Origin of the sequence: Paraglaciecola sp. L3A3, assembly GCF_009796765.1 — a bacterium.
In the GTDB taxonomy this organism is placed as follows: Bacteria; Pseudomonadota; Gammaproteobacteria; order Enterobacterales; family Alteromonadaceae; genus Paraglaciecola.
The window spans coordinates 4,014,775-4,072,030 of sequence record NZ_CP047023.1 but is presented as its reverse complement, the minus strand read 5'-3'; the positions used below and the strand labels follow the sequence as shown (position 1 = coordinate 4,072,030).

64 protein-coding genes, 1 tRNA gene and 2 pseudogenes (2 of these 67 running past the window's edge) are annotated in these 57,256 nt (G+C 39.1%); 41 read left to right on the top strand and 26 right to left on the bottom strand.

What is annotated here, in order from left to right; all coding sequences use genetic code 11:
• On the bottom strand, window positions 1-289 hold the 5' end (the start) of the coding sequence (locus GQR87_RS16940) for an ABC transporter substrate-binding protein (RefSeq protein ID WP_158971372.1). Its footprint begins 515 nt before the window's first position; 289 of the gene's 804 nt are visible here — the first part of the coding sequence; it begins with the start codon at window positions 287-289; its stop codon lies off the left edge, out of view.
• A gap of 221 nt (window positions 290-510) precedes the next feature.
• On the opposite strand from GQR87_RS16940, the gene argJ reads away from it, so the two are divergent.
• Window positions 511-1,755: a bifunctional glutamate N-acetyltransferase/amino-acid acetyltransferase ArgJ gene (argJ, locus tag GQR87_RS16935; protein ID WP_158971370.1), complete on the top strand. Its 1,245-nt coding sequence runs from the start codon at window positions 511-513 to the stop codon at window positions 1,753-1,755.
• Window positions 1,756-1,767: 12 nt separating this feature from the next.
• On the opposite strand, the gene GQR87_RS16930 is transcribed toward argJ, so the two are convergent.
• The 10 genes from GQR87_RS16930 to GQR87_RS16885 all read right to left on the bottom strand — a co-directional run bounded on the left by GQR87_RS16930 (window position 1,768) and on the right by GQR87_RS16885 (window position 13,456).
• On the bottom strand, window positions 1,768-3,498 hold the full coding sequence (locus tag GQR87_RS16930; RefSeq protein WP_158971368.1) for a bifunctional protein-serine/threonine kinase/phosphatase: 1,731 nt from the start codon (window positions 3,496-3,498) through the stop codon (window positions 1,768-1,770).
• 32 nt (window positions 3,499-3,530) lie between these two features.
• Window positions 3,531-3,974 carry a cyanase gene (gene cynS, locus GQR87_RS16925; RefSeq protein ID WP_158971366.1) on the bottom strand — a complete coding sequence of 148 codons (444 nt, stop codon included), beginning with the start codon at window positions 3,972-3,974 and terminating at the stop codon, window positions 3,531-3,533.
• A 97-nt stretch (window positions 3,975-4,071) separates the two neighbouring features.
• Window positions 4,072-4,881, bottom strand: a complete 810-nt coding sequence (locus GQR87_RS16920; RefSeq protein WP_158971364.1) for a formate/nitrite transporter family protein — start codon at window positions 4,879-4,881, stop codon at window positions 4,072-4,074.
• 304 nt (window positions 4,882-5,185) lie between these two features.
• Entirely contained in the window at window positions 5,186-6,046 is an 861-nt protein-coding gene (gene yghU / locus GQR87_RS16915; RefSeq protein WP_158971362.1) for a glutathione-dependent disulfide-bond oxidoreductase, read from the bottom strand.
• A 133-nt stretch (window positions 6,047-6,179) separates the two neighbouring features.
• Window positions 6,180-6,425, bottom strand: coding sequence for an EF-hand domain-containing protein (locus tag GQR87_RS16910; protein ID WP_158971360.1), 246 nt, complete (start codon window positions 6,423-6,425; stop codon window positions 6,180-6,182).
• 91 nt (window positions 6,426-6,516) lie between these two features.
• Complete coding sequence (locus tag GQR87_RS16905; RefSeq protein ID WP_158971358.1) at window positions 6,517-7,530, bottom strand: rhodanese-related sulfurtransferase; 1,014 nt, start codon at window positions 7,528-7,530, stop codon at window positions 6,517-6,519.
• 218 nt (window positions 7,531-7,748) lie between these two features.
• The gene (locus GQR87_RS16900; protein ID WP_158971356.1) at window positions 7,749-10,868 is read right to left on the bottom strand and encodes an efflux RND transporter permease subunit; all 3,120 of its coding nucleotides are present in this window, start codon (window positions 10,866-10,868) and stop codon (window positions 7,749-7,751) included.
• Between the two features lie 9 nt (window positions 10,869-10,877).
• Window positions 10,878-11,942: an efflux RND transporter periplasmic adaptor subunit gene (locus GQR87_RS16895; protein WP_158971354.1), complete on the bottom strand. Its 1,065-nt coding sequence runs from the start codon at window positions 11,940-11,942 to the stop codon at window positions 10,878-10,880.
• Between the two features lie 292 nt (window positions 11,943-12,234).
• Complete coding sequence (locus GQR87_RS16890) at window positions 12,235-13,077, bottom strand: hypothetical protein (RefSeq protein WP_158971352.1); 843 nt, start codon at window positions 13,075-13,077, stop codon at window positions 12,235-12,237.
• A 184-nt stretch (window positions 13,078-13,261) separates the two neighbouring features.
• Window positions 13,262-13,456 carry a CPXCG motif-containing cysteine-rich protein gene (locus GQR87_RS16885; protein WP_158971349.1) on the bottom strand — a complete coding sequence of 65 codons (195 nt, stop codon included), beginning with the start codon at window positions 13,454-13,456 and terminating at the stop codon, window positions 13,262-13,264.
• Window positions 13,457-13,690: 234 nt separating this feature from the next.
• On the opposite strand from GQR87_RS16885, the gene GQR87_RS16880 reads away from it, so the two are divergent.
• Window positions 13,691-14,128 (top strand): DUF3010 family protein, encoded by a 438-nt coding sequence (locus GQR87_RS16880; protein WP_158971347.1) that lies wholly within the window; start codon window positions 13,691-13,693, stop codon window positions 14,126-14,128.
• Between the two features lie 131 nt (window positions 14,129-14,259).
• Here the strand turns inward: GQR87_RS16880 and GQR87_RS16875 are convergent, their stop codons facing one another.
• From GQR87_RS16875 to GQR87_RS16865, 4 genes and pseudogenes are all read right to left on the bottom strand, one after another.
• Entirely contained in the window at window positions 14,260-16,119 is a 1,860-nt protein-coding gene (locus GQR87_RS16875) for a choice-of-anchor I family protein (protein WP_158971345.1), read from the bottom strand.
• 159 nt (window positions 16,120-16,278) lie between these two features.
• A pseudogene (locus GQR87_RS22430) lies at window positions 16,279-16,614 on the bottom strand (cytochrome d ubiquinol oxidase subunit II); the annotation flags it as partial.
• Between the two features lie 46 nt (window positions 16,615-16,660).
• Window positions 16,661-16,768, bottom strand: a pseudogene (locus GQR87_RS22425) (transcriptional regulator); the annotation flags it as partial.
• Window positions 16,769-16,817: 49 nt separating this feature from the next.
• Window positions 16,818-17,591, bottom strand: a complete 774-nt coding sequence (locus GQR87_RS16865; RefSeq protein WP_158971343.1) for a transporter substrate-binding domain-containing protein — start codon at window positions 17,589-17,591, stop codon at window positions 16,818-16,820.
• A 451-nt stretch (window positions 17,592-18,042) separates the two neighbouring features.
• Between GQR87_RS16865 and GQR87_RS16860 the strand changes: the two genes are divergently transcribed.
• The gene (locus GQR87_RS16860) at window positions 18,043-18,564 is read left to right on the top strand and encodes a hypothetical protein (protein ID WP_158971341.1); all 522 of its coding nucleotides are present in this window, start codon (window positions 18,043-18,045) and stop codon (window positions 18,562-18,564) included.
• Window positions 18,565-18,768: 204 nt separating this feature from the next.
• On the top strand, window positions 18,769-19,104 hold the full coding sequence (locus tag GQR87_RS16855; RefSeq protein ID WP_158971339.1) for a zinc ribbon domain-containing protein YjdM: 336 nt from the start codon (window positions 18,769-18,771) through the stop codon (window positions 19,102-19,104).
• A gap of 109 nt (window positions 19,105-19,213) precedes the next feature.
• Here GQR87_RS16855 and GQR87_RS16850 read toward each other — a convergent pair whose 3' ends face one another.
• Window positions 19,214-20,953 (bottom strand): lysophospholipid acyltransferase family protein, encoded by a 1,740-nt coding sequence (locus GQR87_RS16850; RefSeq protein ID WP_158971337.1) that lies wholly within the window; start codon window positions 20,951-20,953, stop codon window positions 19,214-19,216.
• A gap of 165 nt (window positions 20,954-21,118) precedes the next feature.
• Window positions 21,119-21,811: a hypothetical protein gene (locus GQR87_RS16845; RefSeq protein ID WP_158971335.1), complete on the bottom strand. Its 693-nt coding sequence runs from the start codon at window positions 21,809-21,811 to the stop codon at window positions 21,119-21,121.
• A 369-nt stretch (window positions 21,812-22,180) separates the two neighbouring features.
• On the opposite strand from GQR87_RS16845, the gene yegD reads away from it, so the two are divergent.
• The 27 genes from yegD (at window position 22,181) to GQR87_RS16710 (ending at window position 41,170) form a co-directional block, all read left to right on the top strand.
• Window positions 22,181-23,533 carry a molecular chaperone gene (gene yegD / locus GQR87_RS16840; RefSeq protein WP_158971333.1) on the top strand — a complete coding sequence of 451 codons (1,353 nt, stop codon included), beginning with the start codon at window positions 22,181-22,183 and terminating at the stop codon, window positions 23,531-23,533.
• Window positions 23,534-23,674: 141 nt separating this feature from the next.
• Window positions 23,675-24,706, top strand: coding sequence for a dihydroorotase (gene pyrC / locus GQR87_RS16835; protein ID WP_158971331.1), 1,032 nt, complete (start codon window positions 23,675-23,677; stop codon window positions 24,704-24,706).
• A 43-nt stretch (window positions 24,707-24,749) separates the two neighbouring features.
• On the top strand, window positions 24,750-25,568 hold the full coding sequence (locus GQR87_RS16830; protein WP_233267301.1) for an ABC transporter substrate-binding protein: 819 nt from the start codon (window positions 24,750-24,752) through the stop codon (window positions 25,566-25,568).
• A gap of 88 nt (window positions 25,569-25,656) precedes the next feature.
• Complete coding sequence (locus tag GQR87_RS16825) at window positions 25,657-26,346, top strand: crotonase/enoyl-CoA hydratase family protein (protein WP_158971329.1); 690 nt, start codon at window positions 25,657-25,659, stop codon at window positions 26,344-26,346.
• Between the two features lie 45 nt (window positions 26,347-26,391).
• The gene (dbpA, locus tag GQR87_RS16820; RefSeq protein ID WP_158971327.1) at window positions 26,392-27,771 is read left to right on the top strand and encodes an ATP-dependent RNA helicase DbpA; all 1,380 of its coding nucleotides are present in this window, start codon (window positions 26,392-26,394) and stop codon (window positions 27,769-27,771) included.
• Between the two features lie 246 nt (window positions 27,772-28,017).
• Window positions 28,018-29,658, top strand: a complete 1,641-nt coding sequence (locus tag GQR87_RS16815) for an AMP-binding protein (protein WP_158971325.1) — start codon at window positions 28,018-28,020, stop codon at window positions 29,656-29,658.
• 358 nt (window positions 29,659-30,016) lie between these two features.
• Entirely contained in the window at window positions 30,017-30,256 is a 240-nt protein-coding gene (locus GQR87_RS16810) for a hypothetical protein (protein ID WP_158971323.1), read from the top strand.
• Between the two features lie 24 nt (window positions 30,257-30,280).
• Complete coding sequence (locus tag GQR87_RS16805; RefSeq protein ID WP_158971321.1) at window positions 30,281-30,535, top strand: hypothetical protein; 255 nt, start codon at window positions 30,281-30,283, stop codon at window positions 30,533-30,535.
• A gap of 33 nt (window positions 30,536-30,568) precedes the next feature.
• A complete protein-coding gene (locus tag GQR87_RS16800) occupies window positions 30,569-31,054 on the top strand; it encodes a hypothetical protein (protein ID WP_158971319.1) in 486 nt (161 codons plus the stop codon).
• A gap of 372 nt (window positions 31,055-31,426) precedes the next feature.
• Complete coding sequence (gene rplN / locus GQR87_RS16795) at window positions 31,427-31,792, top strand: 50S ribosomal protein L14 (protein ID WP_158971317.1); 366 nt, start codon at window positions 31,427-31,429, stop codon at window positions 31,790-31,792.
• A 12-nt stretch (window positions 31,793-31,804) separates the two neighbouring features.
• Complete coding sequence (gene rplX, locus GQR87_RS16790; RefSeq protein WP_158971315.1) at window positions 31,805-32,119, top strand: 50S ribosomal protein L24; 315 nt, start codon at window positions 31,805-31,807, stop codon at window positions 32,117-32,119.
• A 16-nt stretch (window positions 32,120-32,135) separates the two neighbouring features.
• A complete protein-coding gene (rplE, locus tag GQR87_RS16785) occupies window positions 32,136-32,675 on the top strand; it encodes a 50S ribosomal protein L5 (RefSeq protein WP_158971313.1) in 540 nt (179 codons plus the stop codon).
• An 11-nt stretch (window positions 32,676-32,686) separates the two neighbouring features.
• Window positions 32,687-32,992: a 30S ribosomal protein S14 gene (gene rpsN, locus GQR87_RS16780; protein ID WP_158971311.1), complete on the top strand. Its 306-nt coding sequence runs from the start codon at window positions 32,687-32,689 to the stop codon at window positions 32,990-32,992.
• Between the two features lie 12 nt (window positions 32,993-33,004).
• Window positions 33,005-33,397: a 30S ribosomal protein S8 gene (gene rpsH, locus GQR87_RS16775; RefSeq protein ID WP_158971309.1), complete on the top strand. Its 393-nt coding sequence runs from the start codon at window positions 33,005-33,007 to the stop codon at window positions 33,395-33,397.
• Between the two features lie 10 nt (window positions 33,398-33,407).
• The gene (rplF, locus tag GQR87_RS16770) at window positions 33,408-33,941 is read left to right on the top strand and encodes a 50S ribosomal protein L6 (protein ID WP_158971307.1); all 534 of its coding nucleotides are present in this window, start codon (window positions 33,408-33,410) and stop codon (window positions 33,939-33,941) included.
• 11 nt (window positions 33,942-33,952) lie between these two features.
• Window positions 33,953-34,306 (top strand): 50S ribosomal protein L18, encoded by a 354-nt coding sequence (gene rplR / locus GQR87_RS16765; RefSeq protein ID WP_158971305.1) that lies wholly within the window; start codon window positions 33,953-33,955, stop codon window positions 34,304-34,306.
• 9 nt (window positions 34,307-34,315) lie between these two features.
• The gene (gene rpsE / locus GQR87_RS16760) at window positions 34,316-34,819 is read left to right on the top strand and encodes a 30S ribosomal protein S5 (RefSeq protein WP_158971303.1); all 504 of its coding nucleotides are present in this window, start codon (window positions 34,316-34,318) and stop codon (window positions 34,817-34,819) included.
• Between the two features lie 3 nt (window positions 34,820-34,822).
• Window positions 34,823-35,008, top strand: coding sequence for a 50S ribosomal protein L30 (rpmD, locus tag GQR87_RS16755; protein WP_199271760.1), 186 nt, complete (start codon window positions 34,823-34,825; stop codon window positions 35,006-35,008).
• A gap of 3 nt (window positions 35,009-35,011) precedes the next feature.
• Entirely contained in the window at window positions 35,012-35,446 is a 435-nt protein-coding gene (gene rplO / locus GQR87_RS16750; RefSeq protein ID WP_158971299.1) for a 50S ribosomal protein L15, read from the top strand.
• Between the two features lie 5 nt (window positions 35,447-35,451).
• Window positions 35,452-36,771, top strand: a complete 1,320-nt coding sequence (secY, locus tag GQR87_RS16745; protein WP_158971297.1) for a preprotein translocase subunit SecY — start codon at window positions 35,452-35,454, stop codon at window positions 36,769-36,771.
• Between the two features lie 24 nt (window positions 36,772-36,795).
• Window positions 36,796-36,912, top strand: coding sequence for a 50S ribosomal protein L36 (gene rpmJ / locus GQR87_RS16740; RefSeq protein WP_158971295.1), 117 nt, complete (start codon window positions 36,796-36,798; stop codon window positions 36,910-36,912).
• 124 nt (window positions 36,913-37,036) lie between these two features.
• On the top strand, window positions 37,037-37,393 hold the full coding sequence (gene rpsM / locus GQR87_RS16735; RefSeq protein WP_158971293.1) for a 30S ribosomal protein S13: 357 nt from the start codon (window positions 37,037-37,039) through the stop codon (window positions 37,391-37,393).
• Between the two features lie 12 nt (window positions 37,394-37,405).
• Window positions 37,406-37,795: a 30S ribosomal protein S11 gene (gene rpsK, locus GQR87_RS16730; RefSeq protein ID WP_007625676.1), complete on the top strand. Its 390-nt coding sequence runs from the start codon at window positions 37,406-37,408 to the stop codon at window positions 37,793-37,795.
• Window positions 37,796-37,819: 24 nt separating this feature from the next.
• Window positions 37,820-38,440, top strand: a complete 621-nt coding sequence (gene rpsD, locus GQR87_RS16725; RefSeq protein WP_158971291.1) for a 30S ribosomal protein S4 — start codon at window positions 37,820-37,822, stop codon at window positions 38,438-38,440.
• 22 nt (window positions 38,441-38,462) lie between these two features.
• Window positions 38,463-39,452, top strand: coding sequence for a DNA-directed RNA polymerase subunit alpha (rpoA, locus tag GQR87_RS16720; protein WP_158971289.1), 990 nt, complete (start codon window positions 38,463-38,465; stop codon window positions 39,450-39,452).
• Between the two features lie 42 nt (window positions 39,453-39,494).
• Complete coding sequence (rplQ, locus tag GQR87_RS16715) at window positions 39,495-39,896, top strand: 50S ribosomal protein L17 (RefSeq protein ID WP_158971287.1); 402 nt, start codon at window positions 39,495-39,497, stop codon at window positions 39,894-39,896.
• 497 nt (window positions 39,897-40,393) lie between these two features.
• Window positions 40,394-41,170 carry a SapC family protein gene (locus GQR87_RS16710; protein WP_158971285.1) on the top strand — a complete coding sequence of 259 codons (777 nt, stop codon included), beginning with the start codon at window positions 40,394-40,396 and terminating at the stop codon, window positions 41,168-41,170.
• A gap of 444 nt (window positions 41,171-41,614) precedes the next feature.
• Here the strand turns inward: GQR87_RS16710 and GQR87_RS16705 are convergent.
• Window positions 41,615-42,768, bottom strand: a protein-coding gene (locus GQR87_RS16705; RefSeq protein WP_158966521.1) for an IS3 family transposase whose coding sequence is annotated in 2 segments (ribosomal slippage) — window positions 41,615-42,495 and window positions 42,495-42,768 — 1,155 coding nt in all. Because the reading frame shifts where the segments join, the coding sequence is not laid out codon by codon here.
• A 60-nt stretch (window positions 42,769-42,828) separates the two neighbouring features.
• Here GQR87_RS16705 and GQR87_RS16700 point away from each other — a divergent pair.
• Together GQR87_RS16700 and GQR87_RS16695 are read left to right on the top strand one after the other, a co-directional pair.
• On the top strand, window positions 42,829-43,179 hold the full coding sequence (locus tag GQR87_RS16700) for a group II intron maturase-specific domain-containing protein (RefSeq protein ID WP_158973065.1): 351 nt from the start codon (window positions 42,829-42,831) through the stop codon (window positions 43,177-43,179).
• 133 nt (window positions 43,180-43,312) lie between these two features.
• A complete protein-coding gene (locus GQR87_RS16695) occupies window positions 43,313-43,723 on the top strand; it encodes a hypothetical protein (RefSeq protein WP_158971283.1) in 411 nt (136 codons plus the stop codon).
• A 486-nt stretch (window positions 43,724-44,209) separates the two neighbouring features.
• Here GQR87_RS16695 and gpsA read toward each other — a convergent pair whose 3' ends face one another.
• From gpsA to GQR87_RS16675, 4 genes are read right to left on the bottom strand one after another with little or no spacing between them, the layout of a single operon-like run.
• Complete coding sequence (gene gpsA / locus GQR87_RS16690; protein ID WP_158971281.1) at window positions 44,210-45,205, bottom strand: NAD(P)H-dependent glycerol-3-phosphate dehydrogenase; 996 nt, start codon at window positions 45,203-45,205, stop codon at window positions 44,210-44,212.
• A 14-nt stretch (window positions 45,206-45,219) separates the two neighbouring features.
• Window positions 45,220-45,735: a protein-export chaperone SecB gene (secB, locus tag GQR87_RS16685; RefSeq protein WP_158971279.1), complete on the bottom strand. Its 516-nt coding sequence runs from the start codon at window positions 45,733-45,735 to the stop codon at window positions 45,220-45,222.
• Between the two features lie 20 nt (window positions 45,736-45,755).
• The gene (grxC, locus tag GQR87_RS16680; protein WP_158971277.1) at window positions 45,756-46,013 is read right to left on the bottom strand and encodes a glutaredoxin 3; all 258 of its coding nucleotides are present in this window, start codon (window positions 46,011-46,013) and stop codon (window positions 45,756-45,758) included.
• A 15-nt stretch (window positions 46,014-46,028) separates the two neighbouring features.
• Window positions 46,029-46,454, bottom strand: coding sequence for a rhodanese-like domain-containing protein (locus tag GQR87_RS16675; RefSeq protein ID WP_158971275.1), 426 nt, complete (start codon window positions 46,452-46,454; stop codon window positions 46,029-46,031).
• A gap of 214 nt (window positions 46,455-46,668) precedes the next feature.
• Between GQR87_RS16675 and gpmI the strand changes: the two genes are divergently transcribed.
• From gpmI to GQR87_RS16650, 5 genes are all read left to right on the top strand, one after another.
• Window positions 46,669-48,204, top strand: coding sequence for a 2,3-bisphosphoglycerate-independent phosphoglycerate mutase (gene gpmI / locus GQR87_RS16670; protein WP_158971273.1), 1,536 nt, complete (start codon window positions 46,669-46,671; stop codon window positions 48,202-48,204).
• Between the two features lie 85 nt (window positions 48,205-48,289).
• On the top strand, window positions 48,290-49,369 hold the full coding sequence (locus GQR87_RS16665; RefSeq protein WP_233267300.1) for a murein hydrolase activator EnvC: 1,080 nt from the start codon (window positions 48,290-48,292) through the stop codon (window positions 49,367-49,369).
• Window positions 49,370-49,445: 76 nt separating this feature from the next.
• On the top strand, window positions 49,446-50,204 hold the full coding sequence (locus tag GQR87_RS16660) for a divergent polysaccharide deacetylase family protein (RefSeq protein ID WP_158971269.1): 759 nt from the start codon (window positions 49,446-49,448) through the stop codon (window positions 50,202-50,204).
• 9 nt (window positions 50,205-50,213) lie between these two features.
• Window positions 50,214-51,149: a DUF808 domain-containing protein gene (locus GQR87_RS16655; RefSeq protein ID WP_158971267.1), complete on the top strand. Its 936-nt coding sequence runs from the start codon at window positions 50,214-50,216 to the stop codon at window positions 51,147-51,149.
• A 102-nt stretch (window positions 51,150-51,251) separates the two neighbouring features.
• A complete protein-coding gene (locus GQR87_RS16650; RefSeq protein WP_158971265.1) occupies window positions 51,252-51,677 on the top strand; it encodes a MerC domain-containing protein in 426 nt (141 codons plus the stop codon).
• 4 nt (window positions 51,678-51,681) lie between these two features.
• Here the strand turns inward: GQR87_RS16650 and GQR87_RS16645 are convergent, their stop codons facing one another.
• The 4 genes from GQR87_RS16645 to rsgA form a co-directional block, all read right to left on the bottom strand.
• Window positions 51,682-52,374, bottom strand: coding sequence for a glycerophosphodiester phosphodiesterase family protein (locus GQR87_RS16645; protein WP_158971263.1), 693 nt, complete (start codon window positions 52,372-52,374; stop codon window positions 51,682-51,684).
• A 15-nt stretch (window positions 52,375-52,389) separates the two neighbouring features.
• Entirely contained in the window at window positions 52,390-53,256 is an 867-nt protein-coding gene (locus tag GQR87_RS16640) for a DMT family transporter (RefSeq protein ID WP_158971261.1), read from the bottom strand.
• A gap of 3 nt (window positions 53,257-53,259) precedes the next feature.
• The gene (gene asd, locus GQR87_RS16635; RefSeq protein WP_158971259.1) at window positions 53,260-54,120 is read right to left on the bottom strand and encodes an archaetidylserine decarboxylase; all 861 of its coding nucleotides are present in this window, start codon (window positions 54,118-54,120) and stop codon (window positions 53,260-53,262) included.
• A gap of 167 nt (window positions 54,121-54,287) precedes the next feature.
• On the bottom strand, window positions 54,288-55,322 hold the full coding sequence (gene rsgA, locus GQR87_RS16630; RefSeq protein WP_158971257.1) for a small ribosomal subunit biogenesis GTPase RsgA: 1,035 nt from the start codon (window positions 55,320-55,322) through the stop codon (window positions 54,288-54,290).
• A gap of 107 nt (window positions 55,323-55,429) precedes the next feature.
• Here rsgA and orn point away from each other — a divergent pair, with 107 nt between their 5' ends.
• The 3 genes from orn to GQR87_RS16615 form a co-directional block, all read left to right on the top strand.
• The gene (gene orn / locus GQR87_RS16625; RefSeq protein WP_158971255.1) at window positions 55,430-55,975 is read left to right on the top strand and encodes an oligoribonuclease; all 546 of its coding nucleotides are present in this window, start codon (window positions 55,430-55,432) and stop codon (window positions 55,973-55,975) included.
• Between the two features lie 219 nt (window positions 55,976-56,194).
• A tRNA-Gly gene (locus tag GQR87_RS16620) sits at window positions 56,195-56,269 on the top strand.
• Window positions 56,270-56,615: 346 nt separating this feature from the next.
• Window positions 56,616-57,256 carry the 5' portion of a TonB-dependent receptor gene (locus tag GQR87_RS16615; RefSeq protein ID WP_158971253.1) on the top strand. The gene runs 1,846 nt beyond the window's last position, so the window shows 641 of its 2,487 coding nt (coding positions 1-641); its start codon is at window positions 56,616-56,618; its stop codon lies beyond the right edge, outside the window.

Here is a 57,256-nt window from a genome sequence, read left to right as displayed (position 1 = left end):
GCTGCTCATGGTCTGATGTATACGTGGTCCAACTGACGTCGATTAAATTACTGTTTAAACTAACAAACTTACGAGCGTCTGACATGAGTACTTCGATCGGTACAAACTCTACCTCACCATATTCTTCAGCGGATTGTTCTACTGCTAGTTTCAACAAACCAATGAAGTAAGGGGCAAAGGATTTTATCTGGCTAGTATTATCCTCATAACGAATCACTTCTTTTGCAAAACAAGAAGATACAAATAAGGTCAACAAGAGCGCAATATTACGGACTAAATTAAATGGCATGCGGCTCCTTAAATTTTGTTAACGAACTATGCTGACACGTAATAATTGACTAATCCAGTTGTTGTCGACAATAAAAGTTAACTTTTAACTGTTTTTAGCGGTTTACAGTATATTTTTGTATTTTTATCTCACTATGCCCTAAAGCTTTTATGCTTTTTTTTGCATATCACGGCAGGGCAAAGTAATATTCTCTGCAACTTTTTTTATCTTATTTATAGACCATGCCAGTAAATTTACCTTCAATAGAAAATCAAGTATTGCCACCTGTAGCAGGGGTTCGTTTAGGTTGGGCTGAAGCTCATATTAAAAAGCCTGACCGTAAAGATATGTTAGTGATCGAAGTAGCTGACGGTAGTCGAGTTTCTGGTGTTTTCACTCAGAATCGTTTTTGTGCCGCACCTGTACATATTTGTAAACGTCATTTGGCCGAATCTAAACAGATTAAAGCTTTATTGATTAATACTGGCAATGCGAATGCTGGTACTGGTGAGCAGGGTATGCAAGATGCATTAACCAGTTGTGCCGATTTGGCAAAACAATTAAATGTGCCTACTAACGCTATTTTACCTTTTTCTACTGGGGTGATTTTAGAACACTTGCCTATGGACAAGTTACTGGCAGGTATATCGCCAGCCGTAGAGCGCTTAACTGAAGATGCATGGAAACCTGCTGCTTACTCAATTATGACAACTGATGTGGCGCCTAAGGCTTATGCTACTTCTTGTCAGTTTGCGGGGCATTCTGTGCAAATCACAGGTATCTCTAAAGGGGCGGGTATGATCCACCCCAACATGGCGACTATGTTGGGTTTTTTGGCTACTGATGCTGCTATATCTCAAGCTCTGTTAAATAAAATGACCAAACTAATCGCCGATCAGTCCTTTAACTGTATTTCGGTTGATGGTGACACTTCTACTAACGACTCTTTTATTATTATTGCCAGTGGAAAAGCAGGTAATCCAGAAATCACAGGACCTGAAGATGAAGGTTATACAGTGATTTTTCAGGCTTTATTAGAAAGTGCTCAATACTTAGCAAAAGCCATTGTACGAGATGGTGAAGGTGCGACTAAGTTTATTACAGTGAATGTTGAAGGAGCGCTGTCGAATGATGAAGCAAAAGCAGTAGGTTTTGCTATTGCTAAAAGTCCGTTAGTGAAAACCGCTATGTTTGCTTCTGATCCTAATTTAGGCCGAGTGTTAGCAGCAATTGGTTATGCTTCACGGGAATGTGTGTCCCTAGTTAACCTAGACGTAGACAATATAGAATTATATTTTGCTGATACTTTAGTGGCTGAAAAAGGTGGTCGTGCTAAAAGTTATACCGAGGATGCGGGGCAAAAAATCATGCAACAGGCTGAAATCGATATTACTGTAAAACTTAATCGTGGTAGCGAGAATACTACGATTTGGAGCTGTGATTTCAGTTACGATTATGTACGGATTAACGCTGAATACCGTACCTAATAATCAACCGCCTTAGGATCTGGCTAATAAAGCAATAATCACCACCACAAGTATGGCGCTGATACTTTGCCAAAATACTATTGGGTCTCGTTCTATCAAAGGCGGTTTGTTTTTAGTTAAAAAGCTTTTACTTGGGTGACTAAGGTCATAGATAAATTCTGATAACTCCTGATATCGTTTGTTGGGGTTAGGCTGTAATGCTTTTTTCAGGGTATCGTCTACCCAAGCTGGAATTTCTCTATCCTCATGCAATGCGCTTTGATAACGCAATTTTTTTTGTGCTGCTTGGGTTCGCGTTTTGGCTACTTCAGCGCCGTAAGGTAATTTACCCGTCAGCATTTGATAGGTGATAACAGCCAGAGAAAATAAGTCTGATCTTGAGTCACCAACTTCACCGAGGAAATATTCAGGGGCCGAATATTGTGCGGTTCCTAATATATTTTGATGTTCAATAGATTGAGTCATTTCCATTAAACCGGCTACTTTTGTTGAACCAAAATCGATGATCTTCACCACTGCAGAGTTATCTATCATGATATTTTCAGGACGTAAGTCTTGATGCAACATCTCTAAACGGTGAAAAGCTTGTAGACCTTTGGCTATTTGTCCGACAATTTCTCGGACACTTTGTAAACTGGGTTTTGGGTTATCAATCATCCACTGTGTCAGGGTTTGACCATCAATAAATTCAAATGCGGTATATAAATAATGTCGCTCATGAGTTTGCTCACAAGGTTTCAGCACATGGGCACTGTTGATCCTTTTCGCTATCCACTCTTCCATTAAGAAGCGCTCTAAGTGCGCGGCATCTTCTTGTAAATCCACAGACAGCGTTTTTAGCACAATAGGCTGATTAGATGGGCTGCTGAGATCTTCTGCTAAGTAGATATGACTACGGCTGGTGGCATATAAGTTACGTACAATTTTATAACCATCAAAATCTGCCCGTACATTGAGGATGGGCGGAAAAGGTAAACTAGTTAATTGCTGAACTCGTTCTTTAATATCTTGGTTAGGTAGTGATTCTAGCCGTAATATTTGTGCAGTTAAATTATCAGCACTGCCATTATCATAGGCATATTCGGCCATCAATTTAGCCGCTTGATCTAAATTATTATGATGTTCAGCAATGAAATTACACATTTTTTCAGTGCTAAGATGCTCGTAAACCCCGTCAGTGGCCAGTACAAATATATCGTTTTTTTCCACTGCAACTGTCTGGTGATCTAATTCCAATTGCGGGTAAATGCCCATCGCTCGACTTAGATAACTTTGCTCACTGGATATCCAAGCTCGATGATCTTCCGTAAGCTGTTCAGCCTTGTTATTTCGAATACGATAAATACGGCTATCACCTAAGTGAAACAGGTGAGCTGTCGTAGATTTGATAATCATTGCACTTAGGGTACAAACATAACCTTTGTTTTTATCGAATCTGTGTTCACCCTTTTGACTTTGTGAAAACAGCCAAGAGTTGCTCGCTGTTAATACTTGCATAGCCGATTTGTTGACCGACCATGTTTCTGAGGTGCAATAATAATCGTTTAATAAACTGCCAACCGTCGCCTCGCTAGCAAGGTGACTCACTTTACTACTACTAATACCATCAGCTACAGCCATGACAATTCCCTTAGTGGATAATTGTGGCTCGCTGGGCACTATCACACCATGGAAATCCTGATTTTCAGACTTGCGACCTTTGTTAGAATATTGTCCAACTGAGACGACTAACTGATTAGGCATAGTGTGATATTCCTTCGTTTTATATAGAGTACTTAATAACTTTTGTAAGGTAAAAATTTACCTGTCATAGTGATTTTAACTCTATCGCCTTTTGGATCTTCTTTTCGGCTTAAATCCATATCGAAATCAATTGCGCTCATAATGCCATCACCAAACTCTTCATGAATAAGGGCTTTGAAAGTGGTGCCGTAAACGCTGATCAATTCGTAAAAGCGATAGATTAACGGATCAGTAGGTACAGCCGTCGGTAATGACCCCTTATATGGTACTACTTGTAATTGAGCGACCGCTACTTCGGGTAATTCTAACAACTCGCCCACTGTGTTAGCTTGCTCTGCTGTTAAGGTCATTTGGCCTAATAATGCAGCAGTCGTCCACTCTTTACTTTGCCCTACTGCTTTAGCCAATTCCGGCCAAGTTAGGTTTTTTAGTTGTTTTTGTAAAACGATAAGTTCAGTTACTTGATTGCGATCCATGACTTTGTCCTCAACAATATTGATTAATATCTTAGGCGATGAATAAAAGTTTTACTGGCTGGAATAATTTACAACCAGTAAAACGCTAACAGGATGATTAAGCTTTGCGTGCTTTAGATTCACGCACGTGGGTGTAGTAAATTGGTAAACCTACTAATAAGAAACCACCAAATAAGTTACCTAGTGCCGTTGGAATTTCATTCCAAATTAAATAATCAGAAACAGCGAATTCACCACCCATGATCATAGAGAACGGGAAAAGGAACATATTGACTATTGAGTGTTCAAATACCATGAAGAAGAACAACATGATAGGCATCCACATGGCCGCGATTTTAGCTCCTGCCGAAGTTGAAATCATCGCACCAACCACACCCATAGATACCATCCAGTTACATAACATGCCACGGATAAAGATAGTAAACCAACCACCCACACCTTGCTCTTTATAACCAAGAGTTCGGGATTCACCAATTGAGGCTACTTTTTCTGCGATTATTCCTCCATCAACTTGATAGCCGTAAGTGAGGATGAAAGAAGCAAAAAATGCGGTAGTTAATGCTCCAGCAAAGTTACCGCAAAATACTAATCCCCAGTTTCGAAGCATACCTTGTACAGTACAACCAGGTCTTTTATCGATCACAGCCAAAGGCACTAAGGTAAATACCCCTGTTAATAGATCAAACTTCATTAAATAAAGCATGATAAAGCCAACCGGGAAAAGTACAGCCCCAAGTATTGGACTCCCTGTTTTGATAATAACTGTGATGGCAAAAAATGCCGCCAACGCAAGTATGGCTCCAGCCATAAATGCTCTAATTAAAGTATCTTTGGTAGACATGAAAATTTTCTGTTCACCGGCATCTACCATTTTGGTAGCAAATTCAGATGGTTCTAAGTAAGACATATTTTAGCCCTCTCGCTGTGTTTCTAGTTTAATGTGTGATTTTTTAGCCAAAAAAAAGCGTCCATCCACTCACCTGATGCTCAGGTGAGTGGATGGACGCCGTTATCCGTTGAATCTTTTCTTTTAGATCATCATTGACCTTGACTCAATATACTTGAAGCAAAAAGTGAACCAGAATTTAAGTTGTTGTTTTTATTGCCTTATGCAGGTCTACTGTTTTAGATACGCTCTTGTTTTGGGCTAAATAACAGAAACCGCGCACTAATTCAGTGCGCAGCGATTTGGGATAATAGAATGACTAACGTTATTTTTTATCTGCAGTTTTGTTATCAAAATCATCAGCAGTATGACGCTCATGTAGTTGCTCAGATAATTCGCCCCAAGCACGATTAACCATAATCCCACGTTTGACTGCGGGTCTTTCTGCTATTTGGTTGGCCCAGCGCACAACATTTTTAAAATCATTAACCTGTAAAAATTCTGCTGCTTCGTATAATCCACCGCGAACTAATACTCCGTACCAAGGCCAGACCGCCATATCTGCGATACTGTATTCTTCGCCTGCCACGTATGTATTTTTACTTAACTGTTTATCCAATACGTCTAATTGACGCTTTACTTCCATTGTGTAGCGGTTGATAGGATATTCATATTTTTCAGGTGCATAAGCATAAAAATGACCAAATCCACCCCCTAAAAATGGCGCAGAACCTTGTGCCCAAAATAACCAATTAAATGTTTCAGTGCGGGCAGGACCTGCTATTGGTAAAAACTGAGAAAACTTTTCTGCCAAGTGCAGTAAAATTGAAGCCGATTCAAATACATTAACCTCTTTATCACCGGATTTATCAATTAAGGCTGGAATTTTCGAGTTTGGATTAACGTTAACAAACCCCGACGAGAACTGATCGCCTTCACCTATATTAATTAGGAACGCATCGTATTCTGCTTCTTTAATACCTAAGGCTAATAGCTCTTCTAACATCACTGTGACTTTTACGCCATTAGGTGTGGCCAATGAATAAAGTTGGAATGGGTGTTGTCCTTGTGGTAACACTTTTTCATGAGTGGAACCAGAGATTGGCCGGTTGATAGTGGCAAACTTGCCGCCGCTTGCTTCATCCCAAGACCAGACCTTATCCGGTGTATATCTAGTGTCTGCCATAATATTTATTCTCTAGTTAATTGGTATATATGGAGTACGTTTATTCCTGCATAAACTTTCACGTAAAATTAAAAAAGCCCAAATAATGCTATTTGGGCTTTCATTTATAAATCAATGTATTAACGTGATTGGGCTAATATTCCCACCAAGAATCTTTCCACCAAGACAAAAATTCCTCAAAATCAATTGAGCCGTCATGGTTCTTATCGATTAGTCCAAATCCTTCTTCCACATGACTGGCTTTAGTTTTTGGAGACAACACAGTCAGCAGCTCTATAAATTCAGTTAAACCTATTTGGCCACTTCCATCTGCATCAAAAAAATCAAACTCATTACGAGCTTCGGCAACTTGTTCTGCTGTTAATATTTTATCAGTCATAGTTTTTTCAACTTTTGTTTCAATAGCTTAAGTCTACCCCTTCTTATGAGTGGGTGTCCATTGATATTGTATAAAGTGGTTGGCTGGTTTTTTACCCGTTAGACTTTCCCATTGCCGTACGCTGTGCTCGACGAGCCGCCCCTTTTTCTTGACGTCTTAATTTTATCGCTTTACGTGCTTCAAGACCTAGATGTTCTTCGTTGCGATCTTTGGCTAAATTAACTTGTTTTTCTCTTTCGCGAAAACGCTTAATTTGTTCTTCACTATGAGTACCATGACATTTAGGGCAGCTCACTCCAGGTTCAAACACATCACTTTGTTTGTCTTGTTCGGTGATAGGTAATCGACAGGCATAACATTGGTCATAATCACTTTTTTCTAAATCATGATTAACTGCCACTCGGTTATCAAAAACAAAACAATCACCTTGCCACATAGTGTCGTCTTTAGGCACATCTTCTAAATATTGTAAAATGCCCCCTTCAAGATGAAATACTTCATCAAAACCTTGCTCTTTCATATAAGCGGTCGATTTTTCACAGCGAATACCACCGGTACAAAACATAGCGACTTTTTTATGTTTGTTGGGGTCTAGATTATCTTTTACATACTGAGGAAATTCTCGAAAAGAATCTGTTTTGGGGTTCACGGCATTTTGAAAAGTGCCTATTTCGATCTCGTAATCATTACGAGTATCGATTAACAACACTTCTGGATCAGATATTAAGGCATTCCAATCTTTAGGTTTGACGTAAGTGCCTACGGTTTTAAGAGGATCTATACCTTCTACACCTAAGGTCACGATTTCTTTTTTTAGTTTTACTTTAGTGCGATGAAACGGTTGAGTCTCATCTAAAGATTCTTTGGTAGAAATAGGGTTAAGACGTTCATCTGCGTTTAACCATGCCAGTAAAGCATCTATAGTTTCTCGAGTTCCAGATACCGTGCCGTTAATTCCTTCACTGGCTAACAGTAAAGTGCCTTTAATGTTATTTGACTCCATGAATTGCAGTAAAGGTTGGCGAAGTTCTTGGAAGTTTTCTAGAGAAACAAATTTATATAAAGCACAAACAACATATTTAGACGGTTTTGAGTATTCAGACATAATAACTACCTTGCGAAATTGGGGCGTAATCCCAGAGCAAAAAAAGGGTCGCGAATATAACAAATAATGCTGTTTAGCGTCAATATTTTAGATGCGAGATAGAAGGAAAAGCAGAATAGGTCAGCATGTAGCAGAGACAAACAGTGTCAAGATATACAAAGCGCGAAGAAATAAAAAAGCGGCGCAGATTACTAGGCCGCTCTTTTATGATAAGAAAATTAGAAGTCGTCACCTTTTTGGTAGGGAATGTCTTTTTCTAATTTTTCTAACTTTTGACTAATCGCTTGAGGTGAACCTGTGTTTCGGGCTAACCAATAATAGGCTGTGGGGATAATAAACAGGGTTAATATAGCCGAAACTAGTACCCCGGCAAAAATCACCATGCCAATAACTGTGCGACTTTCAGAGCCCGGACCTGTGGCTAACACCAAAGGAAGTGAGCTAAATACAGTGGTAAATCCTGTCATCACAATAGGGCGCAAACGTAACATAGCCGCTTTTTTCAAAGCTAATTCAAATTCAGTGCCTGCGTCTCGTAACTGATTGGCAAATTCGACTATTAAAATACCATTTTTGGCGGCAAGACCAATCAACATCACTAGGCCTATTTGACTGTAGATGTTGAGGGTCATACCCGCGAAGTAGAGACCAATAAAAGCGCCTACTAAAGCCAATGGTACTGTGAGCATTATGACCCAAGGATGCACCCAACTTTCAAATTGAGCGGCTAGTATTAAGTAAACAATAGCTAATGCCATCAAGAAAATAAATATGACTGAGTTACCCGCTTCTTGATATAACTGAGACTCACCCTTGTAGTCAATGGATACTCCATCGGGTAACTCGGTTTTTACTAGATTACGTAAATACTCTAATGCTTGGCCGACTGTGTAACCTTCAGCTAAGCTGGCACTGATAGTAATACTGCGCATACGGTTATAGCGATTTAGTTTTGATGATGTGGCTCGTTCTTTTATTGTCAGCAAGTTAGCCATGGGGATCAGTTTGCCAGTACTTTGCGATCGCACATACAAATTATCTATGCTTTGTGGGCTTCGATAGTCAGCTCTAAATCCTTCTAAAATCACGTCGTATTCTTGCCCTCTGTCTAGAAATGTCGATACCTTGCGCTGGCCTAACATGGTTTCAAGTGTACGGCCAATATCACTAACAGATACACCTAAATCTGCAGCACGTTCAGTATCTATATCGACTAACAGCTGGGGCCAAGTTTCTTTGTAGTCAGAGTCTAAACGTATTAGGTTGGTATTAGTTTGTGCTACAGATAACAATTTATCGCGCCATTGCACTAAATCCTCATAAGTGTCTCCTTGCAATACAAATTGTACTGGGCGACCCACTCCTCGTCCGCCAATTCCGCTGCGCATAACTGCAAAAGCGCGAATATCAGGAATCACAGAAAGCTTCTGCGTAATTTCGTCCATTAATTCAAATGATGAGCGACGATCAGACAAACCATCGTCATTAATTGGTGTGCCAACTACAGCAATGCCGGAACTACCACCAAAACCTGGCGTTCTGACTAACACCCGACTCACCTCATTAGTTTTCAAATAAGGCAATAACATTTCTTCTACTGTTTTTAAATGTCGGCTATTTTCACTAAAACTGGTACCTTCAGCAGACTGCACCATGATAAAGAAGTTCCGTCTGTCTTCTTTAGGTACAAACTCGCTGGGAATGACTTCTGCTAATCGCACTAAAGCGACAATACTGACTATGATTAACAGGGACATTAAAATAGGTTGATGGATGGTTTTACCCAATATTTTGAAATATCCAGCTTCAAATTTTTTGAATGACTTGTCCATCCATCGACTAAAACCAGAATTTCGTTCGTTCTTTTTCAGTAATTTAGAACTAAGCATAGGTGTCAGGGTTAAAGCGGTTACACTGGAGAAGGCTACAGCTGCGGCAATGGCTAGCGCAAACTCAGTGAATAAACGACCTATGTTGCCTTGTAAAAAGACTAAAGGCATAAACACTGCTATCAACACCAATGTAGTGGCAATAACCGCAAAGCCTACTTCTCTAGTGCCTCGATAAGCGGCTAATAATTTAGGTTCACCCATTTCGATACGTCTTGAGATGTTTTCTAATACGACTATGGCGTCATCTACTACTAAACCTATTGCTAAAACCATAGCTAATAGAGTTAATAAATTAATCGAAAAACCTAAGGCATACATAACGGTAAAGGCTGCGACCAAAGAAACAGGAACGGTAATGGCAGGGATGATAGTGGCCCGGATATTACCCAAGAAAATGTAAATCACTAATACCACCATTAACATGGCGATGGCTAAGGTGTTATACACTTCGTCAATAGAAGCTTCGATAAATTGTGATGAATCATAACTAGGCACAATAAATATATTGTCTGGTAAGGATTTTTCTATTTGTGTGATGGCTGCTCTAGCGGCACGTGCAACTTCTAATGTATTGGCTTTAGATTGTTTAATAATACCTAAACCAATCATGTTGACGCCATCACCTCTGAACTCGGTTTTATCATCCTCAGCACCAAGCTCTACTGTGGCCACGTCACCTAATCTTACTAGGTAGCCATCATCGCCCATTTTAATGGCTAGCTTGGCAAAGTCTGCGGGCGTTAGATAACTGCGGGCAACACGCACTTCAAAATCTCGTTGTAAAGATTCTACTTCCCCTGCGGGTAATTCGACGTTTTCACTGCGTATGACTTGTTCTATATCATTCACTGTAATGTCTCTGGCGGCCATGGCGTTTCGGTCAAGCCAGACCTTCATTGCATAACTTCTGCCTCCACCTAAGCGAACTCGAGCCACACCTTCAGCAACGGAGAGTCGATCAACAATAAATCGATCTGCATAGTCTGTTAGCTCCATGACACTCATGCTGTCACTACGTAAGTTGTACCAAATTATGACATCTTCGTCAGAGCTTGATTTTGAAACCTCTGGAGGTTCAGCCTGATCGGGTAAGTTATTTAAGGCTCGGCTTACTCGTTCACGGACATCATTTGAAGCGGCGTCTATATCACGAGATAAATTGAACTCTATACTAATAGATGAGCGGCCATTACTGCTGGTGGAGGTAATATTTTTAATGCCTTCAATGCCACTTATGCGATCTTCTAATAATTGAGTAATACGTGTTTCGACTATAGATGATGAAGCACCAGTGTAGGTGGTACTAATTGAGACTATTGGTGGATCAATGTCAGGATATTCGCGTAATGAAAGCATAGTCACGGCTACAATACCAAACACAACTAACAATAAATTGACGACTGAAGCAAAGACCGGACGTTTTATGGAAATGTCAGATAACAACATACTACCCCCTTAATCTTTTTCAGTTGCTGAGGGTAATACGTTAACCTCTGAACCATCTTTTAAGCGTAATGCGCCTTCGACTACTATTTGGTCATTCTCATTTAGGCCGGAAATAATTTGTGCAATGCCTGGTTTGCGTAAACCGACTATAACTTCTCTTTGGATTGCTTTGTTGTCCTCAATTAAAAACACGAACTGTTTATCTTCAATTGGTACTAGCGCAGTCTCGGGAAGTACTAGCGTGTTTAAAATTTCTTTTTGTAAGTTTAGCTGTAACAACATGCCAGGACGTAATTGCAAATCTTTGTTGTCTACAAGCGCGCGGATTTGAATAGCACGAGTAATAGGATCCACCCGAGAAGCAATATTAGATATTTTTCCAGTAAAAGCTGCACCCGGATAAGCGACAGATGTTGCGGCAATGTGTTGACCATTATGCACACTGGGCAGATGAGACTCGGCAATGGTGAAATCCACTTTTATTATGCTCATATCATCTAAAGTGACGATTAGATCTCCCGGCTCTACTAATGCGCCCACACTGACTTTACGCACACCTAACAGACCGCTAAAAGGTGCTCTTAGTTCAAGTTCGTCGAGTAAGGTTTTTGCCACTTCAAGTTGGGCTTTTAATGCTTTAACTTTTGCTTCTTGTTCATCTAAAAGTTGTTTTGATGCAACACTTAATTGAGCTAAATTATCGATACGTTTTAATTGACGTTTGGCTTCTTGTAGGTTGATGTCTAATTCGTTTAATCTAGCCTTTTCTTCTCTATCATTCAGCTTTAACAATAATTGCCCTTTCTTGACAAAATCCCCATCATCAAAATGAATGCTTTGCACTATGGCTGATTTTTGTGCAGTGATAGTGATAGATTCATTGGCGTTAGCTGTGCCCAAAGCTTCTACAGTGACAGGAAATTTTTGTTCTACCACAGTGTAAGTTCTTACTGGAGTAGTCGTTGACCTTTTTTCTTGTTGTTGCTCGTCACTTGGTAGGTATAAATAAACTAGTAAACCACTCATCAAAATCAATGCGAGAAGGATGGGTGAAAGTATTTTTCCTTTGGACATGAAGAAACCTTTTTAATAGTTAAAATATATAAAATTAGGATGTATTGGTTTAAGACTAAAGTCGTAGATAAACTATTCTATCGTAAAGCAATAATTACGCCTTTATTCTTTTGTATATAAATGTGTAGTAAATCTGCTACATAACTTTAGTAGTTTAAACCTAGATACCCTGTCTAGGGTTATGATTTGCGGTATAACGGCGGTTTTATTAGGTCAAAGGTAATTTTTCTCTAAGGGATTTTTGTAAATAACTGAATAATAAGTGAATACCTAAATCAAAAATGGTGCAATTTCACGGTATTATTTCATAACTGTGCATGTTGCCACTAATCGCTCTATTACTTGAGTCGGCTATTTCGCCTAAATTCATATTCGCCGGACCTGTAGGTTCCATTAATAAATATTCTATGCCTTCTATATTTAATGTACGTTCAGTGGTTCTGAAGGGCAGGCTAATGCCTAATAGTGCGTGATTCGGTAAATACAGCATGATCAGTTTGGCATCAGGCAATAGAGAACGTATTAAACTGGCCGTTAACGCTGACTTACTGTCACAGTCACCTTGATTATTCGACAGTATTAGAGGGGGGGGCAGATATCCTGCACCATTTGACGTTTTTCTATCTTCTAGCGCGCTATATGGAATACTTTGTACCCAACTTAATAATAAATTTACGTACAAACGAGTTTCACTATTTTCCGGTATTTTTTGATATAAAGCTTGAGCTACAGGTAATAAAACCTTGGTGTTTTCGGCTATATAACGTAGGTGATCAGGTTTAACTACTTTTTGCCCTAAATGAGTACGAAAGTGGCTGAGATAGTTGTCTTTTAAGTATTGCTCAAAAGCGCGTTCTTTACTTTGATACATAGCAGTTTGCCATTTCTGCAGTAATTTAGCTGAACGGCTATTAACACTAATTTGTATGTCTTTGCCCTGCCGCTGAATTTTAACGCTGGCTTCTCTGGGATCTATTGTTCTGGCTGCTTTGTGTAATTCAATATACACATACTGATCAGCTAATTCGCTAATAAATCTTTTATGATGTTTAGTATTGACCTGCTTAAGTGGCAAGGAAAATTTTAGGTCTCGTATCTGTTGCTGATTGTCTTGCCACTGATAAGAAAAGTACATTTGTTGATCTTTTTTTTCTATTTCGAATAAAAGTTGTGCTGCATTTATGCCCAGGCTAGTGAATAGCAAGCTAAGTATTGGTGAAAGACTAATTATTTTGTGAAACAAAAACATCAAGAATGGATTACCGTTAAATGAGTCTGAAAGCTAATTTACCACCTATTTTAGTAATGGGTAAACTTTGTCATTCACTGTCTGTGCTAGCGATTATGTTATAGGGATCATGTATGCCTAAAGTGACAACTATTTCGATAGAGCTACAACAGACCTTACAATCAATAATTGGTTGCTTATTCATATCGTTATCTTGATCAATTTTTATTTCATTTATTTCCATGCAATATGGGCAACTGAATTCTGAGTTTGTTATTAAGCTCATGTTTTTTCCTTAAATGCTGGCTAATCACTTCTTATTTCTGAAGGATATGTATGTAAACTCTGATTTAAATCATAGGTCATTAAAATATTTTTGTGAGCTTTTTTTAGTTTACTGATAGATTGATTGGTATAAAAAATTATACCAAAAAACTATTGTTTGATTACAGCTAAAAATGCTCCGACAGAAATAGAATATTACGTTATAATCGGCGCAACTAATTTGGAGAGTGTAAATATGCGTGTATGTGGTGTTGAATTAAGTGCAAATGATGCAAATGTCTGTTTGTTATCTTTGGCAGATGAAGTGTTTCAAATTCCTGATTGCCGTGCCCGTAAATTTAGTTTACCGAAAAATGCAGATGCATCAGATTTACGTTATTTTCAAAAGTCTTTTGCGCAGTTAGTTCAGGATTACAAAATAGATAAAATAGTTATTCGTCAGCGTCCAATGAAGGGCAAGTTTGCCGGTGGGGCTGTGGGGTTTAAATTAGAAGCGGCCTTAGAATTACTAGCTGATGTTGAAGTGATTATAATGAGCCCAACTGAAATTAAAGAATCTCTTAAGCGAAATCCGGTACTTGTTCCTATGGATGAAACCGGCCTTAAAATGTTTCAAGAAACTGCATTTAATACCGCTTATGCTTATCTGATGAAAGATAAATACGACTTGTAACTAATAATAACTGCGAACTTTTTGTTAATAGCTTTTAGCTGCAGGCAAATCAAAAAAAGCGCATCATTACTAATAAATGATGCGCTTTTTTATTGACATAAAGTTTGGTTTTATAAAATCATGCTCGTAGCTTATTTTTCAGCTATTTGCCATACCGATACCGTACCGCTTACTTCATTGCCAACCACTAACAAAGCACTACCACTTGGGCTATTTTCTGCTGTTACAAAAGCCATGCCTTCAGGTGCGCTGTCACCAATTATATCGCCACCTTCAGTGATATCACGGTTAATCACATAGTCTACAAACTTAGTGTCGTATGGGTTAGTAATGTCATAAACCATAATGCCACCCATTCGCTCAAGTCCAATAAATGCGTAAGTTTTATCGCCTACTTGACCCACAGCTAATGCTTCAGGCTCAGGGCCTTTATTAGCCGAACGTGAATCGCCTTCGTTTTCGTCATTATTGTTATTAAATGCATCTCCATGAATGGAAGCTGTAATACGTTCAAAGTCATCACCAGAATCAAATACGACTAAGCCGTTGTTATCCCAAATGGTGAATGAACGGGCACCATATGCATAAAGGCTTTCATATTCATCATCACCATCTGAGTCGCCTAAAGCACTCGTCACTGTCAGTCGACCAAGAGGATAGGCAGTGAAATCGACGTCTTCAGGATCATCACCGGCTATGGTTTCTAGATTTGAACCAGCAGCATAATCAAGTTTACGTGCTTGAGTTTCATCTGTATAAGACAAACAGCCGTCATCTTCGTCAAAATCTTGTCCACCTGCGGCTTCACATAAATCTTCATCTTGTTCGCCACTTTCATTTAACGTGTCGAAGAAATACTCTCGAGCGTCACCTTCGTTGGCTGTGACTAGGAAGTTTGCCTCTTTCCATTGGAAAGAAGCAATAGTATCAGGCATGTATAAACCATATAAATTTTGGTATTGACCAAAGCTAACTGCACCATCTTCCATGGTATCAATTTGGTATTCACTCCAATCTTTATAACCAAGACCTACCACTTTGACACTGTTGTCTGCTAAATTGATAATGGCTAAACCATTATTTTCTTGTAGCGTAACGTAGGCTATTTGATCTGTAGTGGTAATGTATTCAGGCTCTAAATCTTGGGCGATAGTGGTGCTTATAAGCGTGCCATTAATTGTTCTGCCACTTGGATTAGGGAAATGCATGCCTTGGGCTTCAAGTTCAGCTTGCTTACCATTATATGCTTCAAAAGTGATAGCCATTGAGGTGTCGGCTGGAGTGCCATCAGTAATAGCGATAACAGATACTGAGCCTTCAGGATCTATGTTGTAGTCACCACTTGGTTCACCTTCGTTTGCTGTTAATACTTTTGTTCCGTCAGGAGTAAAAGTTACCATGTCCGGTAAATTACCCACTTCCACCGCTTTTACAAATACCGGCGCAGAAGAATTTAAGCCATTATAAAATAACACAAAGCCATTGCTTGCTTTGTCGTCTGCCGGAACGGCTATGGCCATTAAGTCACCAGATACTGCGACACTAGTAGGACCATCTAAATCGACTCCAGAGATATCTGTAGGTAATATGAATGGGGTAGTGGTTAGGTTGTCAGCGGTTAATGGATCCGCTACTGCTTCTGCAGTCATGCTACTTGCATTAATCATTTCAACAGTAGGCTCATCGGCAGCACTGTTGATGGCATAGATAGTATTGGTAGCTACATGATATTGAACGATTTCAGCCGCGCCTTCAGGATCGCTAGGATTAAGTTGAATACGCCCGACTATGCTTAAGCTTATACCTGCATTGGCATCTTGTCCGTCAGCGCCAGGTGCACCATTCTGACCGTCGGCTCCTGGAGTACCAATTGCCCCTGGAGTACCTGCTGCGCCGTCTTGACCATCGTCACCTTCTAATGAACATCCACTAATAGATAAACCTATGGCTAAGGCAATAGCTGTTTTGCTGTAAAAATTTGAAATTGTCACTAAGTGTTTCCTTTGCTGTATTATTTTAATGAACAGCATATGAAAGAGCCATGACACTTCTGTGAAAGAAAAGTGATAGCTTTATGACATTAATGTGGCGTAGATTTTATAACAATGTCCAATCCACTAAATGGTGGACTGGAGGTAAGTGTAATATGATTAATAATACCGCAGGTCTTCAACCTTGCCCCAAAATACTCGGTAAGAAAATACGGTATAAGCCAAAATGCATGGAATAACAAACACTGCACCGTATAAAATAAAACGCAGCGAATCCGGCGCGCTTGCGGCTTGCCAAATTATTAATTTACCTGGCACTACATAAGGGTAAAATCTAAAGGCTAAGCCACAGAAGCAAAATATGTAGACAATGACAATGATTGTAAAGGGGAGCCTACAACCTGAATCGTCTTTTAACGGTAATCGTTTAAGAACTAAATGGCCAACATATAATAGGGTAAAGCATACAAAGGGGATAACAGCGACAAAGTACGCAAACGGGGCTGTGGTCCATCACTCGTATACAAACTGGTTGAACAGCTGGTTTGTGATGAATTTGTACAAGTCGCCAAGATTGTAATTCTTTTAAGCCCATACTGAAGTTGCCACGAGAAACGCTTAATGCTTCAGCTATTTGATTGGCTGTGAGTCAATGTTTATTTTTAAATTTATCGACAGAAGGGAGTTTGAAAGGCGTTTTATTTATCAGAGCTGATTCGCTTTAAGCGTTGCAGAATTAACTCTGGTTCAACAATGCCATATTGTACTTTTAATTCATTAATCATTTTAGGATGTGACCTAATAAACTTATTAATTTCGTCTATTAATTGAGTTTTATTCACCGTTGATATTTTAAATTCAACTACTGAATGGGGTAACTCGGGAGCAAATACAAATTCCCTAAATTGAGGATTATTTTGTAATTGATGTTGGCTTACAAAAAAGTCGACTTCAGCGGCATCAACTCTATCTTTTGCCAAAAGTTGTAGTTCAGCTAAAGGGGTATTAACTTCTATTAAAGTCACCTTTTTTGCATTAATTAATACTTCCCAACCTTCTTGAGGGGTAAATCCTAGAGGGATGCTTAAACGTTTAATAGTACTAATATTTTGACCTAATTTAGCTGCCTTAACCATAGTGCCACCTAATGTTCGCACAATAGTGTCACTATAGTACTTTCCTTTTGCGAAGTTTTTATCCTTATTAAACAGGTGGTTATCCGGATATACTAAGTCTATCGTTCCTTTTTCTAATTCTCTTTGTAACCTAAGTACTGGCATTTGATGGTAGACAAATTGGTGTCCTGTGTAGGCGCTAAATTCTTGCAAAATAGCCCATATTATTCCTTTATTGGTACCAGATTGAAAATTGTAGTGAGGATAATAATTAAAGTTTTGTGACGCTACGACAAACTTTTCTGCCCAAGCAGGTGTTTGCCAAATACAGAACCAAATAATTATCAATTTATACATTGCATCTTCTTTTATCTATTGTGAGATAGGCACCGCTTATTGCTAGAGGCTTTATTATAAGGGAATAGTAACTAATTGCTGCACAATTTCTTCTCTTAGTTGGTTGTGTCTCAGAAAGTTCAATTTATACCATTCTAGCAATAGCCTGCTATTACGTACGAAAAACCGCCACTTCTTATCCAGAACTCAGGTTAAGTATTATTGCCTAATGGTTTTAGGACTAGTTTTTCTAAAATAGTCAGGACTAATAGCTGCATTATTCTTTGATATTTTAGTTGATTCAGTTAAGGTTATGGTCAATATGTCATATTAATCATGTATATAAGCATCATTGATTATAAAGAATATATGTCAATTCTTGAGCAAGCTTTTTTTTAGTTCACATTTTTTTGAAATATATTGATGGTATGTGTGGTCTACAAAATTAATATAAAAAACATAAAGGAAACTGATGATTAATAATGAATTTTCAGTAAATAGTTTATTAGAAACCATCCAACAGGCAAAACAGTTTTTGTTTGCATTTGATGCTAAAAATTATCAGCTAGTGATTAATCCCCACTTTAGTAGTAGTGCAGGTGCTCATATGCGCCATATTTTAGACCATTATTTTGCTCTTATGGACGGCGTAGATTCAGGGGTGGTGAATTATAATAAACGTAACCGTCATGCTAGTTATGAGTCCTGTCCTGAAAAGGCGCTAAGCAAATGGCAAGAGGTAGAAGCTTGGTTATTGGAAATTTGTAACAAGGATATTCACCAAGAGTTAGAAGTTATTTGTGAAATCTCAGTCAATGAAACACAGAACACTAGTAGTCGGTCATCTTTAGGCAGAGAGTTAGTGTTTGTTTCTAGCCATGCGATCCATCATTTTTCACTTTTATCAGCTATGAGTTCTTTGCTAGGTATGCAAACAGAATCGACATTTGGTTTAGCGCCAAGTACTGCTAGTTATTTGCGGGAACAAGCCTAAGTCAATAAGGGGGGAACATTGGCGAATGTTTTAACCAGGTGCGCGATTAAAAAGTGTTTAGATTGAACAAAATTCATACACAAAAATTCAACAGCCACTAGCCCTAGTATTTCTTTTCTGGTATTCCCTATAAAAAGTAAGGATAATCCTCAGCCTATTCGAGTTTAGGTCGCGAGGCGGCCGTATTTAAAGGATGTTTTTACCATGAGTGATTTACCTAACTGTCCACAATGTGACTCAGCTTATACCTATGAAGATCGTGATATGTTTGTTTGCCCCGAGTGTGCACACGAATGGCCTCAGTCTGGTGAAGTGGACGAAGATGAAAAAGTCATTAAGGACTCAAATGGTAATACTTTGCAGGATGGCGACACTATTACCGTGATCAAAGATTTAAAAATCAAAGGCTCGTCTTCAGTTGTAAAAGTGGGTACTAAAGTGAAAAACATCCGTTTAGTGGATGGTGATCACGATATCGATTGTAAAATTGATGGTATAGGTGCCATGAAGCTAAAATCTGAGTTTGTGAAAAAAGTATAAAAAGCCGTTTCAAGCTTCTAGCTCCGAGTTAGAAGCTTGAAATAAACACAGCGCAATTTAGCCGAATAAAACTTGACCTGATATTGCCTTTTACAAAATAATCTCGCATCTATTCTGCTTCTTTATACTTTTGCCAACCCTCAGCCAAATACAGTTTTAACAGTTTCTCAGGTGCTGCGGGTAAGTTGACACTGAGCAACAAACCTGGGGTGTCATTAAAACTCTTATCCAAACCTAAACAATGAAATACTGCACCCAATTTTTTGTAGTGCTTGAGTAAAATAGGTACGTCTTTGCCATCTGCTTCTAAACCTTTTAATAAGCTAGATACATGCTCAGTTAAGCCATGTTTGTTGGCAAAATCCGCAAACTCGGGATGAAAATCATAGTTAAATGGGTGCCGGCGAGCTACCTTATTCGTTAAGGTGACCATAGCGCGTTCAATAATTGCCACACTGCGCATATCGTATAATTTACTGATGGACACGGTGCCATATAAAGTGCGGTACTGGGGGAACTTACAGACAAAAGCCCCTATACCTCGCCATAATAAAAACAGACCTTGAAAACTTTTTTGATATTCTGGAATTAAGAAGGATCGACCCATTTCTAAACAAGGTTTTTGTCTATTAATAAATTTAGGCCCAAAATCAAACATTTTATGTAAATACAGGTTTTCTAGATTACCGTCAGCTAATAACTTATCGGTTTGCCCCATACGATAAGCACCAATAATTTGCCCTGATTCAGGTTTGATAACAAATAAATGGGTATAGGTGGCATCAAATTTATCGGTATCTAGTGGTTCACCACTACCCTCGTTATGTTCTCTGAATACTTGCTCTCGTAAGCGGGCTATTTCATTCACTGTATGGGGTAATTGTTTTTGATAACCAAAATAAACAGATAACCCTTTATGATCTAATAAGTGTTGCTCGGCGGGTAATTGGTTTACTTCTGATAAAATTGTTGCACCACTAGTTTGTGGTGCTAAAGGTTGCAAATGTGTCACAGGGTCGGCAGGCCAAGCTTTTTGCCAGTTTGGCGCTATAAGGTAACTTTGCGCTCTAAATAGTTCAGTTTGTAGGTTAATGTCTATATTTTTTGCATAGTGTTTGACTGAAATTGCTTGTCCCGTGGTTACCGTAATGGTGGCACCGCGCTTATTTACTAACTCACGGGGTAACATCAACATACGCAAACGAAAATATATTTGACCTAACTGATGAAATAATGGGCTATTTGAACCACTAACAAAAACTGGCAAATAAGTGGCTTGAGTTCGATTACTAATACTGGCAACAAGTCTATTCCAAGATTCGTCGGCGATACGGTTAGTATCTTTTTGCAAATGACTGACACTACCTGCAGGAAAAATAAGCAATGCTCCACCTTGTTTTACATGTTTTAAACAATGACGGATAGACGGCGCATTTTTAGGATCATTTGCAGCTAGTGGGTTAGTGAATATAAAGTAATCTTGTATTTCTGGAAAAATTCGTAATCCTTTGTTTGCCATGACTTTTATGTCGGGGCGCACTTGTTCTATAGCCCAGGCTAACAATACTCCTTCAATTCCGCCAAAAGGGTGGTTACTGGCGACCACTACGGGCCCTGTTCTAGGGATTTTATGTTGTAAATCTTCAATTCCCTCCAGTTGAATATTTAAGCCATTTAATAACTGTTGAGCGAAGGTGGTTTTGTCTAAGCCATGTAAGTTGTTTTCAGTGTATAGATCATCAAGTTTATTAATGGCTAAAATTCGATCTAGTAACTTTAATAAGAGTTTAGTGAAGACGTTTTTTTTATCGTTAGGCACTAAATTTAGCAGGCTGATGGCTGCGGACATAAAATTTTTCCGGAAATATTCAGTACAAGTATCTTGCTTGATTTGACAGGGGAAATCAGCTTTTTATTACATATATATTTGATTAATTCAAAATATTAGTCGCACTTGAGTGTTATGCCAACTCTCTGCTTATTGCGGATCAGATTAACCTAACCCTAGTTCAGCCTAAGTGCTTTTAGGTTCTTCGACCACAGAATCGACATACATAACTAAGTGTGTTGCCCAAGCCTGCATAAGACTATTAAACCTGCTGTAGTTAATGCCTTTATCTACCTCAATAAAGTGATTACTGGCCGAACCTGCAACACGGTGATCTTGCATTTCCATAATGGCCTGTTGATCAATTCCTTCAACTATAAAGCTTACCGTAGACTGACCAATGGTTTTAACAAGTATATGTTCTCTAGTTTGTTTTTGCGGGCCATAAATATATAAGTCAGTTAATTTTGCTTTTAATATTAAAGTTCCTGGTTCTGCTTGCTCAAAGACTTGCCAACCAGATAGTAAGAGTTTTTGTTTAATGTTGTTTTTTAGGGCTTGGCTATATTCATCTAATATCTGATTACGGTATCTGCTTGTTGTTTGTCCTTTAAATTCCTTGATCCAACTGGATGAAAAACTCGCTCCTATATCTCCGATATAAATTTTACGAGACGAGGGGATAAGTGCTGAATCAGCAATACGCAATACATCAAAATGTGGATTTGAGATTAATTCTAAAGCTTTAGTGTTTGGCTGGGCATATGAGGTATAACTGATAATAGTGATGCAAATAAATAAAACACAGATTAATGAGTTGAACATTCGGTCGCTAGAACAGACATTATGTAAAAAGTGAATTGGCTTAAACATATTCATATCTTTACTCCGGTTTATAGTGGCTTGGGTAAATGTTGATGGCGTATTTGAGACTTATATTTATACGAATGAGTATAGTAAAAAAACTGTATTAGGCTAAAAAATATACAAGTTTGCTTATGGATAAAAAAATACCATTCTTGTTTTTACCTTTAATTGGGATGGTAAATTAAGAGTTTATAAAAGTTGCTCTGCTGTATTATGGCTATCATCAGCAATTCAATAAGTGTTAAGATTTAGTTGTTTTAACTGTTTATAGATTTATTCCCTGCACACTTTCTTATTTTATCCACTATTCAGTGATTGTTCGAAAAGCTCAAAGTTGGAAAAACTAACAGCCCCTAATACATAATTATTAAAGAGGTAAAAATGACTGTCGGATTTGATTTCGGTACTGCCACATGTTCTGTTGCTCACGTTGTAAACAACGAAGTACAATCTATTCCCTTAAATGAGGGGGAAATATTTATTTCTTCAACTTTATGTGCGCCTAGCAGAGAGGCTGTAACGGAATACCTATATCGACATTTAAATATCTTGCCTATGAATGATGTGGGTGAAAAGTTACTACGTGGCTCAATTAATACCAATAAAAGAGAAGGCTTAGATGTTCTACCTGACGACATTCGATTTGGTCGCCAAGCGACGGCTTTATATTTAGAAGATCCTACTGATTATTATTATGTTAAATCACCGAAATCTTTTTTAGGTTTGTTAGGTTTAGATGAAATCCGTTACACAGTATTTGAAGATATTGTTTGTGCCATGATGGCTAATATCAAACAAAACCTAGAGTCTTCATTAAAAAGACAAGTAGATGAAACTGTTATTGGCCGGCCAATTAATTTTCATAACAAAGGTGGTGAAGAGTCGAATATTCAAGCTGAAAATATTTTACGTAGAGCAGCATCTAGAGCGGGTTTTAAACATATAGAGTTTCAATTCGAACCTGTAGCTGCAGGTTTAGAATACGAAGCTAATTTAACCACAGATAAAAATGTTCTGGTGGTGGATATAGGGGGCGGAACCTCTGATTGTTCATTAATTCGTATGGGACCAAGCTGGGTTGGCAAAAATGAACGTGCTGAATCCTTATTAGGTCATGCTGGAAGTTTTGTCGGTGGTAACGATTTAGATATTAATTTAGCCAGTCAGAGTTTTATGTGGGAGTTTGGTAAAGATAGTAATGCTAAATCAGGCCTGCCGATGCCTAACATGCCGTTCTGGGAATGTATTGCCATTAATGATGTGGTGGCGCAAAAAACCTTTTATTCTCGGGCCAATTATCGAGAACTTAAATCAATGCAATCCGCAGCTAGAGAACCTGATAAGTTGGCTCGATTAATTGATGTTTACGAAAATACTTTAGGTCATAGCATAGTGGCCGAGGCTGAAAGGGCGAAAATAGCCTTATCGAATAGTGACAATTATTTCGCAGCTCTGCAATTGTCATCTGAACGTATAGAAATTGCAGTTTCTGCAGCACAAATGGAAAAATCTGTTTATTGGCCAGTACGCAAAATTCAAAAACTTGTGCAAGAAACCCTTACACAAGCACAAGTTAAGCCTGATGAAATCTTTATCACTGGCGGTTCGGCTCGTTCGCCAGTTGTTAGGGAAGCAATAAAAGTGGTAGTGGGTGATGTACCTATTGCTAATGGTGATTATGTTGGTTCGGTAACAGCTGGATTGGCTCGATGGGCAAACTTATGTTTTAGATGAAGACTGAAACATTGAGCCTCCGACTCTTGATATAGAGTATGATAAAAAATAATCAATTGGTTGGACATTTTGTTGATTAAAATAGGGCATAATAGCTTTTATAATTTTGAGTTTAGCACCCTAGGTTTTTAAAGAGGACACATGCAACAAATAACTATCACTACACCAGACGATTGGCATTTACATTTTCGAGATGGCGAAATGTTGAACGAAACTGTTCCGGCAACTGCTAGATGTTTCGCTAGGGCGATTGTTATGCCTAATCTAGTACCCCCTGTGACCAGTGCTAAAATGGCTATGGATTATAAACAACGTATATTATCTGCTGCACCTCAAGGAACTGAATTTGAACCTTTAATGACCTTGTTTTTGACCAATCAAACTTCTGTGCAAGATATTATTGAAGCTAAACAAGCAGGTGTTGTGGCAGCTAAATTATATCCTGCTGGCGCCACTACCAATTCAGCCCAAGCTGTGAGTGGTATTGAAGCTATGTTTCCGGTTTTTGCTGAACTGGAAAAGCAAGGTCTGCTGTTATTGATCCACGGTGAAGTCACACAATCTCATATCGACATTTTCGACCGTGAAAAACTCTTTATTGATCAATACATGAGTAAGATTGTTGCTGCATTTCCAAGTTTAAAAGTGGTGTTTGAACATATTACGACTCAAGAAGCGGCAGAATTTGTTGTTGCTAGTTCGGATAAAGTGGCTGCCACTATTACTCCTCAGCATTTATTATTAAACCGTAACGACTTATTGGTTGGCGGTGTTAAACCTCATAATTATTGTTTGCCGGTGTTAAAAAGAGGCACTCATCAGCAAGCACTTAGACAAGCGGTAGCAACCGGGTCGTCTAAGTTCTTCTTAGGAACAGACTCTGCGCCTCACGCAAAACATGCTAAAGAATCCGCATGCGGTTGTGCTGGATGTTACAGTGCTTGGAGTGCTTTGGAATTGTACACTCAAGTGTTTGATGACTTAGATGCTTTAGATAAATTAGAAGGTTTTGCTAGTTTTCATGGAGCTGATTTTTATGGCCTACCCAGAAACAAAGGCACAGTGACTTTAGTGAAAGATAGTTGGCAAGTGCCTGATTCTGTTAGTTTGAAAAGTGGAGAGGCGATAGTACCGTTTTTCGCTGGACAAACTGTTAATTGGAAAATAGCGTAATACCATGTGTATAAGCTGTTAGGAATTATTAGGTGATATGATTTTGTCTTTATCTCGAATTCAGATGTTTTTTGTATTAGCCAACTACTTTTTGACACTTATCTGTATTAATGGCGTGAAGGCAAACGAACTAATTCCTGAGAATAAATTGCTACGCGTGGCAGTAATTTATATTGAGGAGCCTCCATACCTTTATACTACTGAGGAATATCAATATAAAGGTATATTCCCATCATTGGCTGAAGCGTTAAGTCGAGAACTTGATTTAGAACTTAGTTATGTTCCGACACCTAGAAATGGTTTAGAAAAAACTCTAGAAAGTGATCAGGCTGACATGACTTGGCTGTCTCCAAAATGGGTAAAAAATGGCAGTAATCTACAGTTTTCTGTACCGATAATAGTTCATAGAGAGTTCTTATTTAGCTTTTCACCTTTTGACGAAACAGATAACCAGAATAAAACCTTAAATTGGTTAAAAAATAAATCGGTATGTGTAAGGCAATATTATCAATATCCCAACCTCTCACCATATTTTGATAAAAAAATTGCACGGCCTGTTGAAGTATCTAATCAAACGCCTTTGATCAAATTATTTCGAAAAGGGCGTTGTGACCTACTATATTTAGATGAATATAGAGCTTCATGGATGATCGATCGTTTTAATATAAAGCGTAAAATATGGCGTTCCAGCTCGTCACTCGAAAATTCTAATTTAAGCTTTGTGTTTAGCCAGAAATGGAAAAATAAACTACCAAGAGTTAATCAAGTTGTTACGAAAATTAGGGATTCTGGGGAATTGGATTCTATTTTGTCAAATAATCTTTATCCGATAGATTTGCTAAAACAAGCAGATGCTAAGTGATGTTGACGTTGTTTAGGCTAACGTTAATTGTGATTGAATGTCAAAATGCTAAAAATAAATGCCTGTTTTAAGTTAAAAGAGAATATCTATGAGTGAATTAGTGCATTACCAAATAGACAATAATGTTGCCACCATCACGTTGCAAAATGGTAAAGCGAATGCTATTTCTCATGAAGTCATAGTACAACTCAATCTGGCTTTAGATAAGGCAGAGGAGCAACAAGCTGTTGTGGTGTTAACTGGCCAAGCGGGGATGTTGTCAGCAGGCTATGATTTAAAAGTTATGACTGAGAGTATGCAGTCGGCTATGAAATTAGTTGAGCAAGGCTCAACTCTTGCTAGGCGTATGTTAGCGTTTCCTTTGCCTATAGTGGTTGCTTGCACAGGTCATGCTGTCGCTAAAGGGGCATTTTTGTGTTTATCGGCCGATTATCGTATTGGGCTAGAAGGTCAGTTTAAAGTGGGACTCAATGAAGTCGCTATTGGTATGGAAATGCACCATGTGGGGGTTGAATTAGCCAGAGCGCGTCTAACCCCAGCCTATTTTAACCGCTGTGTTTTGCTAGCTGATATGTTAAGCCCAACAGAAGCTGTCATAGCCGGATTTTTAGATAAAGCGGTGAGTGAAGCTGAATTTATGTCGACCGTGTTAGCCACTGCACAAGCTTTAACCAAGTTGAATATGCAAGCGCATCACAAAACTAAATTAAAAGCACGGGCAGAGTTATTGCGTGTGTTAGACGAATCTATCCTAAAAGACGCGAGCACCATTAATTAGCACTAGTCGCTAGGATTATATTAAACCAACTATTTTGAGAATATTTTGAATAAAGAATTTACTTCACTTGGCTTAAAAAACGCATTGTTAGATAACCTAGAATCTATGGGGTTCAAGGAAATGACTGACATTCAAGCCATGAGTTTACCGGCCATTATTGAAGGTAAAGATGTCGTGGCTAAAGCTAAAACCGGTAGCGGTAAAACCGCTGCCTTTGGTTTGGGGTTGTTGCATAATTTACGAGTTAAACGTTTTCGAGTGCAGGCTTTGGTTATGTGTCCTACCCGAGAGTTAGCTGAACAGGTTGCGTTAGAAATTCGCAAATTAGGTCGTGGCATTCATAACATCAAGGTCCTGACTTTATGTGGTGGAACCCCAATGGGGCCACAAATCGGTTCATTAGAACATGGTGCCCACATTATTGTGGGTACGCCTGGGCGAATTATGGATCACTTATTTAGACAAAGACTTGATTTGTCTGAGGTCAATACCTTAGTGTTAGATGAAGCTGATCGCATGTTAGATATGGGCTTTGAAGTAGAAATGGCTAAAGTAATCGACGCTGTGCCTCTTGATCGTCAAACCTTGCTATTTTCTGCCACTTACCCAGACACCATTGCGCAAATTAGTCGTGATGTTCAACGCAACCCCATTGAAGTCAGTGTTGAAGCCACCCATGAATCGAATAGTATTGAACAAATTTTCTTTGAGGTAGATGAGGCACATAGAATTAAGGCAGTGGCAGCTTTGTTGAGTCACTATCAACCTGAGTCAGCCATAGTTTTTTGTAATACTAAAATTGCCTGCCAAGAAGTGGCCGATGAGTTGGCTAGCTTAGGTGTCTCAGCTTTGGCTTTACATGGTGATCTGGAACAGCGCGATAGAACTGAAGTGCTCACTCGGTTTGCTAATCGCAGTGTATCTGTACTTATTGCCACTGACGTAGCATCACGTGGTTTGGATATTAAAGAAGTCAATGCTGTGATTAGTTATCAAATTACACCTGATCCTGAAGTACATATTCATCGAATTGGTCGCACAGGCAGAGCTGAAGCTAAAGGTTTAGCATTAACTCTGTGTGCACCTAAAGAAATGCCTAGAGCGAATGCCATTGAAGACTACCAAAAAGCAAAAATAAAATGGACAGGTATTCAGTCTATACGTTTTCATGCTAATCGATTGATCCAACCTGAATTCGCTACTATTTGTATCGATGGTGGTAAAAAAAGCAAAATCCGCCCAGGGGATATTCTTGGCGCATTAACTAAAGATGCAGACATTGCAGGTGATGATGTAGGTAAAATCAACGTCACCGCAACTCATACTTATGTGGCGGTTAAAACCCGAAGTGTGAAACGAGCCCTTAAACAATTCAACGAAGGCAAACTTAAAGGTCGCAAGTTTAAGGCCAGAAAACTTAGTTAACAAAACAATAATAATCGAGTTCGTTGTCATATGTCGAACTCGTTATCCCTTAATTGCCGAGTTAAAAGTAGATAAACAAAACTTTTTAAACATGTTGCTGACTTTCTAAAATCTTAAGTTCAGCTGCCAAATCGTTAATTAACCACATACTTCGAAACATTTCCCCTCTTGCTTGTTAAATACTTGTAAAATATTGTTTAGTTACTGACAATACACTTAATTATGTTCACTCATCTAGGATCCTCTATGTCATTAAAAACTCCACTTGAGATGCTTTATCACTGGGAAGACACTGCCCCTAATTCAATTTACTTGAGGCAACCTGTTGACGGTCGAATAGATGAATACTCTTGGGGTAAAGTCGCCCAACAAGTTCGAAAGGTCGCTGCATATTTATTATCGATGAACTTGCCTACAGGTAGTCATATTGCGATTTTATCGAAAAACTGTGCCGAGTGGTTTATAACTGACTTAGCTATTATGCTGGCTGGTCATGTATCTGTGCCTATATACTCTACCGCAGGCGAGAAGACCATTCGGTATGTATTAGAGCATGCTAAATGTCCTGTTATATTTGTTGGTAAATTAGATAAAACCACAGAACAAATGGCTGCAATTGGTGACGATGTGGTGAGTTTAGCTATGCCCTATCCGAATATTCCTGCTGATAAACAGTGGCATGAGCTAGTTGATATTGAACCCTTTTCAGGTAGGCCTATACCAGCTTTGGATTCGATTATGACCATTATTTATACTTCAGGTAGTACAGGTAATCCGAAAGGGGTAGTGCATAATTATCAATCAGTAAGTTGGTCAGCAGCAAACTTTTTGGTTGTGTTAGATATAGATAACACAGATAGGATCATGAGTTATTTACCCCTAGCGCATATCACTGAAAGAGTTTTGGTTGAGGTCTCGAGTTTCTATTCTGGTTGTAATATTTCTTTTGTGGAATCTTTAGATACTTTTTCTCGAGATATCATTAATACCAAACCCACTTTATTTATATCCGTGCCAAGATTGTGGACCCGTTTTCAAATGGGGGTATTGGCGACTATTCCTCAGAAAAAACTAGATTTTCTATTAGCTATCCCTTTTGTTGGGAATTTTATAAGTAAAAAGATCCGCAATAAATTAGGCTTAGAGAAGGTCAGATTGTGTGCCAGTGGTTCAGCGCCTATTTCTGAGTCAACAATTCACTGGTTTAGGAAAATAGGCGTGAATATTTCTGAAGGATGGGGCATGACCGAAAACTGTGCATATGGAGCATCCTGTGTGCCGTTTAGGGAGGACAAAATAGGCAGTATTGGCAAAGCCTACAATAATGTGGATATGCGGATTGCAGAAGAGGATGGTGAGATCCAAATTAAAGGTCTATGTAATATGAAAGAATATTATCTAGAGCCAGAAAAAACGGCCGAGGTATTCACCGCTGATGGTTATCTTCGCACAGGAGATAAAGGTACTATCGATAGTGAAGGTTATTTAAGGATTACTGGTCGTCTGAAAGAAATTTTCAAAACCAGCAAAGGCAAATATATTGTACCTGCGCCGATAGAAGCTAAGTTGATGGCTAATTCGATAATTGAACAAGTTTGTGTGACTGGCTCTCAATTAAAACAACCTATTGCTTTGGTTGTATTGTCTGAAGAAGCAAGCAAACAAGAGCCAAAAGAGTTGGAAAACAGTTTATTGCAAACTTTAGAACAAGTGAACTCGGGCCTAGAAAGTCATACTAAGTTGGAACGTTTGGTTATCATGCGTGATGAATGGACTGTAGATAATGGGTTATTGACGCCAACCTTAAAAGTAAAAAGACATACCCTAGAAGAGCAATATGATAAGTTTATCAATGGAGCATTAACAGGAAAGATCGCTCGGCAATAACAGGCATTTATACAACTTAACTAATTGATTAATAATACTCTTTCGGTTACAAATTGATTAGTTATGAAAATATTTTTAAACAGTTAACTATCCACCATACCCATATAAAACTAATACTTTATATTTAAGTTATGGAATAGTTAAAAATGAGAAATGTAGTTAAACAAAGGGGAATTTTATTTTTCATCGGAACGGCGCTGACTGCTTGTGGAAGCTCAGATGATAATAAAGATACAGAGGAAGAAAAAAGGTATTTCTGCAATTTTATAACGGCTCAGTTAATAGCTCATCAATATATCTAAGAGATAGTAATGAGCAGGGGTTTAGCTCTGCTATTTATGGTGATACGACCCAAGTCGTGAGCCTCACACCTGGTGAATTTGATTTACAGCTATATAGAAAGGACTCAGACGGTAATGACGTCACTGTTAAAGATATGTCGACCGAGTTGACAGAAAACAACAAAACCTTATTGGTGTTAAGTGGGGACCTTAGCGATCCTATTTTAAATGAATATGAATTCGAAGTGAAACAGCTAGAACAGCACTTTAGGTTATTCGCTACCTCTGTAGTAGCGGATGAAGGCAGTTTTGATTAATACATGTGAGAAGTGGGCAGTGTTTTGCTAACGCCCAAACAGTTGGATACTGTTTCTTATGATGATTTTAATATTGCGCAATATAGAATATATATTACCGAGCCAGGCAGTGACCAAGTTATATTTGAAAATCCCGAAATTAATTTACAATTAGCTACTGAATTTGTTGTCACTGTGCGTGAGTTGAATGGGATATTTAGTAATATACTAAATCTTGATATTGTGACTAACTCTGCAGGTGTCGCGACTTATTCTCACATATACGCTAATTGCCAATAACGTTTATATTATAGTTTAGATGAACTGAATAATATGGATATCTCATTTATGGGGGATAGCTCTGGAACGATCTCCAATGAATTTTCTGTGGCCGCCACTACTAATAGTGAATTTATTGAAATAGAGTTTGGTGATTATCGTATATCAGCAGAATCAACTCAGGATCAAGAGTTAAGCTTTAATAGTCGTTTAGTGACCCTCAATCAAGGTAAAAGTAAGGTTATCATTATCTATCAGGATGCCGAGGAAAAATTAACGGCTCTAGAATTCGTTGAAACTAATGTACCTCAGGCATTTAATAAACGAATTAACGTGGTTAATTTGCAAAATCTAATGGAAAACGTATCACTGCATTTTGTGAAAAGTAATGAAACCCTAGACACAGCAAACTTCAAAATCACATCACTTGAATTTGCCAAGACTAGGAAATTACCATACCAAGTGATTATTATGAACTTATCGCAATACACACAGATGAAAATGGCTCAAAAACTTTATTGGATCGTGCCCCTCTGTTAGGAGTTAACGAAGATAAACATTATATTGTTACGATAGAAGGTAACGCCATAACAGCTAGTGGCTATAAAATTACGTTACTTTAATATTTTCGGAGTTAATGTTTTACAAAATGAATTGGCTGGGTAAACCCATCAATTCATTTTTTTTGAAAGATATTCCATACTTTTCCTGCCATAGAAACATTCGAAAATCTGTTCCCTGTATTAATTGCTCGTATGGCTAATATATTTTGAAATTAAGCTATTCACGCACGTTACTTTCTGTTAGTATTTCGCGCCCTTTTGATGGGGGCATGTATAAAAAAGCAGCATAGTGCTGTTTTTTTAATGAATAACGACTCGTGAGAGTCTTAATTAACAGCGGAGCACTAACATGATCCAAATGCAAACTAACCTGGATGTAGCCGATAATTCCGGCGCTCGCAGGGTTCAGTGTATTAAGGTTCTTGGTGGCTCGCATCGCCGTTATGCACATATTGGTGACATCATTAAAGTTACTGTTAAGGAAGCAATTCCTCGCGGTAAAGTAAAAAAAGGTGATGTACTAACTGCAGTGGTGGTGCGTACTAGAAAAGGCGTACGTCGTCCAGACGGATCTTCAATCCGTTTTGATAGCAACGCAGCTGTTTTGCTTAATGCAAACAAGCAACCGATTGGTACGCGTATCTTTGGTCCGGTTACTCGTGAGCTTCGTGTGAATAACATGAAGATTGTCTCGTTAGCCCCTGAGGTACTATAAAGGAGTCACGATATGGCTAATAAAATTCGTCGTGATGATGAAATCATCGTTTTAGCGGGTAAAGACAAAGGAAAACAAGGCAAAGTGCTTAAAGTTATCCCTGGTACTGACCGTTTAATCGTTGAAGGTGTGAACTTAATCAAAAAACATCAGAAACCAAACCCTCAAGCGGGCGTTGCTGGTGGAATAATTGAGAAAGAAGCATCAATTCACGTATCAAATGTAGCGATCTACAACGCGAAAGCGGGTAAAGCAGATCGTATAGGTTTCCGTCTTGAAGGTGAGAAGAAAGTTCGTTTCTTCAAATCAGACGGCGAACTAGTTTAATTAATTGGAGAGTACGATGGCGAAACTGCATGATTTCTATAAAGACTCAGTTGTAGCCGAACTTGCTAAGCAGTTCGATTACAAAAGCGTCATGCAAGTCCCTCGGATTGATAAGATCACTCTAAACATGGGTTTAGGTGAAGCGGTAGCAGACAAGAAGGTATTAGAAAATGCCACGGCTGATATGCAAGCAATTGCAGGTCAAAAGCCTATTGTAACTGTTGCCCGTAAATCTGTAGCGGGCTTTAAAATCCGTGAAGGTTATCCGATTGGCTGTAAAGTAACCCTACGTGGTGAACGTATGTGGGAATTCTTTGAACGTTTAGTTTCAATAGCAATCCCTCGTATCCGCGATTTCCGTGGCTTAAATCCTAAGTCATTCGATGGTCGTGGTAACTATAGCATGGGCGTTCGTGAGCAAATTATCTTCCCTGAAATCGATTTTGATAAAGTGGACAAGATACGCGGTATGGATATCACTATCACTACCAGCGCACAAACCGATGCGGAAGCACACGCTTTATTAAGCGCGTTCAACTTCCCGTTTAAAAAGTAAGGTGTAGGGTTATGGCAAAAGAATCAATGAAAGCGCGCGAAGTAAAACGCGCCAAGCTAGTTGCTAAGTACGCGGTAAAACGCGCTGCGCTTAAAGCAACTATCAGCGATGTCAACTCTTCTGATGAAGAACGTTGGGACGCTGTTCTTAAGCTACAACAACTACCACGTGACTCATCTGTAAGTCGTAAGCGTAATCGCTGCAACATTACAGGTCGTCCACATGGTTTCCTACGCAAGTTTGGCATGAGTCGTATCAAGTTGCGTGAAGCAGCTATGCGCGGTGAAGTGCCTGGCTTGAAAAAAGCCAGTTGGTAAGGGGTAGCTGATATGAGTATGCAAGATCCTATCGCGGATATGTTTACCCGCGTACGTAACGGCCAGATGGCTAGCAAGGTATCTGTATCTATGCCGTCTTCTAAAGTTCGTGTTGCAATTGCAGCAGTACTTAAAGAAGAAGGTTATGTAACAGACTTCGCTGTTTCTGGTGACGTTAAGCCTGTATTAGAAGTTACTTTAAAGTACTTCGAAGGCAAAAAAGTAATCGAGAGCATTGAGCGCGTAAGTCGCCCTGGTCTTCGCATCTATAAGAAAAAAGATGAGTTGCCAAAAGTTATGGGTGGTTTAGGTGTGGCTATCGTGTCTACCTCTAAAGGTGTGATGACTGACCGTGCAGCGCGTAAAGCGGGCATGGGTGGTGAGATCATCGGCTACGTAGCGTAAGGGGAATAGAATGTCACGTATAGCAAAAGCTCCTGTCGATGTCTTATCTGGCGTAGAAGTTTCTATCGCTGGTCAAGAAATCACAGTTAAAGGTAAAAATGGCACGCTAACTCGTGTATTTAATGAAGCTGTAGAAGTTGTACAAGCTGACGCACAACTAACTGTTGCTCCTCGTGAAGGTGCAGTAAATGGTTGGGCTCAAGCAGGTACCGCCCGCTCTTTGTTAAACAACATGATTGTTGGAGTAGCTGAAGGTTTTGAGAAAAAATTATTGTTGAATGGTGTTGGTTACCGTGCTCAAGCACAAGGTAAAAAACTAAATTTAACTTTAGGTTTTTCACATCCTGTTGCATATGAAATGCCTGAAGGTATTTCTGTTGAAACTCCTAGTCAAACTGAAATCGTCGTCAAAGGCGTTGATAAGCAGTTAATAGGTCAGGTTGCAGCTAACATTCGTGCATATCGTCCGCCAGAGCCTTATAAAGGTAAGGGTGTTCGTTACGCAGATGAAGTTGTGCGTCGCAAAGAAGCTAAGAAAAAGTAGGAGTTAGTAAGATGAATAAAAAATCAGCTCGTTTACGTCGCGCTACTCGTGCACGTAAAAAAATTAGTGAATTGGCCGCGCATCGCTTGGTTGTTAATCGCACCCCGCGTCACATTTATGCTCAGTTAATCGCTCCAAGCGGTTCTGAAGTATTGGCGTCGGCATCAACAGTTGAAACTGAACTAGCTAGTAGCCTTAAAGGTACTGGTAATTCAGCAGCAGCAGCAGCTATTGGTAAAGCGATCGCTGAACGCGCTATGGAAAAAGGCATCAAGTCAGTTGCTTTTGATCGTAGTGGGTTTAAGTATCATGGTCGTGTTAAAGCATTGGCTGATGCAGCTCGCGAAGCTGGTCTTCAGTTCTAGGAGTTAATTATGGCTAAAGTAGAAGCTCAACAACAAGGTGACTTGTTGGAAAAACTAATCGCTGTAAACCGTGTATCTAAAGTAGTTAAAGGTGGTCGTATCTTTAGCTTCACTGCTTTGACAGTAGTAGGTGACGGTAATGGTCGTGTTGGTTTTGGTTACGGTAAAGCACGTGAAGTGCCTGCTGCTATCCAAAAAGCTATGGAAAAAGCACGTCGCAATCTTGTGACTGTTGATCTTAATGGCAACACGCTACAGCATCCGATTAAAGGTCGTCACTCAGGCTCTAAAGTTTACATGCAGCCTGCATCTGAAGGTACTGGTATTATTGCCGGTGGTGCGATGCGTGCAGTACTTGAAGTGTCTGGTGTACAAAACGTACTTTCAAAATGTTACGGATCTACCAATCCAATTAACGTTGTTCGTGCAACTATCAACGCGTTGACAGAAATGAATTCGCCTGAGTCAGTAGCCGCGAAACGTGGATTGTCTGTATCGCAGATTTTGGGGTAATTGATCATGACTAAGATGATTAAAGTAAAGCAAACGAAAAGTTCAATCGGTCGTCTACCTAAGCATAAAGCTACGCTTACTGGTTTAGGTTTACGTCGCATCGGTCATGTTCGTGAGCTAGAAGACACCCCTTCTGTCCGTGGCATGATCAACCGTGTATTTTACATGGTTGAAGTAGTGGAGGAGTAACAGATGAGACTTAATACTCTTGCTCCTGCACCTGGAGCGAAAAATTCTGGTAAACGTGTGGGTCGTGGTATGGGCTCTGGTCTTGGAAAAACTGGTGGCCGTGGTCACAAAGGTCAAAAGTCTCGCTCAGGCGGTTCTGTAAAACCTGGTTTTGAAGGCGGGCAAATGCCAATCCAGCGTCGTCTACCGAAGTTCGGTTTCACATCTCGTAAGTCTTTGGTTTCTGACCAAGTGACTTTGGGTGAAATTGCCAAGGTAGAAGGTGATGTGGTTTCACTTGAAACTTTAAAAGCAGCAGGTCTTGTTAAAAAAGAAATGTTGTTCGTTAAAGTTTTAAAAAGTGGTGAAATCTCACGTGCTGTAACGATTAGTGGTTTAAAGGTAACAAAAGGCGCACTTGAAGCAATCAAGGCGGCTGGCGGTAAAGTAGAGGAATAGGCTAGATGGCTAAACCAGGATCGGATTCAAGCGCTAAAGGCGGATTGAGCGAACTTAAATCAAGATTGTTGTTCGTACTAGGTGCGATCATAGTATTTAGGTTGGGTTCGTTCGTGCCTATTCCTGGTATTGACGCTGCGGTGTTGGCTGAATTATTCAACCAACAAAAAGGTACTATCGTAGAGATGTTTAACATGTTCTCTGGTGGTGCTCTTGAACGCGCGTCAGTTCTAGCCCTAGGCATTATGCCTTATATAACAGCTTCCATCATTATTCAGTTGCTGACAGTTATGCATCCACCAATGATGGAGTTGAAAAAGGAAGGCGAAGCAGGTCGTCGTAAAATTAGTCAATACACACGTTATTTTACGTTGGTATTAGCTACTTTCCAAGCAGTTGGAATTGCGACTAATTTACCTAACCTTATGCAAGGTTTGGTAATGAACCCCGGCTTCGGTTTTTACTTTACAGCAGTAGTGAGCTTAGTGACTGGGACTATGTTCCTTATGTGGCTAGGTGAGCAGATTACAGAGCGAGGTATTGGTAACGGTATCTCCATTCTGATTTTTGCCGGTATAGTTTCTGGTTTGCCTTCAGCTTTAGGTAATATTGCTGAGCAAGCGAGACAAGGTGAAATACAATTATTGTTCTTGTTGTTAGTGGGTGTGATTGTTGTAGCAGTTACTTATTTTGTTGTATTTGTTGAACGTGGTCAAAGACGTATTGTCGTGAACTACGCGAAACGTCAACAAGGTCGTAAAGTGTTTGCTGCGCAAAGTACTCATTTACCATTAAAAGTGAACATGGCTGGTGTAATTCCACCTATCTTCGCTTCAAGTATTATTTTGTTTCCGAGTACCATAGCAACATGGTTCGGACAGAATGAATCAATGTCTTGGTTACAAGACGTTGCGTTAATGTTGTCTCCTGGACAACCTTTGTATGTGATGTTATATGCTGCGGCGATTATATTTTTCTGTTTCTTCTATACTGCGTTGGTTTTTAACCCTCGCGAAACGGCAGATAACTTGAAAAAATCAGGGGCTTTTGTACCTGGTATTCGTCCCGGTGAGCAAACATCAAAATATGTTGATAAAGTAATGACTCGCCTAACTTTGGCTGGTGCACTTTACATAACCTTTATATGTTTAGTGCCTGAGTTCATGACTATCGCTTGGAATGTTCCATTTTATTTCGGCGGTACATCACTACTTATTATGGTTGTGGTAATCATGGATTTCATGGCGCAGGTGCAGACACATTTGATGTCACATCAATATGAGTCTGTTCTTAAAAAAGCGAATCTTAAAGGCTATGGCCGATAAGTTAGCTATTTACGGAGTGATGAAATGAAAGTTCGTGCATCCGTCAAGCGGATTTGCCGTAACTGTAAAGTCATTAAGCGCAACGGTGTTGTGCGCGTGATCTGCAGTTCAGACCTTAAGCATAAGCAAAGGCAAGGTTAATCGATTGGATTGGGGGTCGTCTAGATACACTAGCGCCTCAATCCTTATTTGCAATTTAGTCGTTGGGTAAGTATCCTATCGGGCTTTTTAGGCTGATGACTATTAATTATAAGGAGTACTGTTAATGGCCCGTATCGCTGGCATTAACATCCCTGAGCACAAACATACAGTAATTGCACTATCAGCAATTTACGGTGTTGGCTCTACACGTGCGAAAAGCATCTGTGTAGCAGCTGGTGTTGCAGAGACAACTAAGATCAAAGATCTTAATGAAGAACAGATTGATAAGTTACGTGATGAAGTAGCTAAATTCACAGTTGAAGGTGATCTTCGACGTGAAGTGTCAATGAGTATTAAACGTTTGATGGACTTAGGTTGCTTCCGTGGTATTCGCCACCGTCGTAGTCTTCCTCTACGTGGTCAGCGCACTAAGACTAATGCGCGCACCCGTAAGGGTCCTCGCAAAGCAATAAAACGATAAGCGGGGGATATTATGGCTAAAGCACCAACCAAAACGCGTAAGCGCGTAAAACGTCAAGTTGCTGATGGTATGGCTCATATCCATGCTTCTTTCAACAACACAATAGTGACTATTACTGACCGTCAAGGCAATGCTTTGTCTTGGGCAACTTCAGGTGGTTCAGGTTTCCGTGGTTCACGTAAATCTACCCCTTTTGCTGCACAGGTAGCTGCTGAGCGCGCTGGTACAGCCGCACAGGATTACGGTTTGAAAAACATTGAAGTGTTCGTTAAAGGTCCAGGTCCAGGTCGTGAATCTGCGATCCGAGCTTTGAACGCTGCAGGTTATAAAATCACTAATATTACCGATGTGACACCTATACCTCACAACGGTTGTCGTCCACCGAAAAAACGTCGCGTTTAATCGACGGACAGTTGGAGAAAGATCATGGCAAGATATTTGGGTCCAAAACTCAAACTTAGCCGCCGCGAAGGAACAGATTTGTTCCTTAAAAGTGGCGTTCGTGCAATTGAGACGAAATGTAAAATTGATAATGCACCTGGTCAGCATGGCGCCCGTCGTGGACGTTTATCTGATTACGGTATTCAATTACGTGAAAAGCAAAAAGTACGTCGTATGTACGGTGTATTGGAAAAGCAATTCCGTAACTATTATAAAGAAGCAGCACGCTTAAAAGGCAACACAGGTGAAAACTTGTTACAGCTTTTAGAGCAGCGTTTAGACAATGTAGTATATCGTATTGGTTTTGCTAGTACACGTGCAGAAGCACGTCAACTAGTAAGCCATAAAGCCATTTTGGTAAACGGTAAAGTTGTTAACGTTCCTTCTTTCAATGTTTCTGCTGATGATGTTGTGTCTGTTCGTGAAAAAGCGAAAAAACAAGCACGTATCGTTGCTGCTCTAGAACTAGCAGATCAGCGTGAGAAACCAACTTGGATTGAAGTAGATAGCAAGAAAATGGAAGGCACATTTAAACGTGTTCCTGAAAGAACTGATTTATCTGCTGAAATTAACGAACAGTTGATTGTCGAACTTTACTCTAAGTAAAGCTTAAAGAAGAGAGGAAACAATGTCGGGTTCTGTAACTGAATTCTTAAAACCAAGATTAGTTGAAATTGATAACGTCTCGTCAACTCGCGCTAAGGTCACACTTGAACCTTTGGAACGCGGATTTGGCCATACGCTAGGTAACGCGTTACGTCGCATTCTATTGTCTTCAATGCCTGGATGTGCTGTAACTGAAGTTGAAATCGATGGTGTGTTGCATGAATACAGCACCAAAGAGGGCGTGCAAGAAGACGTTATCGAGATATTGCTTAACCTTAAAGGTTTAGCCGTGTGTCTTGAAGGCAAAACCGAAGCAACACTAACTCTAGTGAAATCCGGTGCGGGCCCAGTATTAGCTGGTGATATCCAGCATGATGGCGATGTGGAAATTGTTAACCCTGAACATCTTATTTGTACTTTAACTGGCGAAGCTGATATCAGCATGCGTATTAAAGTAGAAATGGGTCGTGGTTATGTTCCTGCATCAACTCGCCGCTCTTCAGAAGAAGATGATCGTCCTATTGGTCGTTTATTGGTAGATGCTTCATATAGCCCTGTTGATCGTATTTCTTACAATGTTGAGTCTGCTCGAGTAGAGCAAAGAACTGACCTTGATAAGTTGATCATTGATATGGAAACAAATGGCACAATTGATCCGGAAGAAGCAATCCGTCGTTCAGCTACAATTTTAGCTGAACAATTAGACGCATTTGTTGAACTTCGTGATATTTCTGAGCCAGTTGAAAAAGAAGAGAAACCGGAATTTGATCCGATTTTACTTCGCCCTGTTGATGATTTAGAACTAACTGTACGTTCAGCTAACTGTTTGAAAGCCGAAGCCATACAATATATTGGTGACCTGGTACAGCGTACCGAAGTTGAGTTGTTAAAAACTCCTAACTTAGGTAAAAAATCTCTTACTGAGATTAAAGATGTACTTGCTTCTCGTGGACTGTCTCTAGGTATGCGCCTAGAAAACTGGCCACCAGAGTCAATCGCAGAAAAAGATTAATCAAGTTTTTAAATAAACTGATTTGTAAAGAAGGATAAAACTATGCGCCATCGTAAAAGTGGTCGTCAGTTAAATCGTAACAGCAGTCATCGTCAAGCGATGTTTAAAAACATGGCTGGTTCTTTGGTAAAACATGAGTTGATTAAAACAACTCTACCAAAGGCGAAAGAATTGCGTCGCGTACTTGAACCTCTTATTACACTTGCTAAGCAAGACAGTGTAGCTAATCGCCGTTTGGCAATGGCTCGCACGGGTGATAAAGAAGTTGTTGGTAAATTGTTCAACGAATTAGGTCCTCGCTATGAAGAGCGTCCTGGTGGATATATTCGCATTTTAAAATGTGGATTCCGTACCGGTGATAAAGCTCCAATGGCTTACGTTGAATTAGTTGACCGCCCTGAAGTTGAAGCAGTCGAAGAGATTGAAGAAGCTACAGCGGAATAAGTTATCGTAAGATATAAAAAAAGCCAGACTTTAGTCTGGCTTTTTTATGCCCTTTAAAAATTATTATTGTTATTAAAATATACTAAAGACAGCTTATATTGCCCGTTAGAACGCTTGTAAGGTCGCTGACGAGGTAAAGTTGTTAATGTGGTATTTGTTCGTCAATATACTGATTTTAGTTATATAAGCTAATAGAGACATTAATGATTCAATCTAGTGACAATCTCAGAGTAAAATTTATTGATTCAGACGGATCTCTAACAGACCTAAAATATTGTGTGTTAATTAACCACATTGATAAGCCTTCCACTAAAATTCATAGCAGCGATAAGATTATGTTCAACTTTTTATTAACATTTTGCCTTGGGGTATTGAATAATATAGCTTAGTCCCCAGATTACTTGCACAGCGTTGATATTTTGCAAAATACAGATTCAAAATTTTAACTAAATTGGCAAGTTGAGACTTGTTTAACATAAAAAACAGAGAAATTTTCAATGACAATGAATTATGTCCCATTAGATAAAGAGAAACATAAAGCACTTCGCGTTAAATTAAGTAATGACTTTACGCATGCAAAAGATGCACATATTGCCGCTGCTTCTATTGTCGAATATGCTCAAATTGCGAGTTGTATGCCAATTGTCTTTATTACAGATCCAAACAGTAAAACAACTCATACCGTTGCTATGTTAGGTATTGAGCAAGGTGTTAACTTGTTTATGAAAGACAACAAATGGACTGGACATGTTGTGCCTTTAAATGTTCAACGTTATCCTTTTGATGTGCGCCCCGATGGTGAAAAACTAGGTGTATACATTGATGAAAATTGCGATCTAGTAGGTGATGCAGAAGGTGAGTTGTTGTTCACTGAAGAAGGCACTCCTAGTCCTTACCTAGATAATCGTCAAAAACTATTATCTGAATTAGCTAATAGTGAGATGGCTACGCAAAATTTTGTGAAAAAAATCGTAGAATTAGATTTATTAGACTCGATTGTGATAAATGCAAAATATGTTAATGGCCAACAACGTAATATCAACGGAATGCAAACTATTAACGAAACACGTCTTAAGGCACTCAGCGATGAGACTATTCTAGAACTACATAAAGCGGGCTACCTAGGCGCTATCTATGCAATCTTGATGTCTCTTGGCCAGCTAAACCGTATTGTCCAATTTACTGCCGATACTGAAAATCCTATTCAAGGTTTACGGCTACAAGTAGAAAAGCCTGAAGGTGCTACAACAGAAGAAGCTGCACCAGTTCAGTAATCACCAATAGTTATATATTTTAAAAGCCTGCTGTGATTGATACAGCGGGCTTTTTTATGATTTCGTTGTAAAGCATTCGCTTCGCGAGCAAAGTATGGCTTCGCCACTAAAGCATTCACTTCGTTCACAATGCGCTTCGCTTATCGCCATCCATGGCTTTTTTTAAACCGCATCCATGAGGCCCGACTGACTTATGTTATGAAATACTTCCTTGTATTTCACCCTTTGGGCCGCACTAAAGTACGTTCTAAATTTATCCAGTAAATTTAGTCAACAGCTAAGAAAAGTAAGCAAAAGAAGCCGGTCTCCAACAAAGCTCTTATTCTATTTTTTATAAACTCAACAGGTCGTGCTGATTTGTTCCCGACAAAGCACCACTCAATTGGCTATCCATGCCAATTGACCCATTGAGTTTTGTAATGGTCAACTAATTTCGGAGAGATTTTAAGCCGCATTTTTAAGTTCATTATATTTCTGATGTGGTGTCATATAATCTAAGACAGAATGTCGACGTTTATAGTTGTAAAACTGAATATATTGTTCAACTTCGCATATCACTGATTGATGGTTTAAAAATGAAAGGTGATTCAGTCTCTCCGTTTTTAAACTTCTAAAAAAACGCTCCATAACGGCGTTGTCCCAACAATTTCCACGGCGACTCATACTAGGTGTGATATCTAATTGAGCAAGCCGTTCTCTAAATGATATAGCTGAATACTGGACACCTTGATCTGAATGGAACATTAACTTATGTGTGTTGGGTGCTTGACGTTTTATTGCATTATTCAATGCTGTTTTTGTCAATTCCGCGTTAGGCTTTGTCGATAATGCATAACCCACGATTTCTTTAGTTGATAGATCTAAGACACATGCTAAATAGCTCCAGCCATGATGATGTCTGATATAGGTTATATCGCCAACCCAATGAGTATTATAGGTATCAGGACTAAACTGTCGCTTGAGTAAATTGGGCGCATATTTATGTTCAACACCTGAATCTGGATAATAATGTTTCTTCTTAGGCCTAATCGCCTTTATGTTTAGTTTTTTCATGAGTGTAGCCGTTTTATATAAACCAATGTTGTGGTCTAGCGCATTCAGTTCAACCTGCATTCTGCGCTTACCATAAGTATTTCCTGTCACTTCTGCTATCGACTGAATCGATGATGCAATATCATCGCTATTAGGAGGCCTAGGGTGGTAATAATAACGGCTACTACTCACTTCAAATAAACGACATAACTCGGTGGTGGTATAGCCAAGTTGAGCTTTCTTCATTTCTTTCATTACATTAAGTCTGGATTGTTGCGTATGAAGAAAGCGGTGGCTTTTTTTAATATTTCATTATCCCTTAATGCTCGCTTAAGTTGCGTTTCTAACGCTTGGATCCTTTGCTGCTCATCTGTTAATGCCTTGGTGTTTTCTGGTGTAACACCCTGCAACTCAGATTGATATTGACGCTTCCAACGTGATACGGCTGATCTGCCTGCACCTGATATTTCTTCAACCTGTTTATTGGTATACCCATCTTCTACCATCAATTTGGCGTATTCTAATTTCTGTTTCGGGGTGAAGGTTACTTTTGCTTTTCTAGTCATGTTAATACCTACGAGATTTTGTTTATTTTAAGCTATAAATCTCTCCAGTTTCATTAAACCATTACAAAAGGTAAACCGAGATTAAGGCGACGAACTGCGAGTCAAAAGCAGCGAAGTAGCCTGAGCGAATTTTACCATTTCATTAAAGCCAAACGCTCGCAGAAACTAGCGACTTGGCTACCTCAATTAAAACGCAAACTCACAGGGTTTAGAAATTACTTTGGGCTACCCGACAACAGCCGCAGCGTAAGTAAGCTATATAATTATGTGCTACATAGTTTGTACAAATGGCTGAACAGGCGCAGTGGTCGTCGAAGTTACAATTGGTGTAATTTTAAGAAGATGTTAGAGTATTTCCAAATACAGAAGCTACGAGTTAGCAAAAGAGTGATCCATGTTGACTGGTATTAAAGTGGCCGTGATTTACACGGGTGAATATATAACTGAAGAGCCGGATGCGGTAATTCCGCACGTCCGGATCTGTGTGGGGTCGGCTCAGTAATGGGCCGCTCTACCACGATTATTTTAAAAGAAAGTTTTGAGAATGGCAGATTTAGCCACAGTACAACAATTAGTTAGTGAGTTTGAATCAAATTTTCGTGGTCAAGGGCTAGAGCCTTTTATATATGTTAAACCATATATGCTTGGTTGCGGAGACTGTTGGCCTGAGATTACAACCACCCGAAAAGGGATTTACGCTATTTTTAGCAATGACACTTTGCTTTATATTGGCAAGGTTACAGGAAGAACCAGAGTTATTTGCCATCGATTGAATGATCACTTTATAGTTCCCAGTGACTTTTCGTATGGTGGAGCGAAGGGTATTTGGTCCAAAGAACCAACCCATTTTGTGGCTTGGGGAGTGCCAGATGCTAGTTTTTTCGAAGCAAGTGCATTGGAAGAGTTTTTAATTGATCGGCTAAAGGGTGAACTACCTGATAATAGTCGAAAATAAAATATAACAAATCCATAAACCGGATTTGTGCAAAAGCGGCACAAACCGGTTATGGAAAGTGTTATTTTGAATAGTGAAGAACGGTCTAACTATCACCCTATGATTAAAATCTAATAGTGCCTGTTGTTTTGCTTTTTTTTAGTGAGCAACGCGAATGCTTTTGATTTTATTCTCGACTCCGCGTTCCCCGAGCAGATTGCTTGAAATTGGGCAAATCACATGGATGTGATTTGAGTGACATTGACGTCGGGAACGTCTTGTCACGACCTATTTTAAGTGAGTAGCGCAGGGAATAGAACGAGGCTGGAGAGCGGCATTTTCTGGTTACTCTTTTTTGCTGTTGAAAAAGAGTAACTGGTGCGGCAGGGATGCCGTATCAAAAACGCAATGGATTGCGGTAAGCGTAGCGCATAAGTGACGAAGTCATGCTTTGTGGCGAAGTCATGCTTTTGTAAGCGAAGCGCATAAGTGACGAAGTCAAAACCACTATTCGGTTGTTTGATCTCTTTCTAGCAATGACATCGCCGCTTCTTTGACCGATTTATTTTGATATAAAACTTGATAGATTTGTTCACAGATTGGCATTTCTACCCCAATTTTGTTGGATAAGATATGCACTTCTTTAGTGTTGTTATACCCTTCTACGACTTGGCCTATTTCTTTGATCGCTTGCTCAATACTTAAACCTTTACCTAAGGCTAAACCAAAACGGCGGTTTCTAGATTGATTATCAGTACAAGTTAATACTAAATCACCCAGTCCAGACATGCCCATAAAGGTATTGGGTTTAGCGCCCATTTTTATGCCAAGGCGCGTGAGTTCTGCTAAACCACGAGTAATTAATGCGGTTCTGGCATTGGAGCCAAATCCTAAACCATCAGCTAATCCGGCACCAATCGCAATAACATTCTTTACTGCACCACCGAGTTGAATTCCAATAAAATCATCGTTTCGGTAAACCCTGAAAGACTTAGCACAGTGAAGTTTATTAGCAAATTCTTCTGCTAATGTTTCATCTGTAGAGCTAATAGAAATCGCTGTAGGTAAACCTGCGACCATTTCTTTGGCAAAGGTAGGGCCTGATAGTGCAGCTAAAGGTATCTTGTCACCAAGAATCTCTACTGCAACTTCTTGTAATAATCTGCCTGTGTTTGGTTCTAGGCCTTTAGTTGCCCATATAATTCTATGTTTATCAGTAAGATATGGTTGAATTAAGCTAAGTGTATCAGCAAAGGCATGACTGGGGACTACGACTAAAATATCTTGGCTGTTGGCTAATACTTGTTGAATATCAGATGCAATCTTTAAGCCCTCAGGAAAAGTTGAGCCTGGCAGATATTTAGCATTTGTTCTTGAGTCAGCCATTAATTCGGCTTGCTTTGGATCTCTGCTCCAAAGAACAGTATCAATGCCATTTCTGGCTAGACAAAATGCAAGGGCAGTACCGTAAGATCCTGCCCCTAAAACACCTACTGAATTCATTTAGTATGAACCATTTATGCGTCTAATTTTTGTGGTGCTTGTTCTTGTGCCTGAACCTGCTCTGCTCTTTGTTGCATATATGCAGCAAAAATTTGATTAAAATCTACAGGTGCTAAGTTTAATGGAGGGAAAGTTCCACGGTTTACAAGATTAGAGATAGTTTCTCTAGCATATGGGAACAAAGTGTTCGGGCAGAATGCGCCGATCATATGCGCCATATTTTGCTCTGGCATGTCGGCAATGCTAAAGATACCAGCTTGCTGAACTTCACATAAAAATGCAGTTTCTTCACCTAACTTAGCAGTAACAGTCACACTTAATACCACTTCATATAGGTTTTCACCTAAAGGAGTGCTCTTAGTATCTAAGTCTAATTGAACCTCTGGTTTCCATTCTTTTTGGAAAATAGCTGGTGAATTAGGGGTTTCAAAAGAGATATCTTTAGTGAATATTCTTTGAATGTTAAATTGTGGACCTTGTGCAGCGCCCTGTTGTGCCGTACCTTCATTTGGTTGATTTTCGTCAGCCATCATCTTTCCTTAAATTTTATTTATTCAGCGAGCAAAGTATCTAGTTTGTTTTTTACTTCTAAAGCAAACAAATCATCGCAACCGCCGATATGTTGATTGTTAATGAATATTTGAGGAACAGTATATCCGCCATTGGCTCTTTCGATCATTACATCACGTAATTCAGGATTAACATCAATCTCGATTTCATTAAATTTAACCTGCTTTTCTGTCAGTAGTGCTTTAGCACGATGGCAGTAGGGACAGTGCCCTTTGGTATAAATGTCTACTTTGCTCACAAGCTCACCTGTAAATTATTTATTGATTGGTAGACCAGCACCTTGCCATGCATTTATCCCACCTTTTAAAACAGAAACATTTTCGAAGCCTGCTTTTTGCATCTGAGAGGCGGTACGTTTTGCTGTCATACCCATTGCACAGACAACTATGATGGGTTTAGTTTTCTGTTTTTCAAGTGAACTGAAGTCAGCTTTTGTGACTAATTCAGCTTTTATTTGTTGTGAGCCTAAAATATGACCTTTTTTAAACTCTGCTGCAGTTCTGATATCTAAAACATAGGCATCTTCTCTGTTCATGAGTAATGTGGCTTCGTGGGTACTTAATTCTTTTAAAGAAGAAAGTTGGCTGGCTAGAGTGGTGTAAATAATGGCCACTACGAGTGCTACAAAAATTCCAGATAAAAAATAATGATTGGTAACAAATTCTATCATTTGATCCATAACTGACGGGTTCCACTAATGATTCTTGAAAAAAAGAGGGCAAAGTATATAGATTTTGCAGTCAGAAACTAGCCCTTAGTTTTAATCTATTAATGTGTAAAGAATAACTTATTGTTATCCATTTGCTTTTTTAGCTGTTATAGCTGATGACTGGCGCGCCGAGTAAGGATAACATTAGGGTAATGAAATTTAGTTGACTAAATAGGATATAGAAATGAGCCAAACAAAAAAAACCACAGCATTAATCATTTTAGATGGCTGGGGACACAGAGAAAATCAAGAAAGCAACGCAATTGCTCACGCGAATACTCCTGTTTTAGATGGTTTGTGTGAAAATTATACCAACACTTTAATATCTGGCTCAGGTCTAGATGTTGGATTACCACCAGGACAAATGGGGAATTCTGAAGTTGGCCATGTAAATTTAGGTGCAGGTCGTGTGGTTTATCAAGACTTTACTCGGGTAACAAAAGCCATTGAAGATGGTGACTTTTACGAAAATCCAACGCTTGTAGAAAATTTAGATAAAACTATTAAAGCAGGTAAAGCTGTGCATGTTATGGGCTTGTTGTCGGCAGGTGGTGTACACAGTCATGCAGATCATATCTTTGCCTTTTTAAAAATGGCAGCAAAACGTGGTGCGACCAAAGTTTATTTGCATGCTTTCCTTGATGGTCGTGATACACCTCCTCGCAGTGCGAAAGGGCCACTAGAGCAAGCTGATGCAGTATTCAAAGAAATCGGTCTAGGCAAAACGGCAACCTTAGTTGGACGTTATTATGCAATGGACAGAGATTCTCGATGGGATCGAGTTGAAACGGCTTATAACCTTATTGCTAAAGGTCAGGGCAATTGTCATGCGGATAGCGCACTAGATGCATTAGAAGCCTCTTACCAAAGAGATGAAAATGACGAATTTATGCAAGCCACTGTGATTGGAGATGCTGTGCCAATTGAAGACGGTGATTCATTGTTTTTCATGAACTTCAGAGCCGATCGTGCTCGCGAAATTAGTCGTCCTTTTGTCGAAGCTGATTTCAGTGACTTTAATAAAGGTAAACATATAGCGTTAACTTCTTTTGTTACTTTGACTCAATATGCTGAAAGTATTAAAGCGCCAAGTGCGTATCCTCCCGTTCCATTAGTGAATGTGATGGGGGATTGGTTAGCACAAAATGGCAAAACTCAATTGCGTATTTCTGAAACAGAAAAATATGCTCATGTGACTTTCTTTTATAGTGGTGGTCGAGAAGATCTGTATGAAGGGGAAGAGCGTATTTTGATCCCTTCACCTAAAGTGGCAACTTATGATTTACAACCTGAAATGAACTCAGCTGAATTAACCGATAAATTAGTGGCAGCAATTGAATCTGGAAAATTTGATGCGATTATTTGTAATTATCCCAATGGCGATATGGTAGGTCATACTGGTAACTTTGATGCAGCAGTAAAAGCATGTGAAGCAGTGGATGCTTGTATTGCTCGAATTGTTGCGGCTATTGAAAAGAATGGTGGTGATTGTTTGATTACCGCGGATCACGGTAATGCTGAACAGATGCAAGATGCCTCAACTGGTCAAGCGCACACGGCTCATACAAGCGAATTAGTACCATTTATTCATGTTGGTAGTCGTAAATCTACCGCTCGTGAAGGCGGTACTTTAAGTGACGTCGCTCCTACTATGTTACATTTAATGGGGATGCAACAGCCTGAAGAAATGACAGGTACGCCAATTGTGACACTTAACTAATTTGTTATACATGAGATACAACAACAAATCTAAAAGGTTGGCCAGCATATGGCTGCCCTTTTGGATTTTGTTTTTTGCCTCATTCGTGTCTCTTTCAACTTTTGCTCAGAGCCAAGATGATCTAGAGACTATTCAACAACAAATAAAGCACAAACAAGCTGAGATTAAAAAACAATTAGCCGTCGCTAAGAAAGTACAAAATAATCTACAAAAAGCAGAGTTAAAAATTGCTGAAACTGCGAAGAAGCTTAATCAAACCCAAAGCGCATTAAATAATAATCAAACACAACAACAAGTTTTGTTAGCTAAACAAAAAAGTCATTTAGCATCATTAGATAAACAGAAATTGGGATTGGCCAAACAGATCCGCAGTGCTTACATGACAGGCAATTATGACTTTGCCAAAATGTTGTTAAATCAAGAAGATGCAGCAAATTTTGAACGTACCATCACTTATTATCAATATTTGAATAAGGCACGAAAATCACAAATTGATTTATTTAATGGTTTAATTAAAGAGTTAGAGTCAGTTAACGCTGAATTAATCGATAAGCAACAAGAATTAGAAATCCTTAAATCCCGACAATTAAGTCAACAAAAAACATTAACAGCCCAGCAAGACGATAGGGAGAAAACCCTTAAACAATTGCGTGCATCAATCCAAACTGATGAGTTGAAAATTGCTCAGTTACAAATCAACGAAAAGAATTTATTAGAGGCTATTGCTAAAGCGCAGGCAAAATCTGAATCGAAAAAAAGTATCAAATTAGCAGGCTTGAATGCTCTAAAAGGTCGTTTACTAAAACCTGCTAAAGGTACGTTACGAAAAATGTTTGGTCGCTATCGTCAAGGTCAAATTAAATGGAAAGGTATTGTTATATACGGCGATGAAGGAAGCCCAGTGGTGGCCATTCATGACGCTAAAGTACTTTATTCCGATTGGTTACGAGGTTTTGGTTTAGTGTCTGTACTTGATCATGGCAATGGTTATATGAGCCTGTATGGGCACAATCAAGCATTATTAAAACAAGCGGGAGATACGGTTAAAGCAGGCGAGTCGATTGCACTATTAGGCCAAAGTGGCGGCCAAAGTCGACCTAATTTATATTTTGAAATTCGTCACAAAGGCAAACCTGTTAACCCGACCAGTTGGTTAAAGTTATAAGTATGTTGTAATAGCTAACTTACCACTTATAATCTTATTCAACTTTATTGCCGTTAAATAAAATAATAATTAAATCATGCGTTTATTCATCTTCTCATTTTTGTTGTTAGCAAGCTTACATGGGCAAGCAGCCCAAGTGTCTTTGATTATTGATGATATGGGCAATAATCAACGTGACGCTCTGGCATTTAGCTTGCCGGCAGAAGTGACCTTTGCCATTTTACCCAATAAACCTTTGTCTTCTGCTTTTTCTACACGAGCGGCTCAACAACATAGAGAAGTCATTTTACATATGCCTATGGAGTCTTTAGCCCGAGTGAATCAAGAAAAAGGTGTATTACTGTCAACCATGCAGCCAAATGAAATTATTCAAACGCTAAAGCAAGCCCTGTCGACTGTGCCTAATGCAGTTGGAATGAATAACCATATGGGCAGTCGATTAACTCAATTATCTCAACCTATGTCTGTGACTATGGATTATTTATCAAAACGAGGCTTATTTTTTGTCGATAGTAGAACAACTCGATACAGCAAAGCTGAATTGATCGCACAAAAAGCAGGGGTGTTAAATACCAAACGTAACGTATTTATTGACCATGTTATAGAGATTAACGAGATTGACCAACAATTTCAGCGCTTGCTTAGGCTGGCAAAAAAATACGGCCATGCGGTGGGTATAGGTCATCCCCATCCTGAAACCTTGCAATATCTAAACGAAAATTTACAGAACATTGAAACACAAGGAATATCTCTAGTTAAGCTAAGTGATGTTTTGAATGCTCCCGCAGAATTGGTTTCTATCGATACACTTCAAACAGGTGCTACTGCACTTTAGGAATAAAACATGGCAGCTGCAAACTTACTGGCGTTAATAGACGATATCGCCACCATATTGGATGACGTGGCTATTTTGTCTAAGGTCGCGGCAAAGAAAACCGCTGGGGTATTAGGTGACGATTTAGCGTTAAATGCTGAGCAAGTTTCTGGGGTTAAAGCTGAGCGTGAATTGCCTGTGGTTTGGGCTGTGGCAAAAGGTTCACTGTTAAATAAACTTATTTTAGTCCCATCTGCTTTATTGATAAGTGCCTTTTTACCTTGGTTGATTACGGTTTTATTAGTGTTAGGTGGTTTGTATTTGTGTTTTGAAGGGGTAGAAAAGTTGGCTCATAAGTTTCTGCATTCTAAAGAAGAGTTGGAAGCAGAACACGCAGAAAAATTAAATGCGATAGCCGATCCCAAAGTGAATTTAGTTGAACTTGAAAAAAGCAAAATAAAAGGCGCAATTCGGACTGATTTTATTTTGTCAGCTGAGATAGTAGTGATCGTTTTAGGTACAGTACAAGCCGAGCCTTTTATGACCCAAGTGACTGTTGTGTCGTTACTCGCTTTAGCGATTACCGTTGGGGTGTATGGCCTAGTGGCAGGTATAGTGAAGTTAGATGATGCCGGGCTGTACTTCTTGCGAAAATCATTATCAGGTTCGTTTCAAGGTTTATCTAGATTTGCTGGTAGAAGTTTATTAACGATTGCACCTTTACTTATGAAGACACTGGCGATCGTTGGTACTGCGGCTATGTTTTTAGTCGGAGGGGGAATATTAGTACATAGTATTCCTATACTGCATCATGCTATTGAGCCTGTATTGCAGGGTTTAGGAGCTATTTCTGTTTTGTCAGTCGTGGCACCTATTTTGTTAGATGGCTTGATTGGGATGATTGCAGGAGCTTTAGTTTTAATGTTGACTACCACAGGTTTGAAGCTTTTTAATAAAAATGAATAAAATATTGTAATTGTCATAATCTGATCAAAAAGGTGTGTATAAAACCTTGAATAATTCATGGAATGTTATATTATAACGATTCTGATTTTTAAGGTAACACTCATGCAAACCACAGAAGATAGATCAATTTTAGATAAACTAGGCATCTGGGCCTCTAGTTTGTGTGCGTTGCATTGCCTGGCCTTACCTATCTTGATCCCATTATTGCCTTTAGTCGGCTCGTTATTTTTCGCACAAGATTGGTTTGAAAAAACGATTTTATCTATGTCAATGATTGTTGGGTTTTGGGCATTATTTATTGGCTTTTATAAATACCACAGACAAATATATCCACTATACAGTTTATTCTTAGGCGGTTTAATTTACTGGAACAAAGATATATTTGGTGAGCAATACGAACCCTTCACTATTGCCATTGGTGCGTTTCTTATTATCGCTGCCCATGTGACCAATTTAAAATTATGTAAAAGCTGCCATAGCTGTGAATCAGACTCAGATTCTGGATCAGGATCTGGTTGCGCTAGTTAATTCGCTAACCTCTTAACACCAGCAATGCGTTTGCTGGTGAATTACTAAACACCCCATCAACCTGCCATTCTTTTAGTTTTAATAACTCTTTTGCTTCATCTACCGTATATACCATGATTTTTAAACCACGTTGTTTGGCATCTTGGACAAAATTTTCATCTAAACAGCACATATCAACATTGACCGAATACGCGCCAAGCTGTTCGGCAAATTCTGCGTATTTTAATGGTTTGCTAGCAGTTAAAGCAGCAATTCGAATATGTGGGGCCAATGCTTTGAATTTGGCTAAAAAGTGGTGGTCGAAGGAAGAAATGAAAAAGTCTGTATAGTTAAATGCTAATTCACTGACTGCACGCTCTATGTTGCATATGACTAGAGAAACATCGGTGACATCTTTGATTTCTAAATTGAGTAAACATTGGCCATTAACTAAGTTTAATACTTGCCATAAAGTGGGGATGCTTTGGCCTTCACCTAGGTCTAAGGCTTGTAACGCTTTTAAGTTATGCTCTTTAACTAACCCTGTACCATTGCTATTTCTAGATAAAATACGGTCATGAAATATCACTAATTCGTTGCCGATTTGTTGAACGTCCATTTCAATACCGTCAGCCTGTTGTTCTAGTGCTTTTTCCATGGCTAATAAAGTATTTTCTGGGGCATGGCTGCTTGCGCCCCTGTGAGCGAAAACTAACATACAGGTGACCTTAAGTTATTTACTGTGAAGTTTTTGAGCGTTATAAGTTTCGTATATTGCAGCAGAAATCACCATTAATCCACCCACAAAAGTTTGCCAATTGGGTTGTTCCTTTAAGATCACTATAGCCATTATTGTGCCCCATAAAGGTTGCATACAGGCGACCAGAGAAAAGGTTTTTGCCCTGAGGTGACGTAAACTTGCGGCAATTAACGCATGAGGTACAGCTGTTAATACTGTGCCTAAAACAAACAGCCAAATATAAGTGTGTTGATCGGCAGTATAAAGTTCTTTAGATGAAAAAAAGAACAAACAAACAAAAATCACTAATGTTTGATAAGCCATAGCATGAGCGCCAGAATAGTGAGAAAAGTGCTTGCGATGGATCAGGTTACGTAAGGCATATAAAAATGCAGAAAATATGCCTAAACCTATACCTAAAGTTATATCGTTATCGATAGACACTTCAGGGATCATTAAGCCAATACCGGATAAAACCACCAAGGCACTCACGACGTCTTGCCAAACTAAGCGGATCCTTTCAAACAAGGGTTCTAACAATACTGTGATGACGGGAAAAGAAAACAGTGCAATCATACCCACAGACACAGACGAATATTGCATAGCTGCAAAATATGACACCCAATGAACTGTCATTAATAGACCTAGAACTAGGGCGACCATGTAATCTTTAGCACAATATAAAGATAATCTACGACCAGTAAATTTGACAATTGCTATTAACATAATACAAGCAATAATAGAGCGGCCAAAAGTAATGTCAGTGGCAGACAGAGGTATTATTTTAGAGAAAAGCCCAGTGGCTCCTAACATCACTACCGTAAAGTGCAGTGACACTAAGCTCTTTTTAACGGGATCCACTGTTTATTTCAGTATCGAAGCAAAAACGTCGCCAAGGCGAGTGACGTCTCCTGCGCTGAGATCGGCTAATTCAATAGCATTGGGTTCAAAACATGCAACTATGGTTGAGCCTAGTTTAAAGCGGCCCATTTCTTCGCCTTTGTTGATAAACACTGAATTGTCGCCCTCTGTAGGATAAGTCCAGTGTTGTACATTTTTTCCTGCTGGAGGAGAAACTGTACCTGCCCATGTGGTTTCAATGCTAGCAACAATTGTTGCGCCCACTAATACCATGGCAAATTTTCCGACTTTGGTTTCGAATATTGCTACAACTCTTTCATTTCTGGCGAATAAGCCAGGTACACGTTCAGCTGTTAATGGACTAACAGAAAATAACTCGCCAGGTACATAAATCATATCGGTGAGTTGCCCATCAATAGGCATATGAATACGGTGATAATCTTTAGGGGCTAAATAAATGGTGGCAAATTTACCATTTAAAAAAGGTTGGGCTATTTCAGGTTTACCACCTAATAAAGATGTTAAGCTATAATCATGGCCTTTGGCTTGGAATATTGCGTCATATTCAATCTCCCCTAATTGACTGACTGTGCCATCAACGGGTAAAGCCAGTTTGTCTTCATCAGCAATAATTGTTCTGGCTTCTGGGTGCAACTCTCGGGTAAAAAACTGATTAAATGAAGTATAGGCTTCTGGATTAGGTTCTAGTGCCTCAGACATATCTACTTTATATTGCCTAATAAAAAGTTTGATTAATGTGCTGGTGACTACACCTGCTTCAGCTGCGGCTAATAAGCCTACCAGTCTAGAAATAAGGTGTTTAGGCATAATGTATTGCAATGCAATTTTAAGAGAATCCAACAAAATAAAAGTCCTAATTAACTATGTTTATCGAGCAGAATTGTACCTCAATAAAATTGCTTGTGTGATTTAAGCTAAGTCCAATAGGCTATATGCTAGTAGCATTTTCAGGTGAAAAAATTCAAATTTAAGATTGCCTTATTTAACCTGTAATAAGGTGACGAAACCTTCTATTGTTTGATGTGAGCCGGTCGTAATTCATCCATGTTCGCCAAAATTTTATGATAACTGTCATATCTTTGTTGGCTGACTTTACCTTGCTCTACGGCTTCTCTGATTACACAGCCGGGGTCGTTGCCGTGTTTGCAGTCTCTAAATTTACAGCCGCCTAAAAACTCTCTGAATTCTTTAAAACCTAAAATTAGTCGATCTGTAGGTAAATGCCATAAAGCAAATTCACGTACTCCCGGAGAATCGATTAAATCGCCGCCGGCAGGAAAATGCAATAATTTGGCAGTGGTAGTCGTGTGTTGGCCTAAGCCTGAATTATCAGAAATATCGCCAATGACTTCATCAGCATCAGGTAATAGAGCATTAATTAAACTGGATTTCCCCACCCCAGATTGACCAACAAAAACACTCACTTTGTCTTTTAAACATGCTGCTAATTGGTCAACACCCGTTAAGGTTTTACAGCTGGTATAGACAATTTGGTAGCCAATATCACGATAAATATTAAGCTGAGTTTCTACTTCAGCTCTTTCCGTTGGACTGAGTAGTTCAACTTTGTTCAATAATAATACTGGTTTAATCTCGACATCTTCAGAGGCAACTAAATATCGGTCAATGATATTTAAAGATAAACTGGGTAAGACCGAGCTGACAATAATAATCTGGTCTATATTGGCGGCTATGGGTTTTACCCCATCATAAAAATCAGGCCGAGTGAGTACTGACTTTCGATCTTTAACAGCTTCAATTATGCCACTGATACTCAGTGATTTATCTTTTCCTGGGCGGAATAATACTTGGTCACCACAAACAACACTGGTGATGGTGCGGCGCATATGGCAACGGTGCACTTCTGAAAATTGATCTTCTACATCTGCATGCTTACCAAAACGGCCGATCACGCGCCCAGTTTGTTGTTCTTCGAATTGATTGTCTTCTATTTCAGTGGGAGTCTCGCTGTTAGAAAGACGTTTTGTACGATTCACCGAAACTTGACGTTTCTGACGATTAGTTAATTTTGGTTTTTTTGCCACGTTTATCTATCGAGCCTTTTTCAGTTTCTAGTATCATGTTAACGTTTGCGGAGTTTTATACCAAATAGTATTAGCAATTCTTTTTCAACTTGGTCTTAGGAGTCACGATGTCGGTAAATAATGAAAATTTGGTTTGGATTGATATGGAGATGACAGGGCTTGATCCTGAAGTTGATCTAGTATTAGAAATTGCCACTATAGTAACAGACAAAGATTTGAATATTGTGGCTGAAGGCCCAGTGTTAGCAATTCATCAAAGTGACCAAGTGTTAGATAATATGAGCGAATGGTGTATCGATGTACATGGCAAAACGGGTCTCACTGCTCGCTGCAAAGCGAGTACTGTGTCAGAACAAGATGCTGTGGAACAAACTATTGCTTTTTTACAACAGTATGTAGCAAAAGGTGTTTCGCCTTTATGTGGTAATACCATAGGTCAAGATCGTCGATTTTTGGTGAAATACATGGCTCAGCTTGAAGAATATTTCCATTATCGAAATATAGATGTGAGTACTATTAAAGAATTAGTTCGTCGCTGGAAACCTGAATTGTTAGATGGATTTCAAAAGAAAGGTGTTCATTTAGCTTTAGATGATATTCGCGAGTCAATTGCCGAAATGGTTTACTACCGTAAGCATGTGTTTGTAATTTAACCTAAAACTGTTGGTTGTTTAATCAAACGGCAGTTTTTTTTAAAAAAATAGTAAAAAAACTTAATTTTTACTTGCATAGCAGCATAAGTTTTGTAAAATGCGCCTCCGTTTTGGACATCCTTTGTTTAACACGGGTAGTAAGAAATACATGATGTATTTTTAAATAGCCTAGGAACAGGGCAACGACCACATTAAATGTGAGTCAAAAAATATTGATATGCGGGAATAGCTCAGTGGTAGAGCACAACCTTGCCAAGGTTGGGGTCGCGAGTTCGAATCTCGTTTCCCGCTCCAATATTTTTATCATCTCATCTCTTTTTAAACTCTCTCGAATTTCATTCTTATAACGTAAGAATACTTATACCTTTGTACCTATAAGACCATTGGTTTGCTCCTGAACTTGTTATAAAATTCAATATGTTGATGTGCTTTAGTTTATTTATGGATATTGCACTAGGTTAACGGTATTTGAAAGGGAACAGCCATTCCAGCCACCGTCGCCTTGCTCAAAAACGCTGGATCGTTCTGAGAGCATAGTTCTTTAATGGAATGGGTATAATAACAAAAAGGTATTTTTGTATAGGCATGATATGTGCTTTCAGCATCCTCTAACCTTGATTTAAGTCGTACTGGGAAATAAATGAACAAACCTCAAAGATTCTTTCAATACTCAGCCATAGGGCTGGCTATCTCTTCTGTCTTTTCGACACCGAGTGTGGCGTTAGCGCAAAACTCTTCAGACAACCAAATTGAGACAATTGAAATAACTGCTACTCGTCGCTCTGGAACAGTGCAAGACGCACCATTAAATATCACAGCTTTAACACCTGATACTTTAGCGGAACAAAATATTGCTGATCTAGAAGATGTGGCTAGATGGGTTCCGGGGTTAACTGTTATCGACCAAGGCGGTCGAAATACCTCTCCTATTGTTGTCCGTGGTCTGAATACCAATAATTTAGGACCAGGACCTGAAGGTGGAACGGTTGCCACTTATGTCGGCGAAATCCCACTGCTTGTGAATATGCGACTGAATGACATTGAACGTGTTGAGGTTTTGATTGGCCCCCAGGGCACTTTATATGGTGCAGGCACATTAGGCGGAGCAATTCGTTATATATCTAAACAAGTTGAGTTAGATTTAACTGAAGGTCAAATCTCGGGTGATCTGTTTTCTTTATCACAGAGTGATTCTTTAGGCGGAGAAGGGGGCTTTGTTTTTAATACCCCTCTAATTAATGATGAACTTGGTATAAGAGTGTCACTAAACAAACTGCATAA

Excerpts from the sequence above, each read along its gene's own strand:
- rpsN (WP_158971311.1), top strand. The coding sequence starts at position 32,687 with ATGGCAAAAGAATCAATGAAAGCGCGCGAAGTAAAACGCGCCAAGCTA.
- GQR87_RS16905 (WP_158971358.1), bottom strand. The coding sequence starts at position 7,530 with ATGTCTGAATACTCAAAACCGTCTAAATATGTTGTTTGTGCTTTATAT.
- pyrC (WP_158971331.1), top strand. The coding sequence starts at position 23,675 with ATGCAACAAATAACTATCACTACACCAGACGATTGGCATTTACATTTT.
- GQR87_RS16645 (WP_158971263.1), bottom strand. The coding sequence starts at position 52,374 with ATGTTAGTTTTCGCTCACAGGGGCGCAAGCAGCCATGCCCCAGAAAAT.
- GQR87_RS16650 (WP_158971265.1), top strand. The coding sequence starts at position 51,252 with ATGCAAACCACAGAAGATAGATCAATTTTAGATAAACTAGGCATCTGG.
- GQR87_RS16860 (WP_158971341.1), top strand. The coding sequence starts at position 18,043 with ATGATTAATAATGAATTTTCAGTAAATAGTTTATTAGAAACCATCCAA.
- GQR87_RS16660 (WP_158971269.1), top strand. The coding sequence starts at position 49,446 with ATGCGTTTATTCATCTTCTCATTTTTGTTGTTAGCAAGCTTACATGGG.
- GQR87_RS16815 (WP_158971325.1), top strand. The coding sequence starts at position 28,018 with ATGTCATTAAAAACTCCACTTGAGATGCTTTATCACTGGGAAGACACT.
- GQR87_RS16710 (WP_158971285.1), top strand. The coding sequence starts at position 40,394 with ATGACAATGAATTATGTCCCATTAGATAAAGAGAAACATAAAGCACTT.
- rplE (WP_158971313.1), top strand. The coding sequence starts at position 32,136 with ATGGCGAAACTGCATGATTTCTATAAAGACTCAGTTGTAGCCGAACTT.
- GQR87_RS16850 (WP_158971337.1), bottom strand. The coding sequence starts at position 20,953 with ATGTCCGCAGCCATCAGCCTGCTAAATTTAGTGCCTAACGATAAAAAA.
- rpsH (WP_158971309.1), top strand. The coding sequence starts at position 33,005 with ATGAGTATGCAAGATCCTATCGCGGATATGTTTACCCGCGTACGTAAC.
- GQR87_RS16855 (WP_158971339.1), top strand. The coding sequence starts at position 18,769 with ATGAGTGATTTACCTAACTGTCCACAATGTGACTCAGCTTATACCTAT.
- GQR87_RS16655 (WP_158971267.1), top strand. The coding sequence starts at position 50,214 with ATGGCAGCTGCAAACTTACTGGCGTTAATAGACGATATCGCCACCATA.
- rpsK (WP_007625676.1), top strand. The coding sequence starts at position 37,406 with ATGGCTAAAGCACCAACCAAAACGCGTAAGCGCGTAAAACGTCAAGTT.
- GQR87_RS16845 (WP_158971335.1), bottom strand. The coding sequence starts at position 21,811 with ATGAATATGTTTAAGCCAATTCACTTTTTACATAATGTCTGTTCTAGC.
- GQR87_RS16895 (WP_158971354.1), bottom strand. The coding sequence starts at position 11,942 with ATGTCCAAAGGAAAAATACTTTCACCCATCCTTCTCGCATTGATTTTG.
- rpsE (WP_158971303.1), top strand. The coding sequence starts at position 34,316 with ATGGCTAAAGTAGAAGCTCAACAACAAGGTGACTTGTTGGAAAAACTA.
- GQR87_RS16865 (WP_158971343.1), bottom strand. The coding sequence starts at position 17,591 with ATGTATAAATTGATAATTATTTGGTTCTGTATTTGGCAAACACCTGCT.
- rplF (WP_158971307.1), top strand. The coding sequence starts at position 33,408 with ATGTCACGTATAGCAAAAGCTCCTGTCGATGTCTTATCTGGCGTAGAA.
- GQR87_RS16885 (WP_158971349.1), bottom strand. The coding sequence starts at position 13,456 with ATGAGCTTAATAACAAACTCAGAATTCAGTTGCCCATATTGCATGGAA.
- rpmJ (WP_158971295.1), top strand. The coding sequence starts at position 36,796 with ATGAAAGTTCGTGCATCCGTCAAGCGGATTTGCCGTAACTGTAAAGTC.
- cynS (WP_158971366.1), bottom strand. The coding sequence starts at position 3,974 with ATGGATCGCAATCAAGTAACTGAACTTATCGTTTTACAAAAACAACTA.
- GQR87_RS16900 (WP_158971356.1), bottom strand. The coding sequence starts at position 10,868 with ATGTTGTTATCTGACATTTCCATAAAACGTCCGGTCTTTGCTTCAGTC.
- secY (WP_158971297.1), top strand. The coding sequence starts at position 35,452 with ATGGCTAAACCAGGATCGGATTCAAGCGCTAAAGGCGGATTGAGCGAA.
- rplQ (WP_158971287.1), top strand. The coding sequence starts at position 39,495 with ATGCGCCATCGTAAAAGTGGTCGTCAGTTAAATCGTAACAGCAGTCAT.
- rplN (WP_158971317.1), top strand. The coding sequence starts at position 31,427 with ATGATCCAAATGCAAACTAACCTGGATGTAGCCGATAATTCCGGCGCT.
- GQR87_RS16930 (WP_158971368.1), bottom strand. The coding sequence starts at position 3,498 with ATGCCTAATCAGTTAGTCGTCTCAGTTGGACAATATTCTAACAAAGGT.
- gpmI (WP_158971273.1), top strand. The coding sequence starts at position 46,669 with ATGAGCCAAACAAAAAAAACCACAGCATTAATCATTTTAGATGGCTGG.
- rplR (WP_158971305.1), top strand. The coding sequence starts at position 33,953 with ATGAATAAAAAATCAGCTCGTTTACGTCGCGCTACTCGTGCACGTAAA.
- GQR87_RS16890 (WP_158971352.1), bottom strand. The coding sequence starts at position 13,077 with ATGTACTTTTCTTATCAGTGGCAAGACAATCAGCAACAGATACGAGAC.
- rpsM (WP_158971293.1), top strand. The coding sequence starts at position 37,037 with ATGGCCCGTATCGCTGGCATTAACATCCCTGAGCACAAACATACAGTA.
- yegD (WP_158971333.1), top strand. The coding sequence starts at position 22,181 with ATGACTGTCGGATTTGATTTCGGTACTGCCACATGTTCTGTTGCTCAC.
- GQR87_RS16910 (WP_158971360.1), bottom strand. The coding sequence starts at position 6,425 with ATGACTGATAAAATATTAACAGCAGAACAAGTTGCCGAAGCTCGTAAT.
- GQR87_RS16800 (WP_158971319.1), top strand. The coding sequence starts at position 30,569 with ATGGATATCTCATTTATGGGGGATAGCTCTGGAACGATCTCCAATGAA.
- rpoA (WP_158971289.1), top strand. The coding sequence starts at position 38,463 with ATGTCGGGTTCTGTAACTGAATTCTTAAAACCAAGATTAGTTGAAATT.
- GQR87_RS16920 (WP_158971364.1), bottom strand. The coding sequence starts at position 4,881 with ATGTCTTACTTAGAACCATCTGAATTTGCTACCAAAATGGTAGATGCC.
- argJ (WP_158971370.1), top strand. The coding sequence starts at position 511 with ATGCCAGTAAATTTACCTTCAATAGAAAATCAAGTATTGCCACCTGTA.
- rplX (WP_158971315.1), top strand. The coding sequence starts at position 31,805 with ATGGCTAATAAAATTCGTCGTGATGATGAAATCATCGTTTTAGCGGGT.
- rpsD (WP_158971291.1), top strand. The coding sequence starts at position 37,820 with ATGGCAAGATATTTGGGTCCAAAACTCAAACTTAGCCGCCGCGAAGGA.
- gpsA (WP_158971281.1), bottom strand. The coding sequence starts at position 45,205 with ATGAATTCAGTAGGTGTTTTAGGGGCAGGATCTTACGGTACTGCCCTT.
- yghU (WP_158971362.1), bottom strand. The coding sequence starts at position 6,046 with ATGGCAGACACTAGATATACACCGGATAAGGTCTGGTCTTGGGATGAA.
- rplO (WP_158971299.1), top strand. The coding sequence starts at position 35,012 with ATGAGACTTAATACTCTTGCTCCTGCACCTGGAGCGAAAAATTCTGGT.
- secB (WP_158971279.1), bottom strand. The coding sequence starts at position 45,735 with ATGGCTGACGAAAATCAACCAAATGAAGGTACGGCACAACAGGGCGCT.
- GQR87_RS16675 (WP_158971275.1), bottom strand. The coding sequence starts at position 46,454 with ATGGATCAAATGATAGAATTTGTTACCAATCATTATTTTTTATCTGGA.
- GQR87_RS16880 (WP_158971347.1), top strand. The coding sequence starts at position 13,691 with ATGCGTGTATGTGGTGTTGAATTAAGTGCAAATGATGCAAATGTCTGT.
- orn (WP_158971255.1), top strand. The coding sequence starts at position 55,430 with ATGTCGGTAAATAATGAAAATTTGGTTTGGATTGATATGGAGATGACA.
- GQR87_RS16695 (WP_158971283.1), top strand. The coding sequence starts at position 43,313 with ATGGCAGATTTAGCCACAGTACAACAATTAGTTAGTGAGTTTGAATCA.
- GQR87_RS16825 (WP_158971329.1), top strand. The coding sequence starts at position 25,657 with ATGAGTGAATTAGTGCATTACCAAATAGACAATAATGTTGCCACCATC.